This window comes from Flavivirga spongiicola, from assembly GCF_030540825.1.
Taxonomy (GTDB): Bacteria; Bacteroidota; Bacteroidia; order Flavobacteriales; family Flavobacteriaceae; genus Flavivirga; species Flavivirga spongiicola.
This window is the reverse complement of record NZ_JAUOEO010000001.1, coordinates 2,860,689-2,918,359: the sequence shown is the minus strand read 5'-3', so window position 1 is coordinate 2,918,359 and position 57,671 is coordinate 2,860,689. Positions and strand designations below refer to the sequence as shown.

Annotated in this window: 53 protein-coding genes (2 of these 53 cut by a window edge); 25 read left to right on the top strand and 28 right to left on the bottom strand. The window is 33.8% G+C overall.

Translation table 11 applies throughout. From position 1 onward, the window contains the following. On the top strand, window positions 1-21 hold the final stretch of the coding sequence (gene leuB / locus Q4Q47_RS11715) for a 3-isopropylmalate dehydrogenase (protein ID WP_303306843.1). Its footprint begins 1,098 nt before the window's first position; the window shows 21 of its 1,119 coding nt (coding positions 1,099-1,119); its start codon lies off the left edge, out of view; it ends in the stop codon at window positions 19-21. 102 nt (window positions 22-123) lie between these two features. On the opposite strand, the gene Q4Q47_RS11710 is transcribed toward leuB, so the two are convergent. The 13 genes from Q4Q47_RS11710 to Q4Q47_RS11650 all read right to left on the bottom strand — a co-directional run bounded on the left by Q4Q47_RS11710 (window position 124) and on the right by Q4Q47_RS11650 (window position 13,895). Then, entirely contained in the window at window positions 124-990 is an 867-nt protein-coding gene (locus tag Q4Q47_RS11710; protein WP_303306842.1) for an alpha/beta hydrolase, read from the bottom strand. 307 nt (window positions 991-1,297) lie between these two features. After that, window positions 1,298-2,209, bottom strand: a complete 912-nt coding sequence (locus Q4Q47_RS11705; RefSeq protein WP_303306841.1) for an alpha/beta hydrolase — start codon at window positions 2,207-2,209, stop codon at window positions 1,298-1,300. Window positions 2,210-2,333: 124 nt separating this feature from the next. Further along, entirely contained in the window at window positions 2,334-3,608 is a 1,275-nt protein-coding gene (gene argH / locus Q4Q47_RS11700) for an argininosuccinate lyase (RefSeq protein ID WP_303306840.1), read from the bottom strand. Window positions 3,609-3,972: 364 nt separating this feature from the next. Next, window positions 3,973-5,040 carry a M20 family metallo-hydrolase gene (locus Q4Q47_RS11695; protein ID WP_303306839.1) on the bottom strand — a complete coding sequence of 356 codons (1,068 nt, stop codon included), beginning with the start codon at window positions 5,038-5,040 and terminating at the stop codon, window positions 3,973-3,975. A gap of 1 nt (window position 5,041) precedes the next feature. Next, window positions 5,042-5,818 (bottom strand): acetylglutamate kinase, encoded by a 777-nt coding sequence (argB, locus tag Q4Q47_RS11690; RefSeq protein ID WP_303306838.1) that lies wholly within the window; start codon window positions 5,816-5,818, stop codon window positions 5,042-5,044. Window positions 5,819-5,934: 116 nt separating this feature from the next. Continuing rightward, window positions 5,935-6,876 carry an N-acetylornithine carbamoyltransferase gene (locus tag Q4Q47_RS11685; protein ID WP_303306837.1) on the bottom strand — a complete coding sequence of 314 codons (942 nt, stop codon included), beginning with the start codon at window positions 6,874-6,876 and terminating at the stop codon, window positions 5,935-5,937. A 59-nt stretch (window positions 6,877-6,935) separates the two neighbouring features. Continuing rightward, on the bottom strand, window positions 6,936-7,697 hold the full coding sequence (gene proB, locus Q4Q47_RS11680; protein ID WP_303306836.1) for a glutamate 5-kinase: 762 nt from the start codon (window positions 7,695-7,697) through the stop codon (window positions 6,936-6,938). 2 nt (window positions 7,698-7,699) lie between these two features. After that, window positions 7,700-8,896 (bottom strand): glutamate-5-semialdehyde dehydrogenase, encoded by a 1,197-nt coding sequence (locus Q4Q47_RS11675; RefSeq protein WP_303306835.1) that lies wholly within the window; start codon window positions 8,894-8,896, stop codon window positions 7,700-7,702. A gap of 109 nt (window positions 8,897-9,005) precedes the next feature. Beyond that, entirely contained in the window at window positions 9,006-10,151 is a 1,146-nt protein-coding gene (locus Q4Q47_RS11670; protein ID WP_303306834.1) for an aspartate aminotransferase family protein, read from the bottom strand. Between the two features lies 1 nt (window position 10,152). Beyond that, window positions 10,153-10,947: a pyrroline-5-carboxylate reductase gene (gene proC / locus Q4Q47_RS11665; protein WP_303306833.1), complete on the bottom strand. Its 795-nt coding sequence runs from the start codon at window positions 10,945-10,947 to the stop codon at window positions 10,153-10,155. A gap of 93 nt (window positions 10,948-11,040) precedes the next feature. After that, window positions 11,041-12,024 (bottom strand): N-acetyl-gamma-glutamyl-phosphate reductase, encoded by a 984-nt coding sequence (gene argC / locus Q4Q47_RS11660; RefSeq protein ID WP_303306832.1) that lies wholly within the window; start codon window positions 12,022-12,024, stop codon window positions 11,041-11,043. A gap of 42 nt (window positions 12,025-12,066) precedes the next feature. Beyond that, complete coding sequence (locus tag Q4Q47_RS11655) at window positions 12,067-13,242, bottom strand: argininosuccinate synthase (RefSeq protein ID WP_303306831.1); 1,176 nt, start codon at window positions 13,240-13,242, stop codon at window positions 12,067-12,069. A gap of 35 nt (window positions 13,243-13,277) precedes the next feature. After that, window positions 13,278-13,895, bottom strand: a complete 618-nt coding sequence (locus tag Q4Q47_RS11650; RefSeq protein WP_303306830.1) for a GNAT family N-acetyltransferase — start codon at window positions 13,893-13,895, stop codon at window positions 13,278-13,280. A 611-nt stretch (window positions 13,896-14,506) separates the two neighbouring features. Here Q4Q47_RS11650 and Q4Q47_RS11645 point away from each other — a divergent pair. The 15 genes from Q4Q47_RS11645 to Q4Q47_RS11575 all read left to right on the top strand — a co-directional run bounded on the left by Q4Q47_RS11645 (window position 14,507) and on the right by Q4Q47_RS11575 (window position 29,629). After that, window positions 14,507-14,644, top strand: a complete 138-nt coding sequence (locus tag Q4Q47_RS11645; RefSeq protein WP_303306829.1) for a hypothetical protein — start codon at window positions 14,507-14,509, stop codon at window positions 14,642-14,644. Window positions 14,645-14,657: 13 nt separating this feature from the next. Next, window positions 14,658-15,302, top strand: coding sequence for a hypothetical protein (locus tag Q4Q47_RS11640; protein ID WP_303306828.1), 645 nt, complete (start codon window positions 14,658-14,660; stop codon window positions 15,300-15,302). A 141-nt stretch (window positions 15,303-15,443) separates the two neighbouring features. Beyond that, window positions 15,444-16,499, top strand: coding sequence for a sensor histidine kinase (locus tag Q4Q47_RS11635; RefSeq protein ID WP_303306827.1), 1,056 nt, complete (start codon window positions 15,444-15,446; stop codon window positions 16,497-16,499). Window positions 16,500-16,594: 95 nt separating this feature from the next. Next, on the top strand, window positions 16,595-17,356 hold the full coding sequence (locus Q4Q47_RS11630) for a LytR/AlgR family response regulator transcription factor (protein WP_303306826.1): 762 nt from the start codon (window positions 16,595-16,597) through the stop codon (window positions 17,354-17,356). Between the two features lie 207 nt (window positions 17,357-17,563). Beyond that, window positions 17,564-18,625, top strand: a complete 1,062-nt coding sequence (locus Q4Q47_RS11625; RefSeq protein ID WP_303306825.1) for an adenylate/guanylate cyclase domain-containing protein — start codon at window positions 17,564-17,566, stop codon at window positions 18,623-18,625. Between the two features lie 465 nt (window positions 18,626-19,090). After that, entirely contained in the window at window positions 19,091-19,255 is a 165-nt protein-coding gene (locus Q4Q47_RS11620) for a hypothetical protein (RefSeq protein WP_303306824.1), read from the top strand. A 28-nt stretch (window positions 19,256-19,283) separates the two neighbouring features. Further along, the gene (locus tag Q4Q47_RS11615) at window positions 19,284-19,805 is read left to right on the top strand and encodes a DUF4251 domain-containing protein (protein ID WP_303306823.1); all 522 of its coding nucleotides are present in this window, start codon (window positions 19,284-19,286) and stop codon (window positions 19,803-19,805) included. Window positions 19,806-19,878: 73 nt separating this feature from the next. Continuing rightward, window positions 19,879-20,298 (top strand): hypothetical protein, encoded by a 420-nt coding sequence (locus Q4Q47_RS11610; RefSeq protein ID WP_303306822.1) that lies wholly within the window; start codon window positions 19,879-19,881, stop codon window positions 20,296-20,298. A gap of 64 nt (window positions 20,299-20,362) precedes the next feature. After that, a complete protein-coding gene (locus Q4Q47_RS11605; protein ID WP_303306821.1) occupies window positions 20,363-21,664 on the top strand; it encodes an anaerobic C4-dicarboxylate transporter in 1,302 nt (433 codons plus the stop codon). Between the two features lie 31 nt (window positions 21,665-21,695). Next, the gene (gene aspA / locus Q4Q47_RS11600; protein ID WP_303306820.1) at window positions 21,696-23,114 is read left to right on the top strand and encodes an aspartate ammonia-lyase; all 1,419 of its coding nucleotides are present in this window, start codon (window positions 21,696-21,698) and stop codon (window positions 23,112-23,114) included. A gap of 47 nt (window positions 23,115-23,161) precedes the next feature. Further along, window positions 23,162-24,232: a type II asparaginase gene (locus Q4Q47_RS11595; RefSeq protein WP_303306819.1), complete on the top strand. Its 1,071-nt coding sequence runs from the start codon at window positions 23,162-23,164 to the stop codon at window positions 24,230-24,232. A gap of 52 nt (window positions 24,233-24,284) precedes the next feature. Beyond that, window positions 24,285-25,385 carry a porin gene (locus tag Q4Q47_RS11590; RefSeq protein WP_303306818.1) on the top strand — a complete coding sequence of 367 codons (1,101 nt, stop codon included), beginning with the start codon at window positions 24,285-24,287 and terminating at the stop codon, window positions 25,383-25,385. Between the two features lie 251 nt (window positions 25,386-25,636). Further along, window positions 25,637-27,457, top strand: a complete 1,821-nt coding sequence (locus Q4Q47_RS11585; protein ID WP_303306817.1) for a pyruvate kinase — start codon at window positions 25,637-25,639, stop codon at window positions 27,455-27,457. An 84-nt stretch (window positions 27,458-27,541) separates the two neighbouring features. Continuing rightward, window positions 27,542-28,264 carry a hypothetical protein gene (locus Q4Q47_RS11580; RefSeq protein ID WP_303306816.1) on the top strand — a complete coding sequence of 241 codons (723 nt, stop codon included), beginning with the start codon at window positions 27,542-27,544 and terminating at the stop codon, window positions 28,262-28,264. A 342-nt stretch (window positions 28,265-28,606) separates the two neighbouring features. Further along, window positions 28,607-29,629: a S1C family serine protease gene (locus tag Q4Q47_RS11575; RefSeq protein WP_303306815.1), complete on the top strand. Its 1,023-nt coding sequence runs from the start codon at window positions 28,607-28,609 to the stop codon at window positions 29,627-29,629. A gap of 176 nt (window positions 29,630-29,805) precedes the next feature. On the opposite strand, the gene Q4Q47_RS11570 is transcribed toward Q4Q47_RS11575, so the two are convergent. Both Q4Q47_RS11570 and Q4Q47_RS11565 read right to left on the bottom strand, forming a co-directional pair. Then, window positions 29,806-30,225 carry a hypothetical protein gene (locus tag Q4Q47_RS11570; protein ID WP_303306814.1) on the bottom strand — a complete coding sequence of 140 codons (420 nt, stop codon included), beginning with the start codon at window positions 30,223-30,225 and terminating at the stop codon, window positions 29,806-29,808. A gap of 8 nt (window positions 30,226-30,233) precedes the next feature. Then, entirely contained in the window at window positions 30,234-30,665 is a 432-nt protein-coding gene (locus tag Q4Q47_RS11565; protein ID WP_303306813.1) for a hypothetical protein, read from the bottom strand. Between the two features lie 404 nt (window positions 30,666-31,069). Between Q4Q47_RS11565 and Q4Q47_RS11560 the strand changes: the two genes are divergently transcribed. The 3 genes from Q4Q47_RS11560 (at window position 31,070) to Q4Q47_RS11550 (ending at window position 33,610) form a co-directional block, all read left to right on the top strand. Next, complete coding sequence (locus Q4Q47_RS11560; RefSeq protein ID WP_303306812.1) at window positions 31,070-32,470, top strand: vWA domain-containing protein; 1,401 nt, start codon at window positions 31,070-31,072, stop codon at window positions 32,468-32,470. Window positions 32,471-32,484: 14 nt separating this feature from the next. After that, window positions 32,485-32,850 carry a hypothetical protein gene (locus Q4Q47_RS11555; RefSeq protein WP_303306811.1) on the top strand — a complete coding sequence of 122 codons (366 nt, stop codon included), beginning with the start codon at window positions 32,485-32,487 and terminating at the stop codon, window positions 32,848-32,850. Between the two features lie 337 nt (window positions 32,851-33,187). After that, a complete protein-coding gene (locus Q4Q47_RS11550; RefSeq protein ID WP_303306810.1) occupies window positions 33,188-33,610 on the top strand; it encodes a hypothetical protein in 423 nt (140 codons plus the stop codon). 484 nt (window positions 33,611-34,094) lie between these two features. Here the strand turns inward: Q4Q47_RS11550 and Q4Q47_RS11545 are convergent, their stop codons facing one another. The 13 genes from Q4Q47_RS11545 to Q4Q47_RS11485 form a co-directional block, all read right to left on the bottom strand. After that, the gene (locus tag Q4Q47_RS11545; RefSeq protein WP_303306809.1) at window positions 34,095-34,754 is read right to left on the bottom strand and encodes an ion channel; all 660 of its coding nucleotides are present in this window, start codon (window positions 34,752-34,754) and stop codon (window positions 34,095-34,097) included. Window position 34,755: 1 nt separating this feature from the next. Further along, on the bottom strand, window positions 34,756-37,866 hold the full coding sequence (locus tag Q4Q47_RS11540; protein ID WP_303306808.1) for an efflux RND transporter permease subunit: 3,111 nt from the start codon (window positions 37,864-37,866) through the stop codon (window positions 34,756-34,758). Window positions 37,867-37,895: 29 nt separating this feature from the next. Next, window positions 37,896-38,990 (bottom strand): efflux RND transporter periplasmic adaptor subunit, encoded by a 1,095-nt coding sequence (locus Q4Q47_RS11535; protein WP_303306807.1) that lies wholly within the window; start codon window positions 38,988-38,990, stop codon window positions 37,896-37,898. A gap of 11 nt (window positions 38,991-39,001) precedes the next feature. Then, on the bottom strand, window positions 39,002-41,332 hold the full coding sequence (locus Q4Q47_RS11530; protein WP_303306806.1) for a TolC family protein: 2,331 nt from the start codon (window positions 41,330-41,332) through the stop codon (window positions 39,002-39,004). Window positions 41,333-41,824: 492 nt separating this feature from the next. Then, a complete protein-coding gene (locus Q4Q47_RS11525; RefSeq protein ID WP_303308464.1) occupies window positions 41,825-42,625 on the bottom strand; it encodes a 3-keto-disaccharide hydrolase in 801 nt (266 codons plus the stop codon). Between the two features lie 10 nt (window positions 42,626-42,635). Further along, window positions 42,636-43,397, bottom strand: coding sequence for a 3-keto-disaccharide hydrolase (locus Q4Q47_RS11520; RefSeq protein ID WP_303306805.1), 762 nt, complete (start codon window positions 43,395-43,397; stop codon window positions 42,636-42,638). A 20-nt stretch (window positions 43,398-43,417) separates the two neighbouring features. Next, window positions 43,418-44,125, bottom strand: coding sequence for a gluconate 2-dehydrogenase subunit 3 family protein (locus tag Q4Q47_RS11515; protein WP_303306804.1), 708 nt, complete (start codon window positions 44,123-44,125; stop codon window positions 43,418-43,420). A 175-nt stretch (window positions 44,126-44,300) separates the two neighbouring features. Continuing rightward, window positions 44,301-46,019, bottom strand: a complete 1,719-nt coding sequence (locus Q4Q47_RS11510) for a GMC family oxidoreductase (protein ID WP_303306803.1) — start codon at window positions 46,017-46,019, stop codon at window positions 44,301-44,303. A gap of 33 nt (window positions 46,020-46,052) precedes the next feature. Continuing rightward, on the bottom strand, window positions 46,053-47,105 hold the full coding sequence (locus Q4Q47_RS11505) for a sugar phosphate isomerase/epimerase family protein (protein WP_303306802.1): 1,053 nt from the start codon (window positions 47,103-47,105) through the stop codon (window positions 46,053-46,055). 45 nt (window positions 47,106-47,150) lie between these two features. Continuing rightward, window positions 47,151-48,284: a Gfo/Idh/MocA family protein gene (locus Q4Q47_RS11500; protein WP_303306801.1), complete on the bottom strand. Its 1,134-nt coding sequence runs from the start codon at window positions 48,282-48,284 to the stop codon at window positions 47,151-47,153. 22 nt (window positions 48,285-48,306) lie between these two features. After that, window positions 48,307-49,476, bottom strand: a complete 1,170-nt coding sequence (locus Q4Q47_RS11495; protein ID WP_303306800.1) for an MFS transporter — start codon at window positions 49,474-49,476, stop codon at window positions 48,307-48,309. 27 nt (window positions 49,477-49,503) lie between these two features. Continuing rightward, window positions 49,504-50,469 (bottom strand): sugar phosphate isomerase/epimerase family protein, encoded by a 966-nt coding sequence (locus tag Q4Q47_RS11490; RefSeq protein ID WP_303306799.1) that lies wholly within the window; start codon window positions 50,467-50,469, stop codon window positions 49,504-49,506. 290 nt (window positions 50,470-50,759) lie between these two features. Beyond that, the gene (locus Q4Q47_RS11485) at window positions 50,760-51,791 is read right to left on the bottom strand and encodes a helix-turn-helix transcriptional regulator (protein ID WP_303306798.1); all 1,032 of its coding nucleotides are present in this window, start codon (window positions 51,789-51,791) and stop codon (window positions 50,760-50,762) included. Window positions 51,792-51,952: 161 nt separating this feature from the next. Here Q4Q47_RS11485 and Q4Q47_RS11480 point away from each other — a divergent pair, with 161 nt between their 5' ends. The 6 genes in view from Q4Q47_RS11480 to Q4Q47_RS11455 are tightly spaced (at most 14 nt apart) and all read left to right on the top strand, a layout consistent with a single transcriptional unit that may run on beyond the window. After that, window positions 51,953-53,671, top strand: a complete 1,719-nt coding sequence (locus Q4Q47_RS11480; RefSeq protein WP_303306797.1) for a GMC oxidoreductase — start codon at window positions 51,953-51,955, stop codon at window positions 53,669-53,671. Next, window positions 53,664-54,272: a gluconate 2-dehydrogenase subunit 3 family protein gene (locus tag Q4Q47_RS11475; protein WP_303306796.1), complete on the top strand. Its 609-nt coding sequence runs from the start codon at window positions 53,664-53,666 to the stop codon at window positions 54,270-54,272. The genes Q4Q47_RS11480 and Q4Q47_RS11475 overlap by 8 nt, the downstream gene beginning before the upstream one ends. Before the next feature lie 11 nt (window positions 54,273-54,283). Beyond that, the gene (locus Q4Q47_RS11470; RefSeq protein ID WP_303306795.1) at window positions 54,284-55,093 is read left to right on the top strand and encodes a 3-keto-disaccharide hydrolase; all 810 of its coding nucleotides are present in this window, start codon (window positions 54,284-54,286) and stop codon (window positions 55,091-55,093) included. An 11-nt stretch (window positions 55,094-55,104) separates the two neighbouring features. Continuing rightward, on the top strand, window positions 55,105-56,079 hold the full coding sequence (locus Q4Q47_RS11465) for a formylglycine-generating enzyme family protein (protein ID WP_303306794.1): 975 nt from the start codon (window positions 55,105-55,107) through the stop codon (window positions 56,077-56,079). A 14-nt stretch (window positions 56,080-56,093) separates the two neighbouring features. Further along, complete coding sequence (locus Q4Q47_RS11460; RefSeq protein ID WP_303306793.1) at window positions 56,094-57,422, top strand: Gfo/Idh/MocA family protein; 1,329 nt, start codon at window positions 56,094-56,096, stop codon at window positions 57,420-57,422. 1 nt (window position 57,423) lies between these two features. Then, window positions 57,424-57,671 carry the beginning of a hydroxypyruvate isomerase family protein gene (locus tag Q4Q47_RS11455; RefSeq protein WP_303306792.1) on the top strand. 682 nt of this gene lie beyond the right edge of the window, so only the first 248 of its 930 coding nucleotides appear in the window; it begins with the start codon at window positions 57,424-57,426; the stop codon falls past the right edge of the window.

The following is a 57,671-nucleotide window of genomic DNA, read 5'->3' as shown; positions in this document are numbered from 1 at the left end:
GGACAGTCCACAATCATTTGATTATTTGAGTTAGTCACCAAATTAAAATTATTGGGATTTACGAAAAAGCACATCTAACTGATGTGCTTTTTTAATGTTTGTTAACATATAAATATATCTCACCTATTTTCGGTGAAATACATTCGATACAAATTCCAAAACCTCAGGGAGTGATTCTCTCCAATACGTCCATGAATGTCCGCCATCTCTAATTCTAAACTCATGCTTTACTTCTTTTTTACGAAGCGCAATATGTACCAGACTATTTCCTTCATAAAGAAAATCATCATCCCCACAATCGATATACCATTTTACAGATTCAATTTGTTCTTTGGTCATGGACTCTATAAGCGGTAATGCACTGTATCTTGATAGATATTTTTCGGCATCTTCATCATTGATTTCCAGATTATAATACTGCTTTGCCATATTTTTCACTTCTTCAACAGATTTAGGACCGACATAAGCACTTAATGGACATGCCGATGAGAATAATTCTGGGTGGTGTAAGGCATACATAAAAGAACCTCCTCCTCCCATAGACAGCCCTGCTACTGCTCTATATTGCTTTTCACTTTTTATACGATAGGTGGTTTCTACATAAGGCATAAGCTCTTCAAAAAAATAATCTTCATAACTCCAATCGCCTCTTATGTCATTAAAATAACCCATTCTTTTTGTATCTGCATCTGGCATTACAATTATCATGGATGTTGCTTTCCCTTCTTTTATAGCCTTGTCTGTAATATGTAGTACTTCTCCAAACTGTATCCAACCTGTTTGGTTATCGGTAGCACCATGTAATAAATATAAAACAGGATAGCTTCTTTGAGACACTTCATAATCCGGTGGTAAATAAATAGCAAAGTTTCTATCTCCTTTTAAAATTTTACTTGGATGCGATAATTCATCAAATACTTTTCCTGTTTGTGCAAAGCTCGCAGAAGAAAACATTACACAAAAGCTAAGGAATGCCAACACTTTTTTCATTTTAAACCTATTTTTTCGTTTACTGAATTTAGGTTCTAAATTACTCAATATTTACTCCAATTATAATTTATTTAGGAAATTTATAATGTATTTTGTTTAAAGATAAATTATGGATACTCCCTACAGGTGTATGATATTTAGAGATATATTATTGAGATTTACGAAAAGTGCATTTTTACAATGTGCTTTTTAATTTACTATTGGCTGCTACCTCAAAAGAGGCTGGTTTTTATTCGCAGTTTAATATTTTACTTTAAAAGTTAAGCTGAATTATTATTTTTTCTGGCGAAATCAAGCCATTTTTATACTACAAACTCTCTAACCAATCATACAATCTATCTGTCCAAGTTTGTAAATGTCTTTTGTCAATAGCTAACCCATAACCATGTCCACCATGAGGATAAATATGCATTTCAACCTTGACACCTTTATCATTAAGGGCTTTATATAATTGTAAACTATTCTCAACAGGAACTGCTTTATCATTTCCGGAATGCACCATAAAAGTAGGCGGCGTGTTTTCGGTAACATGTAATTCCATAGAATATTCCTTTTTTAAGGCATCACTTGCATTTTTTCCCAATAAACTATTTTGAGACCCTTTATGCGTATAATCATCCATCATAGTAACCACAGGATAAACTAAAACTGTAAAATCGGGTCTTGCAGAAATAGTATCTAAAGCTTGTTCTTTAAAGTTATTGGACTTATCATATCGAACCCCCAAAGTTGCTGCCAAATGCCCTCCAGCAGAAAAACCTATAACACCTATTTGATCAGGGTTTACTTGATATGTCTCTGCATTATGCCTAACCCATCGTATGGCTCTTTGAGCATCCTGTAATGGTGCTTCATGCGAAACAATTATAGACTTAGAAAGCGGTAGTCTACTCTTTAAAACAAATGCCGCAATACCTTTACTATTAAACCATTTTGCAACATCAGTTCCCTCCCAATCATAAGATAAAACACCATAGCCACCTCCCGGACATATAATTACAGCTTTGCCTGTAGCGCTTTTTTTCGATGGCAAATAGATCTCTAAAGTTGGTATTTTTACTAGAGATATTCTCGTTATATCGGTCTTTTCAATCTTTTCAACTTCAGTAGTTTCTTGACTGTTTGGGATTTCTTTGTCCCATAAATTGACAATTTCAATTTGTGAAAAACTATTAAACATTGCTAACGACATATAAAAGGTTAATAAATATTTTTTCATAATTAAAATATCTTAAATGTAACTATTAACGCTGATGAAATCTATCAACGCCATTACTATCTGAGAAAACCCTGAAATTGAAATTAAAAAAATCGCTGTATAACTCTACAGTATTGAAAATCAATTATTCAGGAAATTTTTCACGTATTTTATCTAAACTCAAATTATGAATACTTCCTACATGTGTATGGTGCTTAGAGGTATCAGGAACATACGTACCATCTTGAACCTGTCCTCCAATTTTCTGATAAGCTTCTCTAAAGCTTTGTCCTTCCACAACAAGTGTATTTATATTATCTACTGTAAATAAGTATTTGTATAAATCACTATGGATATCAACATCCTTAACTATAATTTGCTGAATGGAATAATTAAAAATATCCAGAATATCTTTTACTTCTTCAAAAGCAGCAATAATGTTTTCTTTTAATAACTGAAAATCTCTATGGTAACCACTTGGTAAATTATTGGTTATTAAAATCATTTCACTCTGTAAAGCTTGTATTTTATTGCACTTCCCTCGAATCAATTCAAATACATCCGGGTTCTTTTTATGTGGCATAATGCTACTCCCCGTAGTTAATTCATCTGGGAAGGAAATAAATCCAAAATTCTGACTCATATACAAACAGACATCCATAGCAAAACGAGACATCGTATTACATAAACTCCCTAAACTTGAAGCTATCGTTCGCTCACTTTTTCCTCGGCTCATTTGTGCGGCTACTACATTATATTTTAAAGTAGAAAACGCCATTTCTTTTGTGGTTAATTCTCTATCTATAGGGAACGAACTTCCATAACCCGCCGCAGATCCCAGCGGATTCTGATCTACCGTTTGAATGGCAGCATTTAGTAAATATACATCGTCTATCATTAACTCAGCATAGGCAGAAAACCATAATCCGAAAGATGATGGCATTGCTACTTGTAAATGCGTATACCCAGGTAACACTTTATCTTTATAAGTTTCAGCTAATTCAAGAAGTGTATCAAAGAAGGTTTTTGTTTTTTCTTTTACAAGACCTAAATTCTCTTTATAATACAATTGTAGAGCCACTAAAACCTGATCGTTTCTAGAACGTGCTGTATGGATTTTTTTACCAACTTCCCCCAAAGATTTAGTGAGTTCGAATTCTATTTTGGAATGTACATCTTCAAACTGAGGCTCAATAACAAACGTGCCATTTTCAATCTGATTTTCCAAAATTTTTAACCCACCTAACAATTCAACCAATTCTTCAACGGTTATAATACCAATTTTTTGAAGCATTTTAGCATGTGCTTTGGATGCTATTACATCATACTTCGCAATATGAATATCTATTTCCCTATCATTTCCAACAGTAAATTGTTCTATTTTTTTATCAATTGATATGCCTTTGTCCCAGAGTTTCATCTTCTATACTTTTTTGTCATTCCCGTGAAGACGGGAATCTTTTTATACTTAACTAATATCTTAATACTTTCTACGACGCTTGAGACCCTTCGACTGTGCTCAGGGTGACAATACGTTTCTTATTTATCTTAAACGATCACACGATTCAACAATTCAACAAAATCTTAATTCTTTAAATTTAGAACCAAGATGATAGACCGCTTCGCTTTTAGAACAAAGACGCTTAACAAACTACATTTATGTCTTGTTTCTTGGTTCTATATTTTTGATTCTTTTTTATAATACTTCCTTTAATCTTATTCTATTCGTTTATTTTCAGTTCCAATCATGAGATAACCACGTCACTCCGTTCCTCGTTATGACGTTAAACAATGACACGATTCAACAATTCAATATAAATCTGTATCCCTTCTTCTATTTCATTCACATAAATAAATTCATCTGCCGAATGCGAACGTGTGCTATCTCCTGGCCCTAATTTTAAAGACGGACATGATAATACTGCCTGATCTGATAAAGTTGGCGAGCCATAGGTCGTTCTGCCAATGGCAATGCCTGCTTTAACTAAATCGTGATCTACAGGAATACTTGACGAGTTTAAACGCAAACTACGAGGTGTCATGCTTGTACATGGCGACTGTTCTTGTAATATGTCTGCAATTTCTGAATTGCTATAAGCATCATTTACACGCACATCAATAACTAAATCTAGGTGCGCCGGAACGGCATTATGCTGCTTTCCGGCATTAATTTGTGTGACTGTTAATTTTACATCTCCTAATGCTTCAGAGCCTTTTTCAAACTTAAAATCTTTAAACCATTGTAATACCTCAATGGCATTATATAGTACATTATCATCGTTAGGGTGTGCTGCATGACTTGGTGTTCCTGAAACTACAGCATCGAAAACAACTAAGCCTTTTTCGGCTACTGCTAAATTCATAAGGGTAGGTTCACCTACGATGGCTACATCTACTTTTGGAATAACTGCCAACATACTATTTAATCCGTTTGGCCCACTGCTTTCTTCTTCTGCGGAAGCAACAATTACGAGATTATATTTTAAATCCTTCTGAGTATAAAAATGAGTAAATGTAGCTATTAATGATACTAGGCATCCACCCGCATCATTACTTCCCAAACCATATAACTTACCATCTTCAACAATGGCCTTAAATGGATCTTTGGTATAGGCGCTATTGGGTTTTACGGTATCGTGATGGGAGTTTAGCAAAAGCGTTGGCTTACTTTCATCAAAATACTTATTAATAGCCCAAACGTTATTTTGTGTTCTTTTATAATCAACTTCATAACGTTTAAACCAATCTTCTATATGTAATGCCGTTTGGTCTTCTTCTGAAGAAAATGACTGGGTCTCTATCAACTTTTTTAAAAGTAATATGGCATCGTTTGTTAATTTCTGTTGCGTCATGTTATAAGGTTATGGTTGTAAAATTATCATTTTCCTGGGTTAACATGGATGTATTTCCCATATTAATTGTGTTGACTCCATTATTTAATGCATCGAAACAATTTTCTAGCTTTGGCAGCATACCGTCGGCTATGATGCCTTTTTCTAATAACGTTTTATAAGTCTTTGAGTCGATATGTTTTACTACCGAATTCTTATCATTTATATCTTCTAAAACACCATTCAATTCAAAACAATAGTAAATAGATGTTTCATATAAATGGCTCATCCCTACTGCTACCTGGGATGCAATAGTATCTGCATTCGTGTTTAATAATTGCCCATTGCCATCATGTGTAATGGCACAAAAAACAGGCGTAAAATTAGCTTGGATTAATTTATCTATAGATTCGTGAGCTACTTGTTTAACATCACCAACAAAACCAAAATCGACATCTTTCACAGGTCTTTTATCTGATGCAATACTATTAATATCGGCACCTGTTAAACCAATCGCGTTGGTATTTAACGCTTGCAATTTGGCAACAATATTCTTGTTAACCAGTCCACCATAAACCATGGTGATCACTTCTAAAGTTTCGGCATCGGTAATGCGTCTGCCGTTTATCATTTTAGATTCAATTCCTAATTTAGATGCCATGGATGTAGCGCGTTTGCCACCGCCATGTACCAAAATTTTCTTTCCTTCCAGATTTGAAAACAGTTTTAAAAACGCCTGTAATGCTGAAGCGTCCTCAATAATGTTTCCTCCTATTTTTACTATCGATAGTTTTTCCATGCGTATATCTATAGACCTGTCAGGTTTTAAAAACCTGACAGGTCTGAATATTTTGTATTAGTTTAAGTGTGAAAAGATTGCTTAAATCGTTCCTCTTTTGTAATGACGTTCATTTTTTATTTATTACTTTCTAATATTTTTTTCAATACCAATTGTGCTGCGTAGGTTCTATTATTAGCTTGCTGAATAACCAACGAGCTCTCACTATCTAAAACAGCATCTTCTACGACTACATTTCGTCTTACCGGCAAGCAGTGCATAAATTTAGCATCACCTAACTTTTCTTTGGTAATCATCCAATTAGGGTCTTTACTTAAAATTTTTCCATAATTTGAATAAGAGCTCCAGTTTTTAGTATATACAAAATCAGCATTCGCAAAAGCTTCTTCCTGACTGTAAATTATTGGCGTATCTCCCGTAATTTCAGGATTTAAATCGTAGCCTTCAGGGTGCGTAATTACAAACTCGACATCCATTTTTTGCATGGCTTGGACAAAACTATTTGCCACGGCATGTGGTAAGGTTTTTACGTGTGGTGCCCAACTTAACACGACTTTTGGTTTTGCAACTTTTGCATGTTCTGAAATCGTTAGTGCATCCGTTAATCCTTGTAATGGGTGTCCGGTGGCACTCTCCATATTTACAATAGGAACAGACGCATATTTAACAAACGATTTTAAAACCTGCTCGCTTTCATCTTTTGCCTTATCCGTCAATGTAGGAAATGCTCTTACTGCAATAATATCACAATACTGCGACACGACAGCTGCCGCTTCTTTTATATGTTCTGCGGTATGACCGTCCATAACAGTACCATCTCCAAATTCTATACCCCAGGCATCTCCAGACACATTCATAACGATGGGGTTCATCCCTAAATTTAACGCTGCTTTTTGTGTACTTAAACGGGTACGTAAACTAGAGTTAAAGAATAATAACCCAATGGTTTTATCTTTTCCCAGGCTCATATGCATTAAAGGATCTTGTTTTAAGGCTTTAGCTTCCTCAATCCATGATTGCAAGTTATCTATATCGTGTATGGAGGTGTAGTTTTTCATTGTTTTATTGTTATTTTGTAGACCTATCAGGTTTTAAAAACCTGATAGGTCTCTTCTTCTTATTTTATTTTAGTAAGCGATACTTTATTATCCATAGCATTTAAGATGAAATTATCTTCCAATCCGTTCACAATCCATGTTTCTACGTTCGATTGTTTTGCTACTGTAATGGCGTCTATTTTAGATTGCATCCCACCTGTACCATGAGTTGATTTAAAATTTACTACTTGGTTTTTTAATTCGTTAAAATCTTCAACTAATTCAATAGTTTTGGGGATACCATTCTCAATAGATTCTTTAGTATAAATGCCATTCGTATTGGTGGCTATTATAAATAAATCAGCATTTAAAAGTGACGCTGTAAGTGCTCCTAATTTATCATTATCTCCAAATTTAATTTCATCGGTAGCCACGGTATCATTTTCATTAATAATTGGAATATAATTATTGTTAACCAGTACATTGATGGTATTTACAATATTGGTTTTACTTTCTTGTTTTTCAAAGTCTGAATAGGACAATAAACATTGGGATGTTAGCAACCCATATTCTCTGAAGATCTCTTGATAAATTCTTATAAGATGTGGCTGACCAATAGACGCTAAAGCTTGTTTTACAAAAACATCCTTTTGCTTACTTTCTAACTTCACAAACTGCTTTGCCACTGCAATAGCCCCAGAACTCACAATAATAAACTCACAAGTATCCTGTAATTGTGCCATTTGATTTGCGATATCTTCAATCTTACCTCTAGAAATGTTATTGGTTTCTTTGGTAAGTGTATTAGAGCCAACTTTAAGTAATATTCTTTTTTTCTTCATGGTTATCTTGTTTGTCCATTTCCATGAACGTACCATTTATTAGTTACCAAATGTTGCAAACCTATGGGCCCTCTTTGGTGTAATTTATCTGTGCTAATGGCCAACTCACCTCCTAACCCAAGTTGTCCGCCATCCGTAAAACGTGAGGATGCATTATGATATACCGCTGCAGTATCTACATTCTCCATAAACAATTTCGCTTCTGCTTCATTGGTGGTTACAATGACTGATGAATGTCCACCAGAGTATTTATTTATCATGGCAATAGCATCTTCATTTGAAGCAACCTCTCCAATGGCTATCTTATAATCTAAAAACTCTTCAAACCATGTCTGATCTGATGGTATTGCTTTTACCTCATCGAATTCACAAAGGTTTTCATCTCCTAAAACCTCAACATTAAATGCTTTTAATTTAGAAATGAGGTTTTCTATAAAATCTCTTTTATTAGGTAAATCTTTATCTATAATAACTTTATCTATGGCGTTACATGCTGATATTTTAGCTGTCTTTCCATTCACAATGAGGTTTAAGGCTATTTGTTGATCTGCTTCTGGGTGTACATACACAAAGTTATTACCACGACCACTAATGATGACAGGACATGTTGCATGTTCCTTCACAAAAGCAATTAATCTCTCACCACCCCGAGGCACAATTAAATCGACTTTCTGTGTTGGCTTTTCTAAAAAGGCTTGTGTTTCTGTTCTATTGAATTGCAAGTAGGCTACCCAATCAGTTGACGCATCATAATCTTTTAAAGCTTGATGCCACAACTCAACAATCTTTAAGTTTGATTTTAGTGATTCTTTTCCCCCTTTAAGTAATATCCTATTACCCGATTTAAAAGCAATCCCTGCTGCTTCAACCGTAACATCAGGTCTGGATTCATAAATAATCAACACCGTTCCAAACGACGCTGTTTTATTATAGACCTGCATCCCATTATCATGCTTAAAACTGAAGCGTTCTATGCCCACAGGGTCTTCTTGAGATGCTAAATGCGTTACAGATGCAATCATTTCATCTACTTTAGTATCATCCACTTTTAGTCTATCATACATCGAAATATCATCGCCATTATAAGCTTCTAAATCTGCTTTATTGATAGCAATAATAGCGTTTCTTTCTTGTTCTAAAAGTATCGCCATTTTAAGTAGCACAGCATTTCTTTTCTCTATAGATAATAAGGTATTCATGTTTTCTAGTGTTCTGTTTTACAGTGTTCAGTGGCAGTTTCTCTTCTTATGTTAGCTTCTTATGTGATTTCTCCTTTCAGTCGAAATGGCATATTAACTTCATTCTTTTTTATACCGATGTTTCCATTTTAACTAATACTTTTATCAAAGCATCAAAAAATTGATCTACGTGTTCTTTTTTAACAGTTAACGGAGGCAAAATTCTTAACAACTTTTTATTGGATGCGCCACCTGTAAAAATATGTTCGTCATAAATAAGTTTCTTTCTTAGGTCTCCAACTTCAAAATCGAATTCTAAACCGATCATCAAACCTCTTCCTTTTATATTTTTTATTTGCGGAATCGTTTTTGCTTTTTCAATAAAATACTCAGAAATAGCATTCGTGTTTTCAATGAGGTTTTCTTCTTCAATCGTATTTAAAACTGCTAAACCTGCTGCACATGCTAAATGATTACCACCAAAGGTCGTTCCCAACATGCCATATTTAGCTTCGATATTTGGGTGAATTAAAATCCCGCCTATTGGAAAGCCATTCCCCATACCTTTTGCCATAGAAATAATATCTGGTGTGACTTTATAATACTGAAACGCGAAAAATTTCCCCGAACGTCCATAACCACATTGAATCTCATCAGCAATAAACATGGTGTTATTAGCTTTACAAAGTGTATCTACTTGTTCAAAAAACGCTGCTGTTCCTTGATCCAAACCACCAACGCCCTGAATAAACTCCACTATAACAGCACAAACATCCCCTTTTTCTAATTCTCTTTTAACACCTTCAATATCATTTAAAGGCAAAATGGTTACTGCTTGCTGCGCATTTATTGGTGCGATAATATTTTGGTTATCAGTTGCTGCTACGGCTGCTGATGTACGCCCATGAAACCCATTATTAAAGGCCACAACACGTTTCTTACCTGTTTTAAAAGAGGCTAATTTTAAAGCATTTTCATTGGCTTCTGCTCCCGAGTTACATAAAAACAACTCGTAATCTTTACACTCTGACAGTGCTTCAATTTTATCTGCTAATTGCTTTTGTAATGGGTTCTGAATCGCATTAGAATAAAACCCTAATGTATTCACTTGGTTGGTGATTGCTTCAACATAATTTGGGTGTGCATGTCCGATAGAAATCACAGCATGACCTCCATAAAGGTCTAAATATTCGGTTCCTTCGTTATCATAAACAAGTATGTCTTTCCCGGAAATCGGGGTGACATTATATAATGGATAAACGTCAAATAATGGCATTTTAATTCTTTTTAATTTGATTAATTTTTTCGAACGATGATACGATGCCTTGTATTAAAGCAGAACTCAAACCTTGATGTTCCATAGCATTCAGTCCTTCAATAGTACATCCACTAGGCGTTGTTACACGATCAATTTCTTGCTCTGGATGCCTACCTGATTCAATTAACAAGCTTGCAGAACCAAAACAAGTTTGAACCGCCAAATCATGTGCTTCATGTGCTTCAAAGCCCAATTGAATAGCGCCTTGCGTTGTCGCACGTACCAAACGCATCCAAAATGCAATCCCGCTGGCACAGATGACTGTTGCTGCTTGTATTTGTTCTTCTGGAATGACCATGGTAGTCCCTAACTGATTAAATATGTCTTTTGCCAATTCAATTTTTTCCTGACCTTTATCATTCGCTGAAAGGCAGGTCATGGATTTCCCTATTGAAATTGCTGTATTCGGCATGACGCGAATGATATTTTTATCGTTTCCAATAATACTCTCTATCCTGGAAATCTCGAAACCGGCTGCTACTGAAAGCACAATATGATCAGCTTTTATAATTGGTGCTACATCTTTCAATACGCCTTCAATATGTCTGGGCTGTAAGGCAAAAAGAACGATATCTGATTCTTCAACTGCTTTTGAGTTGTCACTTGTAATGGTAACATAAGGTTCATCTTCAAAAGCTTTTACCGCCGATGTGTTTTTATCACTTAGATACAACGATGTAAATGACTTATTTTTTATAAGTCCTTTGACTATAGAGCTTCCTAAATTCCCTGTTCCTATTATTGCTATTTTCATAGTTTATTCTTTTTTTCATTTCCGCGAAGGCGGAAATCTATTTATTATTTTTGCTTGAGATTTCCGCCTTCGCGGAAATAAAAAAAACGGTACTTAGAAATAAGTCCCCTTCAACTGCAATCCTTCAGTTTCTTCTAATCCAAACATTAAATTCATGTTTTGAATGGCTTGACCCGAAGCCCCTTTTAACAAGTTATCAATCACACTTGTAATCAACAGTTTATTATTATGTTTATGTAAATGTATAATACATTTATTCGTATTAACCACTTGTTTTAAATGGATGTTTGCATCCGAAATAAAAGTGAATTTGGCATTTTTATAAAAGTGTTTATACATAGAGATAGCCTCTTCAACCGTACCTTCAAAATCTGTATAAATAGTTGCAAAAATCCCTCTTGAAAAATTCCCTCTATTTGGCATAAACAAAATCTCTGAAGAAAAATCATTTTGCAATTGCTTTACTGATTGATTGATTTCTCCTAAATGCTGATGGGTAAATGGTTTATAATATGAAAAATTATTATCTCTCCACGTATAATGTGTCGTTGCCGATAGTGAAGTTCCGGCTCCTGTGGCTCCAGTTACTGCGTTAATATGCACATCGTTATTCAATAAATTCTTTTCAGCCAATGGCAACAATCCTAATTGAATGGCTGTCGCAAAGCATCCTGGGTTTGCAATATAATTAGCAGATTTAATAGTTTCTTTTTCCAATTCTGGTAAACCATACACAAAGTTTTTACCATCAAAAACTTTATCCTTTTCTAATCTAAAATCGTTTCCTAAATCTATAATCTTTGTTTTATCTGAAAACGTATTGTTTTCTAAAAACTTTACCGAGTTCCCATGACCTAAACATAAAAATAACACATCGACATCCGGATTAACAGTATCCGTAAATTTCAAATCTAACGAACCGACCAAATCCTGATGGATATGACTAATTTTATTACCAGCATTAGATGTACTGAATACAAAATTAATAGTCGTTTTTGGGTGATTAATCAACAATCTAATTAGCTCACCAGCCGTATAACCTGCCCCTCCAATAATTCCTACTTTTATATTTTCCATTTTTAGTTTTATTTCCTATTCTAGATTAACCCTGCTTATTATCTACGAGTTTACTTGTTGATATATTTTATTTTGATTTCCAATAATTTTAATGAATCCTTTAGCTTCATCTGCAGTCCACCCTTTATTAATCTCGCCATAGCTTCCAAACTTCGCATTCATTAAATCATGCTTTGATACAATACCATCCAAAGAGAAATGATATGGTTTTAATGTTACTATCACATCACCACTTACTTGCTCCTGGCTACTTTGTAAAAAGGCTTCAATGTTTCTCATTACAGGATCTAAATACTGGCCTTCATGTAAATGCATTCCGTAAAAACTTGATAAGTATTCTTTATGCTGTAGTTGCCATTTGGTAAGTGTGTGCTTTTCTAATAAATGATGTGCTTTTACAGTAATTAAAGCTGCAGCAGCTTCAAAACCAACACGCCCTTTTATGCCAACAATCGTATCCCCAACATGAATATCTCTACCTATAGCGTAATTCGATGCTATATTGTTTAACAATTCAATATTAACTTCTGGTTCATTTTCTTTACCATTCAATGCCACAAACTCCCCATTTTTAAATGTCAGCGTCACTTTCTCTTCACCTTCTTTCTCCAATTGTGATGGGTAGGCTTCACTTGGCAAAGGTTTTTCAGAAGTTAAAGTCTCAGATCCTCCAACACTAGTCCCCCAAAGTCCTTTATTGATTGAATATTGTGCTTTTTCCCAAGACATATCTATTCCATTAGATTTTAAATAATCTATTTCTTCTTGTCTGGTTAATTTTTCATCTCTAATAGGTGTAATGATTTTAATTTCTGGAGCCAGCGTTTGAAAAATCATATCGAATCTTACTTGGTCGTTTCCTGCCCCAGTACTTCCATGTGCGATATATTCGGCATCAATACTTTTTGCATATTCCACAATTTCGATAGCTTGAATGATTCTTTCGGCACTTACTGATAATGGATAGGTGTTATTCTTTAAAACATTACCAAAAATTAAATACTTCACTACTTTTTGATAAAACGTAGCAACGGCATCAATATTTTTATAAGTAGAAACACCCATTTTATAAGCATTACTTTCTATATGTTCAATTTCACTTTTTGTAAACCCTCCTGTATTGACGCTTACTGCATGAACATCATACTCTTTTGATAAACTAACCGCACAATACGATGTGTCTAATCCACCACTATAGGCTATTACTAATTTTTTCATTTAATTATTGTTTTCGTTTCCATGAAGATGGAAATCTATTTTTTATCCTTTTTTAAAAACATGGTTTCTTTAATATGTTTCAATCTTTTAAAAACCTTTTCTTTTATTTTTTTTGATCCTTTTTTTTCTTTTGTCTTGGCATCATATAACATACCTGTACACAAACACATTTTACGGTTGGTACGCGTTAAAACGTCATAATTCTGACAGGTTGAACAACCGTCCCAAAATGTCTGGTCGTCTGTTAACTCTGAAAACGTCACTGGTTTATATCCTAAATCACTATTCAATTTCATAACAGCTAAACCCGTTGTAATACTAAATACTTTAGCATCTGGAAACTTAGTTCTTGAATGTTCAAATACTTTATGTTTTATTTTTTTAGCAAGCCCTTTCCCTCTATAATCAGGATGTACAATTAAACCTGAATTAGCTACAAACTTTCCATGACCCCACAGTTCTATATAACAAAACCCTGCAAATACGTCGCCATCTATAGCGATAACAGCATTACTATTTTTCATTTTTCCTGAAATATATTCAGGTGTACGTTTGGCAATACCTGTACCTCTAACCTTTGCTGATTCTGCAATGGTTTCGCAAATAATTTCTGCGTATTTGGTATGTGATTTATTGGCAATTACAATCTCCATTTATTTGGATCTATTTTTTTATTTGAATTTTAACCTTTTTTTGATTACTGAACTGGACTCACCTAAGTTCAAAAATAGAAGCACACCCTTACGGGCGACGTGGAAAATTACGGCGCATAATATCTTTGTTAACTAAAAAGTTAACTGGGTTTTGAAATGCTATGAGAAATATTTTGGACACTATGAAAAAAAATTAAAATGACGTTTTGGTTTTGCTAACTGGAAGACTAGATGCAGCGGCGGCGAATGCGCACGGGCAAACCGGGAACAGAACAACGTATTTTATTTTTTAAATTTTTCATAAGGCAAATCTAAAATTTTATTTAATACTACCTGTAAAAAAGTATCATTTTTTCATAAAAATTATTAATATCTCTATATTCTTATGTTTTTTTTCTAAATAATTCAATGATATTCAAATTATTTAAAAACTTACTCCTTGATGATTTCACATCATACTAGCTCTCTTTTTATAAGCTATTATGATTAATCAACAAACTCACTTTTAACTTCGGACACTTCACTTTAGATTTTAGTCACTTCACCTAAAAAGCTAAAAACAACATCCACGTCCCTATATACATTTGTACAAGAATTAAAATATTAATGTCATGAAAAATTTAAAATCAATTCTAAAAAAATGGCTTATTATAAAACGTTTTGTACATATAAAAAGTTCAGAAGATTATAATTCAGAAAGACTAAATCAAATCAATAGAAGTAATAATGATTTACCCATGTTCATTTAAAACACAAGAAATCATGAAATCAATTAGCAAAATACTCGGAATAATAATATTAACAATTATGCTTACCAGTTGTTCAACTGTAAAAGTTATTAATACCTGGAATGAATCTACAACACCAAATTTACAAGATAAATGTATCATGGTGATAAGCAATACAGATAATCATATTGTTAGGAGTCAATTTGAAAATGATCTGGTTAAAAAACTAAAAGAAAATGGCTTCCATGCTATGGAAAGCTCAACCATATTTCCAAAAATTGACACTTCTGTAAAGTTGAGCGACACCGAAATCCAAGAAATTACCTCAGATCTTAAAAGTAGAGGTATACAAATGATCATGGTCACTGTATTAAAGGACACTCAGGAGTACACAAAAACAGAAACAACAGGCGGAACTTCCGTAAGATCAATTCCTAGGTTATGGTATTATAATGGTTTCTATTACTACTACAATAGTTTTTATATAGAATCAGAACCTATTAATTCTATAACCTATACAGGTAAAAAACACATTTTAGAAACAGTTATATACGATTTAACCAAGCCTGATAAGCAACAATTAGTTTCTGTTATCACAACTGAAACAGACAATCCTAAATCTATTGGAATCGTATCTAAAGATTTTTCAAAAAGAATAGTACATGAGTTAGTTAATTAGTTTCATTATAGTTTGTTTGATTAGTTTGACTGCCAGAGATCATTAAAAAAATTTCATGCTTCTCTGGCAGTTGTTTTTAACTTCATATTCAACCGACTTAAACGATACAAATAACTTATATTAATTTTAACTATATTAGTTATGATCTTCATTAATAAAACGATAACAATTTTGACAACCACATTTATAAAGCAAAAGGTCTTACTGTGTATTGCATTAATCATATCAATACTCTTAACTTTACCTAGAATCTTGATTATATTTGGTATAGTAGATGACTTATCGACAGCTTTCACTCCTGCTTCTATAAAAGATATCCTATTTCGATTTTTATGGTTTACTCTTTTTTCCTGGTTGTTATTAGAGTTTAATGCGAATACTAAATATTTCTATTCAAAATTTCAAAGTGTTCTAAGAGGGTTAACAACCGTCATTATAAATATAGCTTTATACTTAGCTTTATTGCATTTATTCCTCTTTTTGTACCCGAGGTTAGTAGGAGAATCTATGGTATCAGAAGAACAAGGGCTAACCTACTTCATATATTTTGTAGTTGCCATAATAGCCATATTTATTGCTAGAATTTTAAGATACCAATTAAGCCTTAAAGAAAAATTAATTGAGCAAGAAGCTTTAAAACAGCAAAGTTTACAAAATGAATTAATGGCTCTTAAAAATCAAGTTAATCCTCACTTTCTTTTTAACTCTCTAAATTCATTGAGTGCACTGGTAAAAGAAAACAACGATGCTACTAGTTTTATTAATAAGTTGTCTTACTTGTACCGCTATATACTACAAAGTAGTGAACGGGACTTGGTAACCCTTGAAGAGGAACTTGAGTTTTTAAAAAGCTACATATATTTAATAAAAGTAAGATACCGGAGTAGGTTCAGCATAAACTACAACCTGGATGAATCCTTATTAAAAAAGAAAGTTCCTATTTTAGCTTTACAGCTACTGGTTGAAAACGCGGTTAAGCATAACGAAATATCTGAAGAGCACCCCCTTGAAGTAAATATATATTCTGAGGATGGCTTTATTGTCATAGAAAATAAAATTAGACCAAGAAAAACGTTATCCTCTGGTACCGGTAATGGGTTAGCAAATTTAAATAAACGTTACTATGCGCTCAAAAAGAAACATATTTCTATAAGCAATACCAACAATATTTTTAAGGTAAAGTTATCAGTAAATTAGATATTATGAAACATCCATAATCAAAATCTTGATACCTAAGGGAATGATTAAATGGATGCTACATGTGACCAATAAAAAGCAATAAATATAAACACATGAAAGTAGTTATTATAGAAGATGAATTGGCTGCAAGTGAGCAACTCACTTATCTCATACACAAAATTGATTCAAGTATTGAAATATTGACTGTACTAGATTCTGTAAAATCAGCAGTAGCGTATTTTAATAAACCGAATGAAGCTGTTCTTGTGTTTATGGATATACATTTAGCCGATGGCCTGTCATTTGAGATTTTTGAAAAAACGAACATTACGATCCCAATAATTTTCACAACAGCTTATGATCAATACGCTCTTAAAGCATTTAAAGTTAATAGTTTAGACTATTTATTAAAACCAATCAATGAAGAGGAATTAAGTATTGCCATCAAGAAGTTTAGCGCAAGACCCCAAACGCGTACAGTATCTTATGACAACATTCAGCAATTGGTTCAATTCATGCAATCAAACAGTCCCGTTTTTAAAACGACATTTTTAGTACATCAAAGGGATGAATTGATTCCAGTCAAAGCAGAAGATATCGCTTATTTCCATATAGAACTTAGTATTGTAACCGCTACAACATTTAAAAATCAATCATTTGTCATAGATAAAAAACTGGAAGATTTAGAAAAAGAGCTAGATCCTTATAACTTTCATAGGGCGAATAGGCAGTTTATAATCAATAGAAATGCTATAAAGAGCATCAAATTCTACTTTAACGGAAAGCTGATTATCAATGTTAATCCGCCATCTAAAGAGCGCATTACAATAAGTAAAGCGAAATCATCAGAAATAAAAACATGGGTAAATAATTGAATATAAACACATTTAAAATGCAATAGCCATTATGGAACCTTTAATGATTATATTAAAATTAGTACTATTAATTTCGCCATTGGTTAGCATTGGTCTTTATGGTTACTATAAAGGAAAAAGATGAAATAGTTCGTTTCAAAAAAAAAGAAATTGGTTATCTCAAAAATATAAGGACACTAAAACGTCATAAAAAATTAAAAATTTGGTTTGAAGCCCAGACATTACAAGATACTTAGAGATTATATTATCGGTTGGTTAATTGCAAGTCTTGTCTGGCAACTACTTCGGGGGTCTCAGGATGTGAATATTCCTTATATGGAGGATTCTTTCTCCAACATACTTTTTCTATTCATTATAGCATGGATCACTCAAGGGTTACTTTATGGTGTACTCCATATTTTTCTTGAAAACTTAGTTAGAAGGCGTATTCCATTATCCAAGTTATTAGCTTTTGCGCTTATACTACAAATTATATCCGCCATTGGGTTTTATGTATTTATATTTTATTTGTTTATTAAGGTTGAAATATTTGTAGACGTTGCTTTTAAAATATCGGAGTTTATACAATTACCTGTTATTTGGGTAAGCTTTATCTATACTGTATTGGTCAATTTCTTTATAAGTCTTTTTCTCAATATTAATTTAATGTTAGGTGAAGGAAACTTGATTAAATTCATTTCAGGAAAATTCTATACTCCAAAAGAAAAGGAGCTTATTTTTATGTTTTTAGATCTTAGAAGTTCTACCTCAATTGCTGAAAAATTAGGGCATACAAAATACAGCAAGCTCCTTCAAGACTGTTTTTATGATTTGGCTATAGTTCATAAATATAAAGCTTCTATTTACCAATATGTAGGAGATGAAGCTGTTTTAACCTGGTCTTATAAAGAAGGGCTTAAAGGCTCTAAAAGTATAAAAGCTTTTTATGCTTTTAAAGACCAAATTAAAAAGAGAGCAAGCTATTATATGAAAGCATATGGTATGGTACCTGAATTTAAAGCAGGTATGAATTGTGGTATCGTAACTGTTGCAGAAGTTGGAGAATATAAACGTGAGATTGCCTATCATGGAGATACTATAAATACTGCTTCAAGAATTCAAGATCAATGTAATCGTCTGGAAGTAGATCTACTTATCTCTGAAAGACTCCTAAAGCTTTTAAAAATTACCCCTTGGGCAATATCTAAACTAGAAGGCAAAGTACTCTTAAAAGGGAAACATGGCACCGTAAACATATATTCTTTAAAACTTAATAAGCGTACCATTTAAATAGATCTGTACTTTTATGCATAGTACAATTCCAATGCTCTTAATAATGTAAACGCATTCTTTTCTTGCTTTATATACTTATTTAACGTGAACTCGATATAAATTTCAATGAACAAATAGCATTTATGTTTCTGATAAACACCGATTTGTCATGTCGACAGAGCGAAGCATGAGCGACGAGACATCTCAGAAGGATGAGATTCCTCCTCAAAAGCTTCGCTTTATATCTTCAAACAAAATATATTTTGTTTTTGATAGTGTTCGGAATGACATACTTCTCTCATTAAACTTTTAAATAGCTGATTGTCAATTCACAATGCATCGAACTCTCGTTATTTAATACCCCTATTAAAAATTCACTTTCAAATACTAATACTTCACCGCCTTATTTCTCCACTTCACCCAGATCATTTCGATTTCCACCTTGACTTCAACCTAAATTTGTACTATAAATATGAATCACGTATGAAAACTCAAATCCCAACAATAGAAAAAATATATGCCAATAAAAATTGGTGTAGCGATCTAAAAGAAGAAGAATTAGTTGAAAAAATTAAAACAATATTCAAAAGGTTTTACAAAGAATTAGAACTATATGGGGCTGCGGCGGGTGCAGCCATGAGAAAGTAATATTTAACTCATTAAAAAATCAGAAATTATGAAAAATATAATTTTAACAATAGGCTTATTTCTGTTCACATTAGGCATAACAGGGCAAACAAAATCTCAAAAAAAAATAGAGAAGGAAATAAAATATACGGAAACATATTCAAAGACTAAAACGGTAATCAATTCCAAAACATTTGTTTTTGAACCAAATTGGGTAAATCCAATGGGTGGCGGCAATATTAATATAAATAGCGATGGCTATTATTTAAAAATTTATAATGATTCTATTGATGTTGATCTACCCTATTTTGGACGTGTTTATTCATCTATAAATTTTGGCAAAGGTGGCGGCATCGAAATAAAAGGCATCATCAAAGATTACGTAGTAAGCCACAATGACAAGAAAAGAAAATCAATCATAGAGTTATCCACTAAAAATAATTCAGAATATTTTGATATTACGATAACCATTTTCAGAAGTGGAAGTTCTACACTAACTATTACCGGCAGAGATAGAAATAGTATTAGTTATAGTGGTAACATCATAAAACCTAATGGAGAATTAATTTGAATGCCAAATCATAATTTCTATAAAGTCATATTTTCATTACATTTATAACTAACTAATCCAAAAAAATATTCACATGTATTCCAAGTATTTTACTTTATTCTTTTTAGCCTGCCTTAGCATGTTTAAAATTAGTGGTCAGGAATTGACTAAAGAAGAGAAAGAACATCTTGATTATAAGGTTGCTATTTTCTCATCCGAAGAAAAGGAGCTTCAAAAACTGTGGTATGAAGATCAAATGGATCTCATGAAGTTAAAAGGCGAGCTCAGAGAAGACTACCAGAAGATTGTTGTTTACCATGCCTATAAAATGGAACGTTTAGATGATAGGGATAGTGATTTTAATGAAAAGGAAATACATCAACGACTTCAACAGCAAGTAGATCTTATGCATAAAGATGTAAAACCCATTCTAAGCGATAAGCAATATGAAACTCATTTACGTACATGGAAGGTCATATTAAATGCCGTATATCTGAAAAAAAAAGGTAAGTAAATAATTTACTTAAAATGAATCTCACCTTTTAAAATTAAAATTTAATTAATTAAAACTTTATAAAATGATCTGGATTGAATTACTCGTTGTTCTCTTTTTTATTTTCCTAGGCTCTAAAATGGGTGGCATTGGCATTGGATATGCAGGTGGTGCTGGTGTTGTTGTGCTTACCTTAATTTTTGGATTAGAAGCAGGTAATGTACCTGTAGATGTTATTTTAATTATTATGGCCGTAATTTCTGCTATAGCTGCCATGCAAAAAGCTGGAGGTTTAGACTATTTAGTACACTTATCTGAAAAGATTTTAAGAAAAAACCCAAAACGTGTCACTTTTATAGCGCCTACAGTAACCTATTGGATGACTCTTTTAGCAGGGACTGGGCATACCGCTTATGCAGCCCTTCCCGTTATTACCGAAGTTGCTAAAGAAGGTGGTGTTAGACCTTCCAAGCCCTTAAGTATTTCTGTTGTTGCTTCTCAAATAGCGATCACAGCATCTCCAATATCGGCTGCAGTGGTCATTTTTGCAAGCTTTTTAGAACCTCTAGGAGTGTCGTATTTACAATTATTAGCCATAGCAATCCCATCTACTATTTTGGCTTGTTTGGTTGGTGCTATTGTTGCTAATAGACTTGGTAAACCACTGGCAGATGACCCAGAATACCAACGTCGTTTATCAGCAGGTCTAATAAAACTTAAAGGTAATGAAGAACACAAAGACTCAAAAGAGGCCAAATGGTCCGTTGGAATTTTTCTTGTAGCTATCATATTAATTGTAACCTATGCTAGTTTAATTTCCAAAAAAGTAGGTCTTATTGAGAATCCTACCATTGGTAGAAACGAAGCTATTATGGCAGTCATGCTATTAGCAGCTACTGTAATTGCTCTGGTTTGTAAGATAAAAATCAGTGATGTTACCAGCATGTCTACTTTTAAATCTGGTATGAGTGCTGCTATTTGTGTTTTAGGTGTCGCTTGGTTAGGAGATACTTTTGTAAGCAATCATATTGTAGAAATTAAAGAAGCTGCAGGAGGTGTTTTAAATGAATATTCCTGGATGTTAGCTGTTGTATTATTCTTCGCAAGTATGTTATTGTACTCACAAGCTGCAACCACGACTGCTTTAATGCCAGCAGCATTAGCTCTTGGTGTAAGCCCTATAGCTGCTATTGCATCTTTTGCTGCTGTTAGTGCATTATTTGTACTGCCAACTTACCCAACCTTATTAGCCGCAGTAGAAATGGACGATACAGGAACTACAAAGATTGGCAAATATGTATTTAACCACTCTTTTATTATACCGGGAACAGTAACCATAGCTGCAAGTGTCATCTTCGGATTTCTATTTGGAGGCCTCATATTATAAAATTTATTAAATCACAATAAAACATAATGTCATGAAGACAAGAAAAGAAATTGACTTACTAGGTGAGTTAGAAATAGGAAACGATTTTTATTATGGTATTCATACACAAAGAGCCATGAATAATTTTCAAATATCAAATTCAAAAATTAGTGACTTCCCCATTTTCGTAAAAGGTTTGGTTATTACTAAAAAGGCATGTGCGGCAGCAAATAAAGAAATCGGCAGCATTCCTTCAGAAAAAGCAGATATGATTATTCAAGCTTGCGATGAAATACTTGATAATTTGGAAAAGTATACTAAATATTTTCCTTCAGATGTATTTCAAGGCGGTGCAGGAACCTCTGTAAATATGAATGCCAATGAGGTTATTGCCAATGTCGGACTTGAACTTAATGGTCATGATAAAGGGAATTATGATGTTTTGCACCCTAACGATCATGTCAATAAATCACAGTCAACCAATGATGCATATCCTACAGGCTTTAGAGTAGCTGTGTATTATTATATCAATCACTTATTAGAAAAAATAAATATCCTTACCACACATTTAGATAAAAAGGCAGCTGAATTTGAAAAGGTAATTAAAATGGGGAGAACGCAATTACAAGATGCTGTTCCTATGTCTTTGGGTGATGAATTTTCTGCGTGGTCAACGAATTTAAAAGAAGAGATCAAAAATTTAAAGCATGCAAGAGATTTAATTCTTGAAGTAAATTTAGGAGCTACTGCTATAGGTACTGGTGTAAACGCACCAAAAGGGTTCACAGAACTATCTATTGGTTATTTACAGCAATACACCAAAGCAAGTTTTGTAAAAGCAGAAAATTTAATTGAGGCAACATCAGATACCGGAGCATACGTTATGATCTCCGGAGCTTTAAAGCGTACAGGTGTTAAACTCTCTAAAATATGTAACGATTTAAGATTATTGTCTTCTGGTCCTCGTTGTGGTTTAAATGAAATCAATTTACCTGAAATGCAAGCTGGTTCATCCATTATGCCTGCAAAAGTAAACCCAGTAATTCCTGAAGTGGTGAATCAAGTATGTTTCAAAATTATAGGCAATGATGTTACGATATCATTTGCTGCTGAAGCCGGACAATTACAATTAAATGTGATGGAACCTGTTTTAGCACAGTGTCTCTTTGAATCGGTTGAGTTATTATCTAATGCTTGTGTTACACTCGCAGAAAAATGTATTGCTGGCATAACAGCAAATGCAGAACACACGAAACAAATGGTATTCAATTCTGTTGGAATCATCACCTTCTTAAACCCGTATATAGGACATCATATGGGAGATCTCATTGGAAAAGAAGCGGTGGCAACTGGTAAAAATATTAGAGAGTTGGTTTTAGAAAAAGAGTTACTCTCTGAAGACGAATTAGATAAAATTCTCAGTGTAGATAATTTAATGCATCCTAAATACACAGCTGCATTGCATAAATAGAATTGATTATTCAAAAAAAGCAATAGAGACATACAAACTCTTTTATTATGAAATTCCTAAATATAAAAATGATGGCTTTCCTAATAGCAGTTACTATAACTGCTATTGGGTCTGCTCAAGACACAGACCTTCCAAATGTTAAAATTCTAGCAACTGGAGGTACTATTGCCGGATCGGCTTCGTCTGCAACTTCTGGAAGTTATGCAGCAGGTCAAGTTGGGATTCAGACCATGATCAATGCTGTACCGGGTATAGAAAAATTGGCTGATGTTTCTGGTGAACAAGTTGCCAATGTAGGTTCTCAAGATATGACTATAGAGATTTGGTTGAAATTGGCAAATCGCATTAATGAGTTATTAGCATCTGATGATGTTGATGGTATTGTGGTCACTCATGGTACCGATACGCAAGAAGAAACCGCTTATTTTCTAAGCTTGGTGGTTAAAAGTGATAAACCAGTGGTGACTACCGGGTCTATGCGCTCCTCAACCTCGATTAGTGCTGAAGGTCCATTGAATTTATACAATGCGGTTGCCATAGCATCAAATCCAGAAGCTAGAGGAAAAGGTGTCATGGTATCACTGAATGATCAAATACATGCTGCTCGTGATGTGAGTAAAATGAACACGACCAATGTCAACAGCTTTCAATCCCCCATTAAAGGCATGCTAGGTGGTGTGTTTTATGGTAGATTGGGCTTTTTCCGTACGCCAAACACAAAATTTGGAAACACAAGTAAATTCTCGATAATGGGTGTAGAAGCATTACCTCGTGTGGATATTATTTATGCCTATGCAGATATGTCTCCAGATTTAATCGATATGCATGTCAAAGCTGGTGCTAAAGGTATTGTGATTGCAGGTGTTGGAAATGGCAACATGACGGATGCTATCTTGAATGCAGCTAAAAAAGCCTATGAAGATCATGGTGTTATCGTTGTAAGAAGTACGCGAGTGGCAACAGGCTGGGTACTTCGTGATAACGAATTTAAGGATGATGATTACCATACCATTGTGTCTAACGATTTAAATCCTGCGAAGTCTAGAATCTTATTAATGTTATCACTATTAAAAGAAAGAAGTTTATTTGAAATTCAAGATGTTTTTTATAACTATTAATTACTTATTACTAATGAAAAAGTCATTCAAAAGTTTCTTAAAAACATGTTTAATGCTCACGCTATTTTGTTTTTCATACAGTATCAATGCGCAAACAACTGATGAAAAGGAAACTCAAACTCAAACAAATTGGATCGAAGAAATAACCTCTCGGGTTACGCCTTATGGCAGTATACGACTTGGTGCGGGTTTCGCTGAAAAGGGTGAAATTGGAATTTCCAATAATTCGCCACGAGTAGGATTAAACTTCAGTCATAGGCTCTCACAAAGTGAAACGGATAATTTTAATATTATTGGACGTCTAGAGTTTGGTTTAAATTTAACGTCGAGAGATGATACCGTTGAATTTGCCATTGATGCTGGAGAAGGCATCGCTCAAGTAGGAGATGCCGTTTTTACAAGAATTGGGTATGCTGGTGTTTCTTATAAAGAATTCTCACTTATTTTTGGAAAAAACAATTCTATCTATTACAATCTTGCAGCAAGTGAATTAGATGATTTCTTAGCATTTGGTGGTACTGGTCTTGGTGTTTGGAACATTTCAGATGGCGGTATTTCCGGAACTGGTCGAGCTAATCAAGTCATACAACTAAATTACAAGAAAAAAGGATTAAGTCTTGGAGCTCAGGCTCAGGCTCGAAACATCTCTGAAAACAGTAAAAGTATTGATACGTACGGACTTGGTGCTAATTATAAAACAAATGGATTTACCATAGGTTTAGCCTACAATAAAGTAAATGATGGTGTCGACGACCCCTTACCAAATCAGGCTAAATCTGGTGATGAAGCTTTTATTACAGCGGCATCTTTTGAGAAAAACCGTTTTAAAATTGGGTTGTCTTATGGTATCTTTAAGAATCACCATAGAACGGGTGATATGTTCTACGATAGTAAAGGCGTAGAGTTTTATTCACGTTATAAGTTTTCAACTAACAAAAGATGGCACGTAGCAGCTGGATTCAGTTCATTAAAACCAGATTCAAATCAAAATTTAGGCGATTTTGACACCAAATATGGTATCTTGGAATTAGCTTATAATTTTAAAAAGTCGAGCCATATTTTTGTAAGTACAAAGCAAGATCAGAGCAAAAATATAGCAGGAAGTTCTAGAAATCAAAGTGTTTATGGCTTGGGCATTCGTTTTGCTTTTTAAAAAAGCCATAAAACTGTTTTAATAAATAGGTTCTGTTCCCCAATTCAATTTATACTTAGAGTTTTATTTTCGAATATAATTCCTTTCTTTAATTTCAGCTGGCACTAATAAACATTGGTGCCAGTTTAGTATACTATATATAATCTCAAAATTAATATGTCTCAATTGTTTAATAGGATAATTTCAAATATTAAAGTAAATTTAAATTCTCTATTTGGATTTACTTTAGCAACCAACCCTTAAAGAATCAAATGAACATAAATGCTAATAAAATACATGAACTCATATCTCGTATAGAAACAATAATTGATATACTGCAAAAAGACCTAGTGTCTTTTGAGAGTTCATTAGCAAATGTACATCCAGTCTACCAAAAAAGTGCACGAAATTTAATTCATTATAACAGCATTAGGAAAGTAGATTTAAGGTATCTACAAAAAAAATTACAAAATTTAGGGCTTTCACGGTTAGCAAAAGCAGAAGGCCATCTCATGTCTAGCTTAGTAAAAACAAGATTTATTCTCTATAAACTATTGGATGAACAGCCACCTAATACAATTAAATCTGGATTATCAATTAAAAATGGAAAACGTTTATTAAATAAGCATTCAAAAGAGCTTTTAGGATATCGTTCAAAAGGGAGGCGCGTCAGAATAATGGTTACACAACCAACACAGGCTGCCTATGATTATGATATGGTCTATGAAATGATAGGACGTGGAATGAACTGTGCAAGAATTAATTGTGCGCATGATGGACCAGAAGTCTGGCAAAAAATCATCAATAATATAAAAAAGGCATCTAAAGCTTATGGTAAAACCATAAAAATAACAATGGATTTGGCTGGACCAAAAATTAGAACTGGTCATATTACACCAGGCCCTAAGATCAAAAAAATCTCACCTGAAAGAGATGATTCTGGCAAAATAACTAACCCTGCAATAATTGAGCTCGTTCCAATCATAACTGAAGATTCAGAATATAATTCATTACCTGTTTCTGCAGAATGGCTAAATAAGTTAGAGAAAGATGATACTTTATTTTTAAAAGATTCGAGAGACAAGCATAGAGAATTCAAAGTCATTGAAGTATCAAAAAATAAGACAACCGTTCATTGTTACGAAACGTCATACATAGAAACAGGAGCATTAATTTGTTGTAATAGATCAAACATGTTGGATGCTAATATTGGAGAATTACCTTCAATCGAGCAACCTATATTATTAAAGACAAATGATGTTCTTATCATTACAAAAGATGACGTTCTTGGTAATCCTGCAGTATATGATGATAAAGGAAAGCTAATAGAGAATGCGCACATATCTTGTCAAACTCCAGAAATATTTAATCGCATCAAAGAAGGTGAGATTATTCTATTTGATGATGGCAAAATTGAAGGTCTTATAGAAACTATCCTTAAAGACCGTATGGAAGTAAGAATTACAAGAGCAAAAGATGCAGGCTCTAAGTTAAAAGCCGAAAAAGGTATGAACTTTCCAACAACAAATCTTGGCATTAGTGGTTTAACAGAAAAAGATAAGATTGATTTAGAATTTGTCGCTAAACATGCCGATGTCGTTAATTTTTCTTTTGTCAATTCTAAAGAAGATGTTGAAGAATTACTTGTGGAATTAGAAAAATGGACCGTAACTAATCCTCTAAGTATTATCTTAAAAATTGAAACACGCCTTGCCTTTGACAATCTTGTAGAAATATTATTATCTGCCATGAAAGTGAAACATATTGGTGTTATGATTGCAAGAGGAGATTTGGCTGTTGAAACTGGCTGGGAAAATATAGGTAGAATTCAAGAGGAAATATTAGCGTTGTGCAGCGCAGCTCATATACCTGTAGTTTGGGCGACACAAGTATTAGAAAACTTTGCAAAAAAAGGGTTACCCTCAAGATCAGAAATTACAGATGCAGTGTATTCGCTTCAAGCTGAATGCATTATGTTAAATAAAGGATCTTACATGGGTGATGTTCTCCAATTATTAACCAAAATTCTATCAAGCATGGAACATTATCATGAAAAAAATGAAATCATGCTTCCCAAGATGGAAAAAGCCTAACTTGTGTAGCTTTTAACTATCTCTCTCAATTCTTGCTCTGAAAAACTAATATGTGTAATACTCTAACCAAAACTTTACAAAAAAATGAAACATAATACATATATTTATTTCCTTACTGCGGCTTTAATCTTGGTATCTTATAGTGGTTTTACTCAAGATAAAGATATTTCAAAAAATCATATCAGTATTGATCCCATACTACCTCTCTTTGGAACATTTCAATTAAATTATGAACGAGCCTTTACTGATGATTTATCCTTTGGCTTATCTTTTGGCTATAAAGATTCGTCAGGATTATTTGAAGTCACCAAAATAAATTTTGATCGGTTTGATTCTAATGATTTGAATTTCTCTGGGTTTAAAATAATTCCGGAATTTAGGTGGTATTTTCAGAAGAGCAAGATTGGATTGAATGGACTCTACACGGGAGTATATTATAAATATCAAAATGCCAGTGCTGATTTGGGAGGCATTTACACTTCAATAAATGATGAAATTAGTAACATCCTTATAGATGCAAATCTAAAGTCTTCAGTTATTGGAGTAGAACTGGGGTATAAATGGCAATTAAAAAGTGGCTTTTTTATAGACCTAATTTTTGCAGGACCAGGGTTTAGTAGTAATCAAATTGAATTAACAGAAATAGAGCCTGTACCAGAAGCCTTTTATGATGATTTAACAGAAGCATTACGAGATATTGGTATCATTGATTTTATTGATCCAGATTTTGAGGTAAATGGAAATCAAAAAACAAAAATCACGCTTCCAGCGTGGAGATATGGTATCAAATTTGGTTATTCTTTTTAAATAAAATATTTACTTCGTAATAATTATACCTTCTTTAACAATTTGTCCCACCATTTTCTTGGAAAAAGTTAAGGCATTATTTTTTCAAAAGTCAATCTTGAACTTAAATCATTGCTAATACCTATGACTGCTATCTTACTATAATTAGTATCACTATAATCTTCTCTAATAAAACTAGACGATAAAGTTGGTTACAACTTATAAGTAAAAACAAAACGAGTACGCCTATAGTTTTTTAAACATAACATATACTGACTTTACAAAAGACATCGTCTTTAACTATATTTACCATAAATGTATTAATTTTAAATAAAATCAATTTGTTTCTTATTTAATCAGCTTATGAAAAAGATCATTATATTATTTCTAATATGCCTATATATTACTGAGGAATCAAACGCTCAAGACCTATCTGATATCTATGAAAGAGTAAGTCCTGCGGTGGTTGCTATCTATACCAAGGAAAATAATATAGTCACATCACCAAATAATGTTTCTCAGACGGTTACAAATACAGGATTGGGTTCCGGTTTTATGATCTCTAACCAATTAGTTGTAACGGCAGCACATGTAGTAAGAGTCCCCGATACTTTAGTTGTGCAGTTTGCAGACGGAGAAACGATACCTGCCAAAGTAATTACCGCCTATGAAAGTGCGGATATTGCATTATTAAAGCTGTCGAGGCAAAAGATGAATGTTACGACTGTAAGATTTGGAGACTCAGACCGAATGAAAATTGGGCAACGGGTATTTGTTATTGGTGTACCGTTAGGTTTAGGCTTTTCCCTGTCTTCAGGTTATATTAGCGCATTTAAAAAACAATTTCTTGGAAAAAATCCATTTACAAATACGGAGTATATTCAAACCGATGCAGCCATAAATCAAGGGAATTCTGGAGGGCCTATGTTTAATCTGGATGGTGAAGTTATAGGCATTGTGAGTCACATAACATCCAAATCTGGAGGGTCAGACGGTATTGGTTACGCGTCAACTTCTAATTTAGCCGCCAAATTACTACTAAACAACAAAATGCCTTGGTTTGGAGCAGAATTGTACTCCCTGTCTGGGAATGAAGCAAAATTATTTAATCTACCACAAGACAGCGGTCTGCTAGTACAGCGTATTGCCTCTAATTCTTTGTTTGATAAAATGGGTATAAAAGAAGGTGATGTAGAAGTAACCATTGGCCTTCGAAAATTAATTATGGGAGGCGATATTATATTGGCTTTTAATGACATCACATATGATGTTACAGACTACACCCTATTGAAAATAGCTGATTTTGCAAATAGCCTAGAAAAAAAACCAGAATTTAAAATGACTGTTTTAAGAGGAGGAAAAATTATTACATTGCAATCTAAATAATTAAACTTTTGAGTCAAAAAAAATATTAAACCCAGTCTGGGGATTGGTGGTCGCTATAAGATATTCAAAGATAAAGACACCTGGTTACGCCTGGATATAGGTTCTGGAGTACACGGTAATAGTGGTTTTATTTTGGTATTAATGAAATCTTTTAAAAACGATCCATTTAGTTTTTCCTAATGCATTATATTCTTAATGCTCTCCTTATAAGTTTTCAAATCCAAATTTTTAGTATCATTGAATAAGTCAAAGGATTTGGCCACTACATATTTAATATTACTCGGATCAAAACCAATAGCAATGGCCATTCTTTTTAACCACTTTTCTTTAAGTGTTTTATTTAGTCCGTCATCATTATAAACGATCTCCGTTAACTTATATAAGCTTTCCAAACGTTCATTATAAGTATAGGGCGCTGTTATTTCGTATTCCATATAGGTGTCTACTAATTCGAAATATTCAGAACTTGAAACTCCTAACTTTTTCCCAAAACTCTGAAGAAAGTCCTTTTCTTCTTCTGAAGCATCTCCATCTCGCAAGGTAATCTTCATAATGGCTGCATACGCCTTAAAATATTCGCTTCTAGACTCTTCCATGTTAAAATCTATTCTTTATTTTTATCCAAATCCTTCTTTCTATTGACACTATATATAATCTTTCCAAATATTTCAAGATGCATTATATATTGGTCTGGTGTGAGCAATGCTTTCATTTTAGCATTCATTTTATCAATAATAGTATTAAACTTTTCTGTAATCTCAGTTTCGGTATAATTTTTATCTTTATCATCAAGCCTAGACATATCATAAGTATGATATAATAATATATCATAATATTTTTCTCTTTCCTCTTTGGATAACTTCATTTTATTCACCTCCTCATTATAAAAACGCTGGAGATTATCATTTTCTTCTGAAGTAAAAATTTTCACTTTATTTTGCTCCTTTTCCTTCTGTTTCTGAGACATTTGTTGTGAAAACCCAACAGTCGTTATCAAAATAAGGCTAAAGGTTAAAAATGTTTTAAATGAGAGCATATAACTTAGTGTTTAAATTGTTTAGCAATAATTGTAGTGAATTTATTTAATACTTGTTTTGCGGACGTGAGATCTATAGCTGCTATTTTATAAACTAATAATCGCAAAACTTATTTCATATTTTCCTTTTAATTTAAGCCGCTTTGTTAAAGTTTAAAGATAATACTATTTCCTTTTATTCTCAATTTTTATGATTCTTTACTAATAACAAGTTGTGCTTTATTATGGCCAACCAATAATAAAATTCTTTAGAAAAAGAAGATGCGATTTAATAGAAAAAAATAAAACATCCAAACACCTATATATACAAAATAGCTTTTTAATTCATAACACACTCTTTAATAATCATTTACACGAACCAACGTTAATTTTTAGTATCTTTAATATCATTAATAAATAACCTTATGAAGCTACTAATCACTCTATTTTGTGCATTAGGTTTAAGTATACAAACATACGCGCAACAAGACGCCCCATCTCCAATCTTATTTATCTACGACGCAAGTGGCTCCATGTGGGGACAACTAGATGGCAAAACAAAAAAAGAAATTGCTTCTGAAGTTTTAGCAACTTCTGTAAGCAATCTTCCAGAGAATCAGAATATCGGTTTAGTAACCTATGGACACAGAACTAAAGGTGACTGTGATGATGTGGAATTTATGGTTGATATCACCAATAATTCTAAAGAAAAAGTAAAAAATGCAGTTATAGGTATCAATCCATTGGGACGAACACCTTTAGCGCGTTCTGCCACTATGGCTATCAATTCATTAAAAGAGCGTAACACCAAAGCAACTATCATTTTAATAACAGATGGCATTGAATCTTGCGATGGCAATATTTGTGATGTGGTAACTAAAGCCAAAACAGATGGTATTGATTTTAAACTTCATATTGTGGGCTTTGGTTTAAAAGAAAGTGAGACCGAACAATTAAAATGTGCTGCAAATGCTGGAGACGGAAAATACTATGACGCTTCAGATGCTAGTGGCTTAGGTGATGTACTTGCAGAAGCTACAACAGAAACTGTGGATGATCCTTCAGATAATTTTTCTATTTATGCGGTAAAAAATGGAAAGCCTGTTGACGCATGGATAAAAGTTGTAAAAGCTGGAACAAATGATGAAATAGATGGTGCAAGAACGTATCGTGATACTGGCTGGGTTTATTTACCTCCAGGAAAATATGACATGATTATCAAGCCTTTAGAGAGTACTAAAATAAAAGGAACTACTGTATCCATTGAAAGTATTAAAGATAAAATTGGTCATCAAACCGTTAGTTTTGATGGTGGAAAAATTAACCTCACCACTCTAAATAATAATGAAGGTTGGGATTGTACTAGTAAAGTAAAAACTCAGAAAGGCGAAGTTGTTGGAGGTAGTAGAACTTATGGAAAGCCAAAGATAATTGAGCTTAATCCAGGGGTTTATGATATTGAAGTAATGGCATTAAAAATAAAAGGTCTTAAAAACAAATTCATTATTGAAGATGTAACCGTCGAAGCCACAAAAACAGTAGATGTCTCTCATAATTTCCAATCAGGAATTGCCATGATTGGGGTAAAAAGTGGCGATGTATTGGTTGATGCCGTAGTAAGTATTAAAACTAAAGAAACCGGAGAAAACGTAGCTGGTAGTAGAACTTATACATCAGATTCAAGTAACCCTAGGGAGTTTATGCTCAATCCTGGAGTTTATGAAGTAAAAGTAAGTGCTGTAAAAAAGGAATATGCTGGTAAAAAAGAAACTTTTACTATTGAGGTCAAAAAAGGAGAGACTGTAACTAAAATAATTAGCTTTTAATTATGGTGCATCCCATGGTAAAACTTTATAGCTTTTTACTGTACTTTTTAGCAATTATTGCTTTTTTCTTTTTGGGCATCGTGTATGCTGGCATTATTGAAGCTGGAAAAGGACAAATGCTAGCAGGAGGTGCTATTGTTCTAGGTTATGGTCTTATTGGAGCGCTTATTGGATTGTGTTTGTCGCTAGTTTTAGCATATAAAAGCAAAAGGCAAATCATACTAAAAACTAATGGTTTATTAGCACTTATCATTATAGCTTCTTTTGCTTATTTTACTATTAAATATCAAAAACGTCAACAAGAAAAAGAGCAACAAAAAATAGAACAACAGAAGCTTAAAAAAACAACCATCCCAGTAGAAGAGGTGCCACAGACTTAACCATTGGTAATCCTGACGCATACAGATCTTGAAATGCAAACTGATGATGAAATGGGTTTAGCAAAGAACAAGCTTTTATAACTTCAGGAGTATTCAGATTCTTTTATTATTCATCCTCAGGAGAAAAAGTTCATCAGATAAATTTATAACATCTTGATGTCATTGTTTTACTCATATTATTTATAAAACAACATCATTATCAACACAGAACGGCCATTAAATACTTCAAATGTATTTAAGGTTATTTCAAGTTACAATTTGGACACTTCACTTAAAATGAACCCATTTAAACCTTAAAGTGCGGGTATCTTTGAATAGAAATTAAAAATAAAATAAGATGAAAAATTTTAAGTATTTACTAATTATGATTGTTGCCCTTGCCATACCTGTATCATCATGTAGTACGGACGACGACAATGACCACGACTACCACTTGGAGTATGTAAATGTTATAAGCGCGGAACTTCCGGATGAATTTAATCATGGAAGTACTTACAAAATTGAGGTGACCATAGCATTACCAAACAGTTGCTATTTTTATTACGATCAATATGATTACATCTATGATGGAACTACAAGGCTTATTTACCCTATAGGACATGTAGATGATGGTGCTTCTTGTAATCAAATCATTACTGAAACTACATTTTCAATACCAGTAGAAGTCCTACAGTCTGAACCTTATATTTTTAAATTTTATCAAGGCAAAGATCCTGATGGGGAAGATATGTTCTTAACTATAGAAGTTCCTGTTATTTGAAACCCATGACAGACATCAAAAAAATATTGAAAATTTAGACTTAAAAGCTGAATAGAAATAAAAGATAAATAATACAATTTAAAGAGATTCTTAACTCAATAAAAAAGAATATAGTAAGTTTTTCATATGGTTAGTTAGTTAGTTTGAAACCGCTCAGTTTCTAAAAGATTGAGCGGTTTTTTTATATATTAAAAGGGAATAGTTTGACTTTTAATAGTTGAATACTTACCCACGACAATTGCAGTAATAAGTACTATAATTTACACTTATGTTAATGAAACTAGTGTAAGAAAAATCAAAAATCCGTTTGATAACTTATAAAACATGTCTACCTTTATTTAATAAGAATTTTTTATGGAAACTAAAAACATCAAAACTAAAGAACTGAGCTAAAAAACAGTACTTACTTACTTGCAAAAAGAATAATTATTGACTAAATGAAATTTACATGAAGTATTTCGTCATTATTGAGTCAGGGTTATTTTCAATTTGCTCTCAATGATTGATTAATATATTTTCCAACGACTATCGCAGTTATTACTACTAAATAAATTTGTCCCATTAAACCTATTAAAATAGCTGCCTTTTGAGCTAAAGTAGTTATTGGAAGTATGTCTCCATAACCAATAGTTAATAAAGTAATGTAACTGTAATACATTAATCCTTCTGTTAATGAATTACCTGCTAATATGCCTTGAAATGAATTTGGAAATACCATTTCGATGCTTAAACAAATAAAAAAGCCTATGAGTCCGAGAGATATATAGCCACTGATTAGTCCAAAAATCACGTTTTTATTTACAATTTTAGCCGTCCAGACTTGCTTGATAATTTCTAGTGATACAATGACATAAAACAAGAAATAACTTGCCATTCTTGTAGAATTAAAAAGTATTTCATTTTTATTTTCAAAAAGACTAGTACCAAAAACAACTGTTGAGATTAGTACTAAAATTAATAAAAACCACATGAGTTTTTTCTTCTCAGAAACCAAAACAATACCAGCTAATAAATTGATAAAAAATAATATGGGGGACAGAATACTTTCAAATAAAGCAGGCGGTATGACTAACGCCCCAAATAAAATAGCCATTTGGCTAAAAAGAAAGATCTCAAAACGATATGGATATAGTCTCTTTAGCATTTTAATCTAAAAGCTTATCATTAAACTCATAATCTTTATAGTTTACCTTATACATCACACTGTAAAATGCTGGAATAAATAATAAGGTAATGACCGTTCCAAACAATAAACCAACCATAATAGTTACCGCCATAGGCTCCCACATTTCACCGCCTCCAAGGTATAAAGGCACTAAGCCTAAAACGGTTGTAAAGGTGGCTAGTAAAATGGGTCTAAATCGTTGTAAACAGGCAGCAATAATAGCATCTTGTGGTTTACGTTTTAACTCACTTTCTTCAATTTCTATTCTATCGACCAATACAATAGCATTATTAATAACGATTCCTGCTAATGAAATGACACCTAAAAAGGCCATAAACCCAAATGGTACACCAAACAGAAGCAAACCTAAAACCATTCCTATAACACCTAAAGGAATGGTACAAACAATCATAACCATTTTTCTAAATGAATTAAACTGTATGATTAATAGCATGACGATTATAAAAGCTGAAAGCGGTAAATAACTTGCTACTGCTCCCATGTTTTCTGCTGAACTCTTTGCATCACCTCCTAATTCATAAGTATAGCCTTTACCCCAAATCTCATTTTGTTCTTCCAGCCAAGGCGTCATAGCTTGAGTCACTTCGGAAGCATTACCTGTCGTTGTTAATTCACTTGATACTTTAATGGTTCTTGTCAAATCGACACGCTTTATTTTAGAATATTGCCATTCGGGAACAATCGTAGCTACTTGTAACAAAGGCACACTTTTCCCTGAACTTTGAGCGTATATATTTAATGTTTCTAATGACGATAATGATTGTTGTTTGCTTTGATTACTCTTCATTATGATAGGAATAGATTTATCCCCTTCTCTATACTCACCTGCCTGAAAACCATCTAAAACGGTTTGTAGAGACGTCGCAATATCCTGATTAGTAACGCCTGCTGTTTGTGCTTTACTCTGATCAATATCTATAACAAACTTCTTTCCTTTCGGTCCCCAATCATCTTTAATATTTTTTGTTCCCGAAATAGTAAATAACTTTGCTTTAATTTCTTCGGCGATACTTGCTAATTTATCTGGATCGTCACCTGAAACTTCAATTTCTACAGGTGTTCCACCACCACCAGAACCAAGCAATCCAACTTTAATATCGGCATTTGGAAAGTTTTCAAAACTAAATGCATCTAGTTTTTCAACCATGTCATTATTCACTAAAAAAGAAGACGTATTGATTAAAATATGGGCATAATTAGAATTCGCCTCATCTGCATTATACCCCAAATCGTAAGCAGAAGGGCCTTCACCAATATAAGCCGACCAATCTACAATACCATCTGGTTTAGCATCTGTTACCTTCAACTCTTTTTCCATAAAATCCTCAAGTGCCAAAATAACAGCTGTTGTATTTTCAATTTTCGTATTCTCTGGCAAATTAACATCAACCGTTATCATATTACGGTCACTATCTGGGAAGAATACAAAACCTAAAAAACCAAATCCGAAAATGGATAAAAAGAACATAAAAACAATAAGTGCCAATACTGATTTTTTCCAGCTTAAAGCTAACAAAATCAAATCTTTATACTTACGTTTTAATCCATTAATTAATCTATCTAAGAAGCTTTCTTTTCCAGCTTCTTTTGGTTTTACCTTAAGGAAAAACACACAAAATAAGGTGATGACGCTTAACGCAATAATCCAAGAGGATAAGAGGGCAATGGTTATAACAACGAAAATAGGCCCCATAATATCTCCCATTACTGATTCTGCCATAAAGAAGGCTAAAAACGCAGCAGATGTTGTTAATGTTGAAATCAATAATGGCGTGAATAATTCTGAACACGCATCTATGGCAGCCTTTTTAACAGGAATGCCTGCTTCCATTTTTACCATGACCGATTCCGCTACAACAATAGCATTATCCACCATCATCCCTAAAGCCATTATGAGAGCGGCTAACGAAATTTGATTGAGCCCAACATCGATTAACCCCATGACCATGAGTGTGGTAATGGTTACAATAGGAATTAGACTTGCTATGACCAACCCCGTTCTTATTCCTAAAAAGAATAACATGACTGCTAACACGATCGCAATCGCCTGTAATAAGTTGCCAATAAAATCACTAATCTTTAAATCAATGTATTTATCTATGGATGCTAGGCGGGATACTTCCAAACCAACTGGCAACTTATCTTGCCACTCAGCTAACAATACATCAATTTCTTCACCCAACTTAATGATATTTGCTCCTTTTTTTAAAGATACGTGCAATGAAATAGCATCTTTTCCATTAATACGTACTTTTTGTTTCGGAGGATTGATATACCCTTTTTTAACCGTCGTAATATCTTCAAGAGCTATAACTTGTCCATTTTCCCCAATTGGAATGAGCATCTCCTGTATCGACTTTAAATCATTGAAATTTCCTGTTGGTTCAAGAATAATACGTTCCGCTTCAACATTAATAGTACCTCCAGAGCTTAATATATTGGTACTCCCAATAATATTTTTTAATCTACTAGACGTTAATCCATATGTTTTCAATCTGGTATTTTCAAACTCTACAAAAACACGTTCTTCCTGCACACCGTTCAACTCAACTTTAGCAGCATCTTCAAGTTTTATTAAATCATCTCTCAAATCATCTGCATAGTCTTTCATTTCTGCATAGTCATAACCATCAGAAATCAAACCTACAGCGATACCAAATACTTCACCAATACCATCATCCTGTAATTGAGGGTTTACATTACTAGGCAATCCCTGAATTGCGCTTAATTTTCGACGTAAACGATCCCATACCGGCTGAAGTTCTTCGGGTTTCACTTCCATTTTTAGTTCAACCTGAACGATTGAAAGCCCAGTACGCGATGTGCTTTTTACGACTTTTAATTCGGGTAATTCCTGTGCTACTTTTTCAATTTTATCACTAACAAGTTCTTCAACACGTTCTGGGCTTGCGCCAGGAAATGATGATACTATCGATGCCACTCTAATGGTATATGGTGGCATACTGTCTCTCGATAATGACCCGTAAAACAACATACCCATAATCATAACTACAGCTAGGATACTTAAAACAACTCGATTACGATCTATTGAAAATTGCGTAAGATTCATACTTAATATTTTTGGTTGGTTGAAAGTTCTTATTTTAATCTTACGTCTTGTCCGTCCAATAATGTCTGTAAGCCAGCTGTTGCTATTTTATCTCCGGCCACTAATCCATTTTTCACCTCAAAGCCATCAGCAGTTAAATCACCTAATTCCAAATACCGCTTATTCACTGTTCCTGTTCCGCCATCTTTAGAGCTAATTAGAAAAACAAAACGCCCTTTACCATCTTCACCAACCGCTTTCACAGGAATAATTAATGAGGTATTTGAGGTATTATCTGATGTTTCAGAGAAATCAAAAGTGACATTAGCTGCCATACCAGGTTTAATATCTGAAATAGGTTTATCTAAGAATATAGATGTAGTATACGTTGCGGCTTCAGGGTTAATAATTGGTGCGACTTCAGTTACAGTACCATCAAATACTTGACCTTCGATTGCTGAAAACTCTAACTTAGTTTTCATACCTACTGCTACTCTATTTACTATATTTTCAGGTAAACCCACTTCTATTTTTAAATCCTTGCCAGCATTGAGAATAGCAAATACATGTCCCGCTGCGACACGTTCACCAACACCGCCATCTGTATCTGCAATCAAACCGTCTTTTGGTGCTTTAATTATGCCATAACTTAATTGTGTAGCTTGAATACTTTTGTTACGTTTAGCTGATTCATATTGATCTAAAGCCGTTTGATAAGAATTTTTTGCAGCTTCATAATCGCTTAATGAATTACTTCCTTTTTCATATAGTGATTTAATACGATTTAAATTAGATTTTGAAGTATTCATAGAAGACGCTGCACTTTTTAATGCAGACACCGTTTGCTCATAAGCTAAACTCGCTTCAACATTGTCTAACCTAGCTATAACATCGCCTTTCTTTACTTTTGCACCTTTACTATAATTTGCTTTAGTAATGATACCTCCACTTCTAAAACTTAAATCAATGGCATCTCCTGCTTTGGCAGTACCACTAAACGTTCTTATTTTATGAGTATCAACATCACCAACTACCGTATATTTTACTGGTCGCAAAACAGTTTCTTTAACTTGTTTTTCTTCTTTACAGGATATAAAAGCGGTTAAACTTAAAATCATGATTAGAGTATATTTTTTAATTTCCATAATGATAGTTGTTAGTTTTTACTCAAAATATATTGGTTAACGCTTTGAATGAATTGTTGATTTTCGGCTTCTGTATGTACTAAAAAGAAATATCCAATAGCACGCTCTAACTGCATGGATGTTAGTAAGTAATTATAATTTGCTGTAGCACTTGCTAATTGGGTTTGTAAATAATTGGTTTGTGCATCAATTAATTGAATGACAGGAACAGCTCCTTGTTTGTAAGCATTTTGTGTAAGTTCCAAACTTTCTTTTGCTGTTTCTTCAGATACTTTAGAGATTTCAATATTTGCTATTTCACTAATTAAGTCTAAAACAATATCGTTGACATTCTTCTCTATATTTAGTTCTATATTTTCTTTTTCATAACCTAACTGCTCTTCTTGAATTTTAGCCGTTTGACGATTTATATTTCTTTGGTTTTGATTGAATATTGGTAATGATACATTTAATCCAAAATTATATGTTCCGTCTGGCGTAACCGGAAAGCCATCAGGCACAGTCGACCCTTTTCCTGATTGCGAAATAGCTAAATTATATTGCCCTTGTAAAGCTACGGTTGGAATAAAACGCCCTGTATCATTCAATCTATAAGTACGGTCATTAGCACTTAAGTTATAATTGATATTTTTTAATTCTGGTGCGTTTTTCTTTCCTTCTTTTACTAAAAATTCAATTAATGCAGGTTGTAATTTTGGATCATCTAAAATCGTATAGAAGTCTTCGTATTTATAATTTTCAAAAACACCTTCAGAAAGCATCGCATCATTAATATCTATGTCTTTATTGATAGGTGAATTCATTAACTGATTAATCGTAAAATAGGCTTGTCTTAATTGATTTCCAGCATCAATAAGGTTTTGTGTGTTTTGTGCTAACTGACTTCTAAAACGCAACACATCTGATTTGCCAGATGCGCCGCCTTCAAAATTTTGCTCAGCCAGCTCCAAATTACGTTTTGTAATCTGTAAATTTTGGTTTTGAATATTTGTGTTAGTCTTTAAAATTAAAGCATTAAAATAAGCTACTGATGCATTTAATAAAGCATCTAATTCACTCGCATTATAAACAGCTTCTTGTGCTTTTTGTAAATCTTCTTTAATATCAATATTTGCTGAAGCACTTTCAGAATAAATCAATTGTTCCAAAACAACATTTCCAGATGTTGAAATTTCTGGATTACTACCATTAGAAATTTCTGCTACTCTTGGGTCTAGATAAACACCGCTGACACCAGCAGTAACATTTGGCAAATAACCGCTTTTAGCAATTTTAACATCTTGGCTACTTAACTCAATACTCTTCTTATTTGAAGATAATCCTAAATTTTGATCTAAAACACCACGCATAATATCTAATATAGACAATGAATTTTCAGTTTTAGGTTTTGTGCTACCTCCTATAAAATCTGCTGAACCTAACATGGCATACCGCAATGGGAAATCAATACGTTTTGCAGTCTCGTAATTAATAGTTAGTTTGTTTTTATATTCAAGGAGTAGAGGTAATTCTGAAGCATTGGTACCATTTACTATGGCCTCAACATTTAAAGCTATGCGTCTAAAAAACTGATCTAAATTGGTTTGAGGTTGATTGGTTGCTAATATGCCTCGCTCTACATCCTTAACTCTGTTAGCCGAAAATGAGGGTAGTTTCTTAGTGTTAATCATTGATGTTAGTTCCTCAAATTGAGCATTACTAAAATCAAAACCACCAGCAAGATAAACGGCATCAATGCCATCTAAATCTGAGGCACTCAATCCATTTTCAGATAACGGAATTAAACGATACTGTTTTCCTTCTTTCTGAAAATATGGGTTAAATACGGTCTCCAATGGAAGCGCATCTATAATGTAATCATCTATAATAATGCCGATATTTTTATAATTATAAATAGTTTTAAAGGCGTTCAAATCCTTCTTATAAGACAACGGAGCGATAATATATGTAATGTTGTTAATCCCAGATGTTTTCTGCTCTCGTGGTAGGTTTATAAAATCTGAATTAATGGAACCGAAAACAATAACAGGCTTGGTATAACTTTCCTGTTGACTCAAAACGATGTTATCCATAACTCCAAAAGCCAAAATAATATCTGCATCACTATTAACTAATGATTCATAATTAGCCTTTGCGGTTTCTAAATTATAATTGTTTGAAAGTACGTTTTTAAAGTTTACTGTTTTCCCTTGACCTAAGACTGCTCTGATTTCAGTTTTTAGCTGTTCTAACAAAGGTTTCACTTCCGGAGAATTTTTATCTGTAAGTAAGCCTATCTTTATCGTTTGAGAATAATTTAATTGAAAAATAAGCACAAAGAAAAATAAGAGGGATTTTTTCATTTATTTATAATTAAGTTGCAGAAATAATACTTTTATTTTGGTGTTTTTTGTTTAATAATATAATAAAAAAATTAAGGTTTTCATTTTTAACAAGTTACTCATTATTTCTATGTTGTGTTAACAAACCTCTTTTTGATTTTAAACTGCTGGTGCTATATTAGATCATTTTTTAAAAGAACAAATGGAATTTACACTATATAGATCGTCTGAATGTTCACTAACTAAAAAATGTTCATGCCTAAGATAATAAAATATTCATATTACCATTTTAAATAATATGGCTTCTAAAATATTCGATAAAAGTATTTGTTTATAGCTAGTGATAAGAAAAAAAAAGAAGCAAAGTGACTTAAACAGTATTTAAAACAACCAAAACATCATATGAAATACAAGCCATTTTTTAGAAGAGACTATTTTTATTCCCAAATGACTCCCCTAATATTCTCATGGTTTACATTTTAGTTCGGCCAAATTAAATTGCACCAATAAACATTAATGCAACTCCCTAACCCAAATATTTCTATAGCTTACACCGCTATTATCATGGTGGTCCTGAAGTCTTATTGCGCCCTTACCATGTGGATTATTTTTAGGCCAACCAATATATGGTGTCGTTCCTTTTATTTCATAATGGTCTTGAATTAAAATGCCATTGTGTAACACGGTAATCGTTCCAGATTTTGTTTTTTTTCCTTCAGAATTGAATTCTGGAGCGTGATAAATAATATCATAGGCATTCCATTCGCCAGTTGGCACTGAGGCTTTTACTAAAGGAATGGATTGTTTGTAAATAGATCCAACTTGTCCGTTAACATAAGTATCGTTATCATTATTATCTAAAACCTGTACTTCATAACGTTCTTGAAGAAAAACACCACTATTACTTCTACTTTGCCCACTTGCTCTTTTCTCTGGTGAAGACCGCCATTCTATATGTAACTGTATACAATCAAATTCTTGCTTCGTTTGAATATCTCCAGATTTGTCTTTAACGGTCATCGAACCATCATCATTTAAAATCCACTGTGCTGGTGTCTGATCTTTAGCATGCACCCAACGGTCTAAATTCTCACCATTAAATAACACCATAGCATCACTCGGAACGCCATTTTGCCCTGTAGGGTTAACCGTTGGCGGTATAGGTTTATAAAGCTCTGTTTCTTCGGGAGTTGTTGGTTCTTTAAGTACGACTTCCTCTTCTGCCTCTATCTCTATAGAAGTTTTATTTTCTTTACCATTGGTACATGCAAAAAGACAAGGTGTCACTAATATTATTAGGGTTATTTTTCTAATATTCAAAACTTTATAATTTTTTAATCTTAATATTTCTAAACCAAACTTTATTACCATGATCTTGAAGTCCTATATGACCCGTCTGATGTTTCCCAAAGCCTTTCCAGTCCTTAAACTTTGATTTTGCAACTAAGGCATCCCATGTCGAGCCATGAACAGCAAATTCTGCTATGACTGTTCCGTTTAATGTAACACTACCAGAATTTGACTTATGATCCACCTTGATTAAACATGTGTTCCATTCTCCAGCTGGCTTGCAGACATCATGAGCAGGTGGCACCATATCGTATAGTGCCCCGGCTTGGTGGTGTTTGTGATTCACTTCTGCGTCTGCATATTTTTTGTTGTCTAATACTTGTATTTCTGGTCCTGTTTGATAGGCTTCAGGAAAAGCCTCGTCTTCAAAAACACTCCAAAAAATACCACTATTACCTAATTCTGAAATCTTCCATTCAAGTGATAAGACAAAATTGGTATATTTTTCTTTTGTTATAATATTTTTTCCGCCATGTTCTCCTGGGGTAAAAGCCATAGTTCCATCTTCAATGGACCATTCAGAAGGCATCTTATCTGATAAATATCCGCGCCAGTTATTAAAAGATGATCCATCAAAAAGCGTTACCCATTCTTCAGTCATTTTCTTTTCAGCAACGTCAACCTTTCTTTCTTCAATAGATGTTTTCCCTTTTCGTAGTTTACAAGAAGTTGTAACCATTAGCATAATTAGTAAATAGATTAATGGTTTTATAGGCATTAACTTTAAATATTTCATAACTATAATTTTTTCAATTTTCAACTAATCAAATTTCCTTCGTCATCCCATTTTGCAATATTACTTCTATTGGATTGATCTACACATTTAGCCAACCATGCTTCTTCATATTTAAACCCATGCTTTTTAAGAATCTCTTCGGGCACACCATCCCAAATGTTTGGCGTGTTTCCTTTATAACCTAATTCTTTGATACCTTCTTTTGAAGTGTAATAGCCTGTTAGCGTTAAATTACGCATTCTTGTAAAAAATGCTTCTCCTTGTATGAGTTCTGGCTTTGTTTTTTCCGGATATGCTATTTGATCACAAATATAAAATTGCTCCTCGTCTGTACATGTAATAAATGCTTTGTTATACAACTTATTACTAAAACTATCTAACCACATAATACCACCTCTTAATGGTATTTGTTGTTTCTCTATATCTTTAACAATAAAATCTATAAACTCTTTTACACCTGCATCTGTCGCAGAAACATATGGATCACTCTTGGGAAGTATAATATCACACAAAACCGCTATGGTGGCAAGCTCGTGCTCATTAAAAAAATTGGATTCGAACAATTCTTGATCTCTTAAAGTCTCCTCTTCTGTTCGACCATATAAGGGTACTTCTTTAATCTCGGGTAGTTCATCAACAGATGGTGTTTTTGTAGTACATCCATTTAGTACTAATCCTGTGGCTACAGAACCTAACAGTATGGTCTTAATGCTATCACGTCTTTTCATGTCTACAAATTGAAGTGGTTTAAACTTTTTTGATTAAAGCGAAAAATAGTAATTTCATTCCCTAATGAAGGCTTTTTTGAGCTGCATAGCATCGCTATGGAGTAAGAAAAAGACAAAATGTGGGGATGAAAGGGCATTTTGCAGCCAATTATAAAAAACTTAAAACACTTCATCTTTAAATATTTTGTTTTTTCAATTCACTTACAATATAATCACAGGTTCTCCATGACAAAGCCAGTATGGTCCATGTCGGGTTTTTGTCTGCCTGTGATACAAAAGGACCTGCATCAACAATAAAAACATTATCAACATCGTGTAATTGCTGATACTTATTTGTAACCGATTTTTTAGGATCGTCTCCCATCCTTGTTGTTCCGACTTCATGAATGATCCTCCCAGGAGTTAACAGCCCATAGTCATTCTCTTTATTTGGTCTATCCCCTAACACTTGTGCGCCCATACCATCAAAAATGTCTTCAAATGTTTGATGCATATGCTTTGCCTGTAATTTTTCATGTTGACTCCATTCATAATGAAATCTCAATACAGGAATCCCCCATTCATCAACAACATCAGGGTCTATCTCACAGTAATTACTTTCCACCGGAATACTTTCACCTCTACCAGCAATCCCTATAACTGCTCCATAAAATCTCTTAATATCATCTCTTAAACTATTTCCATAACCGCCTACCTGACCACCTATAAATTTATTTAACCCCGTTATATTAAACCCAAATCCATAACTAGGCATACCTAGCCCACCCCAGATTTCAGTATGATATCCTCTTGGGAAATTTAACTTTTTATGATTACCCCACCAAGGTGAATACACATGCATACCTCCAACGCCATCTTCATTGTAAGTCTCTCTATTCATTAATTCAGGAACAAATGCTACCCGATCGGTACCCGTAGAATCATGTAAATATCTACCAACTAATCCGCTACTATTTCCTAATCCATCTTTATGAACTTTACTTTTAGAATTTAGTAAAATTCTTGCGGTACTACATGCTGAGGCTGCCAAAACAACTACTTTGGCATTTAATTTATATTCTTTTCTATCCAGCTTATTAATAAAAATAACACCTGTTGCTTTACCAGAATCGTCTGTAACAACTTCTCTTACCATAGAGTTGGTATAGAGTTTTATCTGCCCTCCAGATTTTTGTGCTGGAAATATCAAGCAGGACCCTGAAGAAAAATCCGCATAAACACTGCATGACCTACTACACTGAGCACAATAAAAACAAACACCTCTACTATCGTTTATGGGTTTTGTTAAAATGGATAAGCGTGAAGGGTATACAGGTATGTTAGCCTTTCTTGCTCCTTTAATATAATATAACTCATGGAGTCTCGGTTTTGGTGCTGGTAAAAAGAAACCATCAGGATCATTCGGTAAATTTTCTTTGCTTCCAAAAACACCAATGAGTTTATCGACCTTATCATAATAAGGTTTAACATCTTCATAAGAAATGGGCCAGTTATCACCTAAGCCATCTATACTTTTTCTTTTAAAATCCAATGGTCCAAACCTTAAGGAAATTCTTCCCCAGTGATTGGTTCTTCCTCCCAACATTCTAGATCTAAACCAATCAAATTTTGTCCCGTGTTTTTTTGTATATGGCTCTCCTTCTATATCCCACCCACCATAAGCAGCATCAAAATCGCCAAAATCTCTTGTGGATCCAGCACCCCTTCTAGGCGATTCATAAGACCATTTTAGCTGCGTACGTGAAACCGGATCTGCAGGATCGTAAAATGGACCAGCTTCTATGACTGCTATGTTTAAACCAGCTTCAGAGAGTATTTTAGTAGCCATACCTCCACCAGCTCCAGAACCAACAATAATAACATCAAAAGTTTCAGGAGATTCTTTTATTTGCATGAGGTTCCTTAATTTATAAAATTATTAATTGAGTTATATTCCGAGTATTTTCTTTAACTGTTCTTTACCAATTTCACCGCCAGCAAAATCATCAAATCCTTTTTCTGTAGCTTCAATAATATGCTTTTGAATAAAAGGCGCACCTTCTTTGGCTCCTTGAGCAGAAGCTTTTATACAGCATTCCCATTCCATAACTGCCCAAACATCACATCCATACTTGGTTAATTTAGAAAAAACACTTTTAAAATCTACTTGTCCATCACCTAAAGACCTAAATCTTCCTGCCCTATCTTTCCAACTTTGAAAACCACCATACACGCCACTTTTTCCAGATGGATTAAATTCTGCATCCTTTACATGAAACATTTTAATAAACTCATGGTAATAATCAATGTATTTTAAATAGTCTAATTGTTGCAATACAAAATGACTTGGATCGTACAATATATTAACACGTTTATGATTTCCCGTCGCTTTTAAGAAACGTTCAAATGTCACCCCGTCATGTAAATCCTCTCCTGGATGTATTTCGTAACAAAGGTCTACCCCGTTATCTTCAAAAACATCTAAAATGGGAAGCCACCGTTTAGCCAATTCTTCAAAACCCATTTCTACCAATCCGTTTGGCGCTTGAGGCCATGGGTATATGGTATGCCAAAGTAACGATCCAGAAAATGTAGCATGCGCTTTAATGCCTAAATGCTTACTGGCAATAGCAGCGTTTTTAACTTGTTGTACGGCCCATTCTGTTCTTTTTTTAGGATTGTTTTTACAATCATCCGGCGCAAAATTGTCAAACATTAAATCGTATGCTGGATGTACCGCAACGAGTTGCCCTTGTAAATGTGTTGCCAGTTCTGTTATTTCCAGACCATAAGACTGCACTTTCCCCTTTAACTCATCGCAATATGTTTTACTTGATGCCGCTTTATCTAGATCTATGAAGCGAGATTCCCAAGTAGGAATTTGTATGCCTTTATATCCTAAACCTGACGCCCATTCACATATCCCGTCCAAACTATTAAATGGGGCATTATCTCCAGCAAATTGTGCTAAAAAAACAGCAGGTCCTTTTATTGTTTTCATCTGTTTATTTTATTTTTTAATTAGGTTAGATATCATTTTCTTGTTCTATATATCTAACCAAATATTTCCTGACTTGTGAGATTCAACACATTTTTCTATGAATTTCATACCTCGAACACCGTCATTCATTGTTGGATACTCACCGCTATCGTATGTTTTCTTTCTAATTGCCTTTGCTACACCATAATAAATATTTCCCATAGAATCGAATATACCTTCAGGATGTCCAGGTGGTAACTTCGTCCCATTTAATGACACGTCTCCATTGTAACCATGTCCTGGTTTTAATACTTGTAATGGCTTATCTTCTGTTAAATAATATAGATAGTTTGGATTTTCCTGTTTCCAGTTAAATCCTCCTTTTGTTCCATATATCTTTACTTCAAGGCCATTTTCTTCTCCAGTGGCAATTTGACTTGATCTTATAACACCCTTAACATATTCTGAAAAACGTATCAATATGGTGCCATCCACATCTAGTTGATTGTCCTCGTAGCGCATATTAAGGTCTGCCAGAACTGATTTCACTTTCTGTCCTGTTAAATATTCTGCCATATTAAAAGCGTGCGTTCCAATATCTCCTATACAACTACTTATTCCTGCTTTTTTAGGATCTAAGCGCCATATTGTTTTTCGTAATTCTTTATCCAGTAGTATGGGGTTTATCCATCCCTGATAATATTGAACATCTACTTTCTGTACTTCTCCTATAGTACCAGATTGAATCATTTCTCGCATTTGACGAATCATAGGATACCCAGTATAGGTATACGTTACTGCAAAAACTGTATTTGATTTTTTAAGTGCGCTTTCTAAAATCTTAGCTTCAACAAGTGTGGTTGTTAATGGTTTTTCGCATATAACATGAAACCCATTCTCTATCAATTTTTTCGCCATAGGAAAGTGCAAAAAATTTGGTGTAAGTACTGAGACCACTTCTATTCTTTCAGACTCTGGAAGCTTTAATTCTTCTTCAATAAATGTATCAAAATCTATATAAATGCGATTAGCAGATAATTCTAATTTCTGTGCGAAACCTATATTTTCTTCCCAAACAGGGTTAAAAACACCTCCAACCAGTTGATATTTATCATACATTGAAGAAGCTACTCTATGTAGCACACCTATAAGGGAATCACCGCCGCCGCCAAGTATTCCTAATTTTATTTTTTGTGACATTTTTTTTCTTTTAGACAGAAAATTACAACTGTTCTGTTTTTCGCTTTTTCATGTAGATATTCAATCCTAAAAATGCTACGATTAGAATTGCTGGTAAAATAGACATTGTACGCAATGCTTCTGCAGCATTGGCGTCATCCATAAGCCTTCCCATAACTGGCAATACTATAGATACAGAAAACATACCTGCTCCACCCATAACAGAAAGCCCTAAAGCACCTGTTTCTGGCAAATATTCAGCTACAAAGCCTAACATGGTTGGCCAGAAAAAAGTAACACCTACAGCAAAAATCGCCGCTGCAACAAATGTCATTCCTCCACTAGTTATTGTCAACATCCAAAGACCAATAAAAGTGAATATAGCAGAATACAACAACATGCCTGAAGGGCTTAATTTATGAACCACTTGACCTGCAGATAATCTACCCAAAGCCATAATACCATTTATAAAAGCCAGTACAAGTAAAGGTGCAGACACAGAAGTTTTTAATAGCGATTCAATACGCTGTGTCGTTCCTAATTCTGAAGCTGCCGTAAGAAACATACAAAGCACCATAAATAAGAATAGCGGATTCAACACACTCTTAAACATTTTTTTATTACTAATTCCTAACTGTACGCGCTCAGTTACAGGGAATTTTTGGCCAAAAAACATCATCCCGTAAATTATTAGTGGAATAAATAACGTTCCCACCATAACTTGCCAGCTTAGTCCCATAATATCCATTATTAACCATCCTAACAAGGAACCAATTACGATACCCCCTGGAAACCATACATGAAACCTATTAAGCATTTTGGTTTTGTTTTCTGGAAACATAGATGCCACTAATGGATTTAGCGCAGCTTCAACCATTCCGTTACCAATACCGACAAATAATGTTGCTATAAAAAGAGATGTCATAGAATCTGCCATAAGCGTCCACACAATTCCAATAATGTGTGTAAAAAAAGCAATCCAAGTAATTTTTTTAATTCCTAGTAAATCGACCAATGGTCCTCCGATAATCATTGCAATTGTAAATCCAAAAAAGGCTGGTGCAAAAGCATATCCTAGTTGTTCTAAGGTTAACCCAATACCCTCTGGCCCAAAAACGGTTTCTAACCTTGCTCTTATAGCAAAGGTCATAGCTGTCGTAATTAAAGCAAGACAGCTTGCCAGGAAAAGTTTATTTTTATTGATACTTTCCATTATCTTATTATTTTGGTTTAGTTCGTTTTATTTAGAAAGTTGTTTCCCTACTCGCAATAACAAATTTTTAGTGGCCTCAATCCCTTTCTCTTCAGACATCATATTGCCTTCATACTCAATACCAATGAAACCTGAATAACCTGCATCTTTTACTGTTTGCAACATCTTTAAATAATCAATTCTTGTATCATTTCCTTTTTCATCAAAATCGTACGACTTAGCACTTACAGCCTTTGCATAAGGCATCAATTCTTTAACACCTTTATATTTATCGTATGCTTCTTCACATCCATCTTTTTTACGCTTAATGCAAAAATTGCCAAAATCCGGTAATGTTCCACAGTTTGGCTTATTCACCTTTTGCATGACTGCTGCTAGCCATTGTCCATTTGAAGTATATCCTCCATGATTTTCTACCAACACATTTATCCCTTGCGTTTCTGCGTATTCTGATAATTTTCCTAAACCAATAACAGCTTGTTCCATAACCTCTTCATAAGTACCTTCTCCGTGAGCATTGACTCTAATAGAATGGCATCCTAAGGCCTTTGCAGCATCTACCCATTTTTTATGGTTTTCGACAGCAGTATTTAAATGGTCTTCATTATTACTGGCCAAATTACCTTCTCCATCAACCATTATTAGTAAATTTTTAACGCCGTGTTTTTCACTTTCAGCTTTTAGCTTTTTAACCACCTCATCTATCCCTAAATCGTTTACCTCTTTATTATAAAGACCGCTAACATATTCAATGGCTTCAAAACCTAAGGCATGGGCTTCTTTAGCAAAATCAAAAGGGTTCATTTTTCCACTTCCAATTTTTTTATGTAAAGACCATTGCGCTAAGGAAATTTTGAAGAATATAGGGGCTTCAATTTCTTCTGTTATATTTGAAGCTTTATTTTCTTTAGATTTTTTGCAAGCAGAAAAAACAAATATTGACAGGACTATAATTATTCTAGTAGCACTATACATAAAATGTTTTGTATTCATGATTAATTTCTTATTTAGTTAAACAATGACATTTAGAACTCGTTTAAACTTTTTTAATTGGTTAAAAAACGTCTCTTTTACACCCATTTTTATCTTTTTTTCCTTCCTTAACTCTGCTATGCAACTCAAAAAAGCTTTCAAATGGAAGTAAAATTGTTAATTTTCACTACAATCCAAAAAATTTAAACAAGTTCTTAATTAATCACGTGAATATATATATTAAGACTTAAAACAATGTGTATTTTTATTCAGTGAAAGAATTTAAACAAAATTTAATGGTTTTAATTTTGTTAAGTAAATTGAAAATTATCAACAGAATTTTTCAATCTATATTCGTTTGGCGTACATTTTTCATGCTTTTTAAATACCGTTGCAAAATACTGACTTGTAGCGAAGCCACACATGTAAGCCACTTCAGCGATCGTTAAATCTTTATTATCGAGAAGTATTTTTTTTGACATCTCCAGACGCTTCATTGTCAAGTAACGCATTGGCGTTAAATTTGTTAACCTTTTAAAATGATGCGTAAACCTGGTTAACCCAACACCTGCCGACTGAGACATTAACTCAATAGTCCAGTTTTCGGTTAAATTATTTTCAAGTTCTTTCAAAAAGAATTTCACACTTCTAGAGCTATCAGTGAGTGACTCATTTAATACGATATCATCAGTATTCAACAAATCAAGCAACAAAATCAACAGATAGTTAATAAGAAGCCTTATTTTAGAAGCATTACTTCCATTTTCATCTGTATCCACAGCTTTATTAATCCTGCGAAAACAACCTCTCACCTTCTCATCCGTTTTCAAAATAGATTTTTCATTTTGCCTTAAAATTGTGGTAAGTCTAGACAAATCATCTTGAGTCAAGGTAATCCATTCTGGCCAAACCCAATCTTGGTGCGGCCTACGCACACCCAAATCTATAATAACCCAATAAAATTTCCCCATACCTATATAAGGATTCCCAACTTTATGAGCCTCCCATGGCCTTGTAATGGTTAGATGATTCGGCTGCAGTACCATCTCCTTGTTTTCCTGAGAATACGGCATCGTTCCAGATTCTAAAAAATGAAACTCGATACCCTCATTTCGATGCCAGTCTAACCCCCAATCCTGCGGCTCATTAGCATCCCAATAACCAATACTATTAAGACCTAGCGTATTTTTATCTAAACGATCACCAGGATATGTATGTCTAGCCAAAGCTTTAAACTTTAACTTTTTTCGATTAATAGCATCAACCAAAGGCAAACAAGTGTCTGCATGATACACAATCCCATCTGCCTCATAAGGCTGTATTTTTTGTATGTTTATTTTCACTGAAATAATTTGAACATTGATATAGCGCAAATTAATTAATTTTCCAAATATTTAAGAACTTAATTATCATTTTCTTCGTTTTAGTTATAATGATGGTTAAAATTCTTATAGTTTATTTACTACATAAACTGATATCTAAATAATTGTTTTAAATAGTTTTAATGAGAATAACAGAAACAGCAGAAAGCAAAAAAACTTATGACGCAATCGTTATAGGAACAGGAATTAGTGGTGGTTGGGCTGCTAAAGAACTTTGCGAAAAAGGGCTAAAAACCTTGGTTCTTGAGCGCGGCAGGATGGTTAAACATATTGAAGATTATCCAACAATGCATAAAGATCCCTGGGATTTTGAATTAAAGGGCACACCGTCAATAGATGACAAAAACAGCCAATTAAAACAAAGTCGCACAGGGTACACCACTGCAGAACAAAGCAAACATTGGTTTGTAGACGATTTAAAACATCCATATAATGAAACGAAACGTTTTGATTGGATGCGGGGTTATCATGTTGGCGGACGTTCTATTATGTGGGGTAGACAAAGTTACAGGCTTAGCGATTTAGATTTTGAAGCCAATAAAAAAGATGGACATGGCGTTGATTGGCCTATACGATATAAAGACATCTCTTCATGGTACGATTATGTTGAAGGTTATATTGGTGTGAGTGGCGAAAAATTAGGGTTGCCTCAACTTCCTGATGGTAATTTTGATCCTCCCATGGAATTAAATTGTGTTGAAGAACATCTAAAAGAACAATTATCTGAAAACTATACGGATAGACTTTTAACTATTGGAAGAACCGCAAATATTACCGGAGATAAAAATCGCAAAGGCAGAAGCAAATGTCAATTCAGAAACAGGTGCATTAGAGGCTGTCCTTTTGGAGCCTATTTTAGTAGTAATTCATCTACTTTACCTGCTGCTGAACTTACTGGCAATATGACTTTAAGACCTAACTCTATTGTTCATGAAATTATTTATGATGACACTCTTAAAAAAGCAACTGGTGTTAGAGTTATAGATACAGAAACTAAAGAATCCTTAGTATTTAATGCTGAAATTATTTTTTGCTGTGCCTCGTCAATGGCATCATCAGCTATTTTAATGCAATCAAAATCCAAAAGATTTCCTAATGGGTTAGGAAATGATTCTGGCGAATTAGGTCATAATATTATGGATCATCATCTAGGAGCAGGAGCATCGGGTAAATTTGATGGTTTTAAAGATAAATATTATAAAGGACGTAGACCAAATGGTATTTATATTCCGAGATTTAGAAATCTAGGTGACAAGAAAACTGAGAAAAAAGATTTTTTAAGAGGTTACGGTTATCAAGGCGGCGGCGGTCGAGGAGACATCTCAGAACATATAGCGGAACTTGCATATGGTGCAGAATTTAAAGAAAAAATATTAGAACCTGGAGGTTGGCGTATGGGACTAGGTGGATTTGGAGAATGTCTCCCCAACCATGATAATAAAATGACACTTGATTATGAGAAATTAGATGAATGGGGGCTACCAACGATTACCTTCGACGCTGAGTGGAAAGAAAACGAATTGAAAATGCGTGAAGATATGGTTCAACAAGCTGTAGAAATGCTTGAGAAATCTGGTTTTAAAGATATTAAAACCTTTAATAATTTATCTGCTCCCGGTATTGGTATTCACGAAATGGGAACTGCTCGTATGGGCAGAGACCCCAAAACATCTGTTTTAAATAAGAATAACCAAGTACACACTGTTCCTAATGTTTATGTTACTGATGGTGCTTGTATGACCTCTTCAGGGTGTCAGAACCCCTCACTTACATACATGGCATTAACCGCCAGAGCAGCTAATCATGCCGTAGAACAATTCAAAAAAAACAAAAATGAATAGAAGAGACGTATTAAAAGGCTTGGGGCTATCATTGGGCTATGCTATAGCTACCCCCGGAATAATGAGCATGCTTCAAAGTTGTAAAACGGAAGCTTCATTATGGGTTCCTAAGCTTTTATCAATAGACGAAGGTATTGTTATAACTAACTTAATCGATCTTATCCTTCCAAAAACAGATGCGACACCGGGAGCTTTAGATGTTAACGTCCCTGAGTTTTTAGATTTATATGCTTTCAAAACTTATGATGAAAAACGAAAAAAAACTTTTAAAAAAGGCATAAACGGTATCATGAAAGCTCTAAATATTAATGAAGACAATAGTGTTGCCGCTTTAAAAACTGAAGATTATGATGCGCTATTAGCTAAATATTTAAAAGCATCTAAAGAACAACAGGAACTATACAGGCAAGAGGAGGACAAAGAAAATAAAGATGTTATTTTGTTTAATGCACTTTCTAATTTAAGAAGTTCATCCATTTGGGCTTATAAAAATAGCGAACTCATTGGAGAACAAGTACTCGCTTACGATCCAATTCCAGGATTACAAATAGGATGCGGTACCATAGAAGAAACTTCTGGAGGTAAAGCCTGGTCTTTATAAATATTATAAAAATGAGAAATTATTTAAGTTTAATTTGTGTTTTAACCCTGTTATTAACTACAAGTTGCAAGAAAAAAGTCCATACAGATGAAACGCCTAACAGTAATAAAACTGTTGAAAACTGGATCCCTTTATTTAATGGTAAAGATTTAAAGGATTGGACCATTAAAATTAAGGGGCAGCCTTTAGGGGAAAATTACAAAAACACTTTTATAGTAGAAAATGGCATCATGAAAGTAAATTACGATGAATACAATGACACTTTTAATGAATCTTATGGTCATATCTATTATAATAAAGAGTTTTCGAATTATAAATTTAGAATGCAATACCGATTTACTGGCGATCAAATAAAAGACGGTGCTGGATGGGCAACACGAAATAGCGGCGTCATGATTCATTGTGAAGACCCGAAAAACATTGGCCTAAACCAAAACTTCCCTGTATCAATTGAAGTCCAACTTTTAGGCGGATTAGGAACAGGTGAGCGCCCTACTGGTAATTTATGCACCCCAGGCACTAACGTTGTCATGAATAATGAGTTATTTACACCTCATTGTGTAAACTCTTCATCAAAGACTTTTCATGGAGATCAATGGGTCAATATAGAAATTGAAGTTAGAAACGATTCTATTATTAAGCATTTTATTAATGGTAAAAATGTCCTCTCTTATACAAAACCTCAAATTGGAGGCTCTGTTGATTACAACGAAGCATATTGGAAAAACAAACAAGGTCACCCCTTAAAGAAAGGTTATATTTCTTTACAAAGTGAAAGTCATCCTGTTGAATTTAAAAATATAGAAATCCTAGAATTATAAATAAAACACACATGAGATTAAAATATTTTTTAAAATTAGGGATTCCTTTTGTAATAGTATTTCAAGCACCCCTAATCATTGCTCAAAACTTTAATAATTATACTCAAGATTTAAAAGGCGAAAAAATAACCATTGAAATGGTTGCTGTAAAAGGAGGTTCTTTTTTAATGGGAGCAGACACAAATGATTCCTCTCGAAAAGATGATGAAAAGCCAAGTCATGAAGTAGAAGTTGATGATTTCTGGATGGGTAAATATGAAATTACCTGGGAACAATATGATGCTTTCGTATTTGGCGAATTTGGACCAGAACAGTTTAAAAACATAGACAAATTAAATGCATTAGGAATTGATGCTGTTTCTGGAGCAACACCTCCGTACGTTGACATGAGTTTTAATATGGGAAAAGAAAACCACCCTGCTGTTAACATGACACAATATGCAGCCATTATGTATTGCAAATGGTTGACTTCAAAAACTGGCGTGTTTTACCGATTACCTACGGAAGCCGAATGGGAATATGCCTGTAAAAAAGGAAAAACAGATGAAGCCTCTAATCTTAAAAATGTGGCTTGGTTTAACGAAAACACAAAAGACAAATATGAAAAAACCGGGCTGAAAGAGGTTAATAATTTGGGGATTCATGATTTATTAGGTAATGTTTCAGAATGGGTTATGGATCAATATGACGCTGATTATTATCAATCATCTCCGCAAAAGAATCCTTGGAATAAACCTTCAGAGCTCTATCCTAGGATTGTTCGAGGAGGGTCGTGGAAAGACACTAAAGATAAATTATGCTGTACCTCAAGAGGTCAATCTAAACAAAAATGGAAACGTAGAGATCCTCAAATTCCAAAAAGTGATTGGTGGCATACTAATGCACCATTTGTTGGTTTTCGTGTGGTACGCCCTAAAATTCAACCATCAAAAGAAGCCATAAAAACATATTGGCTTTCCGTAATTGAAGATTACGGATTAAATTAAAAAAATATAATACCATGGAACAAAAAAAGAACAATTTATCAAGGCGCAACTTTGTAAAAGGATCAACTTTAGCAGCTGGTGGCATTTTGCTAACGCCTTCGCTACTTACCGCTAGTCCAATATTTAATAAAACTAAAAAATTAAAACTAGCTGTTGTAGGATGTGGAGGGCGAGGTACCGGTGCAGTAAGTCAGGCATTGAGGGCAGATGAAAATGTAAAATTAGTTGCCATGGCTGACGCTTTTGAAGATCGCTTAGAAGATGCTTACACAAGCTTAACAAAAATGTTTCAAACTGATAAACTTCATGTAAAGCCCTCCCATAAGTTTGTTGGTTTTGGTTCTTACAAAAAAGCCATTGATGCTGCCGATGTTGTTATTTTAACGACACCTCCAGGGTTTAGACCTCAGCATTTTGAGTATGCTATTTCTCAAGGAAAGCATGTGTTCATGGAAAAACCTGTAGCCACAGACGTTGCAGGGATTAAGAAAGTATTGGAAGCCACTAAAATGGCCAAAGCTAAGAAATTAAATGTAGTGGTTGGCCTTCAAAGACACTATCAAGCAAGTTATATAGAAGCCTATAATCGTATTCAAAAAGGTGCTATTGGTCAAATCGTATCCGGACAGGTATATTGGAATGGTTCAGGCGTTTGGGTAAGACCTAGAAAAGACCATCAGACCGAAATGGCGTACCAAATGAGAAATTGGTATTATTTTAATTGGATTTGCGGAGATCATATCTTAGAGCAACATATTCACAATATAGATATTGCCAATTGGTTTGTTGGTGGATACCCGATAAAAGCAAGTGGAACAGGAGGAAGAGAAGTTCGTAAAGGAAAAGATCACGGTCATATTTTTGATCATCATGTGGTTGAGTTTGAATATGAAAATGGCACCATTATTTCTAGTCAATGCAGGCATCAACCTGGCACAAAACATAGAGTGGATGAGTTTTTTCAAGGCACTCTAGGCACATCTTATACAGATGGAGGGGGTTCAGCAAAATTAAAAAAATACGATGGAACTAACATTTACACGCATGATAATGAAAATGATATTAATCCTTACCAACAAGAACACAACCGTCTCTTCAAATCTATTCGAAATGGAGAGGTGATTAACGATGCGGAAAATGGTGCAAAAAGTACAATGACAGCCATTATGGGCAGAATGGCCACCTATTCTGGTAAAGAAATAACTTGGGATAAAGCTATGGCCCTTAATCATAAAATAGTTCCGGACGAAGACACACTTACTTTTGATTCTGTACCTCCTGTTATTCGTGACGAATACGGGAATTACCCTGTTCCAGTTCCTGGAAAGACTAATTTTATATAACATGAAAAGAAGATCATTCATAAAAAAAAGTACGGCTACTGCATCCTTGTTAGGGATTACTGTATCTGGTATGAATGCTATGAATATTTTAGATTCAAATACACAAGCAAACATGAATAGTTTTAAATTAAATTACGCACCACATTTGGGCATGTTTAAACATCATGCAGGAAACGACCCTGTCAATCAATTAAATTTTATGGCAGATCAAGGCTTTAATGCTTTTGAAGATAATGATATGAAAGGTCG

Coding starts and splice junctions, on each gene's coding strand:
- Q4Q47_RS11710 (WP_303306842.1), bottom strand. CDS start 990: ATGAAAAAAGTGTTGGCATTCCTTAGCTTTTGTGTAATGTTTTCTTCT.
- Q4Q47_RS11705 (WP_303306841.1), bottom strand. CDS start 2,209: ATGAAAAAATATTTATTAACCTTTTATATGTCGTTAGCAATGTTTAAT.
- argH (WP_303306840.1), bottom strand. CDS start 3,608: ATGAAACTCTGGGACAAAGGCATATCAATTGATAAAAAAATAGAACAA.
- Q4Q47_RS11695 (WP_303306839.1), bottom strand. CDS start 5,040: ATGACGCAACAGAAATTAACAAACGATGCCATATTACTTTTAAAAAAG.
- argB (WP_303306838.1), bottom strand. CDS start 5,818: ATGGAAAAACTATCGATAGTAAAAATAGGAGGAAACATTATTGAGGAC.
- Q4Q47_RS11685 (WP_303306837.1), bottom strand. CDS start 6,876: ATGAAAAACTACACCTCCATACACGATATAGATAACTTGCAATCATGG.
- proB (WP_303306836.1), bottom strand. CDS start 7,697: ATGAAGAAAAAAAGAATATTACTTAAAGTTGGCTCTAATACACTTACC.
- Q4Q47_RS11675 (WP_303306835.1), bottom strand. CDS start 8,896: ATGAATACCTTATTATCTATAGAGAAAAGAAATGCTGTGCTACTTAAA.
- Q4Q47_RS11670 (WP_303306834.1), bottom strand. CDS start 10,151: ATGCCATTATTTGACGTTTATCCATTATATAATGTCACCCCGATTTCC.
- proC (WP_303306833.1), bottom strand. CDS start 10,947: ATGAAAATAGCAATAATAGGAACAGGGAATTTAGGAAGCTCTATAGTC.
- argC (WP_303306832.1), bottom strand. CDS start 12,024: ATGGAAAATATAAAAGTAGGAATTATTGGAGGGGCAGGTTATACGGCT.
- Q4Q47_RS11655 (WP_303306831.1), bottom strand. CDS start 13,242: ATGAAAAAATTAGTAATAGCCTATAGTGGTGGATTAGACACATCGTAT.
- Q4Q47_RS11650 (WP_303306830.1), bottom strand. CDS start 13,895: ATGGAGATTGTAATTGCCAATAAATCACATACCAAATACGCAGAAATT.
- Q4Q47_RS11645 (WP_303306829.1), top strand. CDS start 14,507: ATGAAAAATTTAAAATCAATTCTAAAAAAATGGCTTATTATAAAACGT.
- Q4Q47_RS11640 (WP_303306828.1), top strand. CDS start 14,658: ATGAAATCAATTAGCAAAATACTCGGAATAATAATATTAACAATTATG.
- Q4Q47_RS11635 (WP_303306827.1), top strand. CDS start 15,444: ATGATCTTCATTAATAAAACGATAACAATTTTGACAACCACATTTATA.
- Q4Q47_RS11630 (WP_303306826.1), top strand. CDS start 16,595: ATGAAAGTAGTTATTATAGAAGATGAATTGGCTGCAAGTGAGCAACTC.
- Q4Q47_RS11620 (WP_303306824.1), top strand. CDS start 19,091: ATGAAAACTCAAATCCCAACAATAGAAAAAATATATGCCAATAAAAAT.
- Q4Q47_RS11615 (WP_303306823.1), top strand. CDS start 19,284: ATGAAAAATATAATTTTAACAATAGGCTTATTTCTGTTCACATTAGGC.
- Q4Q47_RS11610 (WP_303306822.1), top strand. CDS start 19,879: ATGTATTCCAAGTATTTTACTTTATTCTTTTTAGCCTGCCTTAGCATG.
- Q4Q47_RS11605 (WP_303306821.1), top strand. CDS start 20,363: ATGATCTGGATTGAATTACTCGTTGTTCTCTTTTTTATTTTCCTAGGC.
- aspA (WP_303306820.1), top strand. CDS start 21,696: ATGAAGACAAGAAAAGAAATTGACTTACTAGGTGAGTTAGAAATAGGA.
- Q4Q47_RS11595 (WP_303306819.1), top strand. CDS start 23,162: ATGAAATTCCTAAATATAAAAATGATGGCTTTCCTAATAGCAGTTACT.
- Q4Q47_RS11590 (WP_303306818.1), top strand. CDS start 24,285: ATGCTCACGCTATTTTGTTTTTCATACAGTATCAATGCGCAAACAACT.
- Q4Q47_RS11585 (WP_303306817.1), top strand. CDS start 25,637: ATGAACATAAATGCTAATAAAATACATGAACTCATATCTCGTATAGAA.
- Q4Q47_RS11580 (WP_303306816.1), top strand. CDS start 27,542: ATGAAACATAATACATATATTTATTTCCTTACTGCGGCTTTAATCTTG.
- Q4Q47_RS11575 (WP_303306815.1), top strand. CDS start 28,607: ATGAAAAAGATCATTATATTATTTCTAATATGCCTATATATTACTGAG.
- Q4Q47_RS11570 (WP_303306814.1), bottom strand. CDS start 30,225: ATGGAAGAGTCTAGAAGCGAATATTTTAAGGCGTATGCAGCCATTATG.
- Q4Q47_RS11565 (WP_303306813.1), bottom strand. CDS start 30,665: ATGCTCTCATTTAAAACATTTTTAACCTTTAGCCTTATTTTGATAACG.
- Q4Q47_RS11560 (WP_303306812.1), top strand. CDS start 31,070: ATGAAGCTACTAATCACTCTATTTTGTGCATTAGGTTTAAGTATACAA.
- Q4Q47_RS11555 (WP_303306811.1), top strand. CDS start 32,485: ATGGTAAAACTTTATAGCTTTTTACTGTACTTTTTAGCAATTATTGCT.
- Q4Q47_RS11550 (WP_303306810.1), top strand. CDS start 33,188: ATGAAAAATTTTAAGTATTTACTAATTATGATTGTTGCCCTTGCCATA.
- Q4Q47_RS11545 (WP_303306809.1), bottom strand. CDS start 34,754: ATGCTAAAGAGACTATATCCATATCGTTTTGAGATCTTTCTTTTTAGC.
- Q4Q47_RS11540 (WP_303306808.1), bottom strand. CDS start 37,866: ATGAATCTTACGCAATTTTCAATAGATCGTAATCGAGTTGTTTTAAGT.
- Q4Q47_RS11535 (WP_303306807.1), bottom strand. CDS start 38,990: ATGGAAATTAAAAAATATACTCTAATCATGATTTTAAGTTTAACCGCT.
- Q4Q47_RS11530 (WP_303306806.1), bottom strand. CDS start 41,332: ATGAAAAAATCCCTCTTATTTTTCTTTGTGCTTATTTTTCAATTAAAT.
- Q4Q47_RS11520 (WP_303306805.1), bottom strand. CDS start 43,397: ATGAAATATTTAAAGTTAATGCCTATAAAACCATTAATCTATTTACTA.
- Q4Q47_RS11515 (WP_303306804.1), bottom strand. CDS start 44,125: ATGAAAAGACGTGATAGCATTAAGACCATACTGTTAGGTTCTGTAGCC.
- Q4Q47_RS11510 (WP_303306803.1), bottom strand. CDS start 46,019: ATGCAAATAAAAGAATCTCCTGAAACTTTTGATGTTATTATTGTTGGT.
- Q4Q47_RS11505 (WP_303306802.1), bottom strand. CDS start 47,105: ATGAAAACAATAAAAGGACCTGCTGTTTTTTTAGCACAATTTGCTGGA.
- Q4Q47_RS11500 (WP_303306801.1), bottom strand. CDS start 48,284: ATGTCACAAAAAATAAAATTAGGAATACTTGGCGGCGGCGGTGATTCC.
- Q4Q47_RS11495 (WP_303306800.1), bottom strand. CDS start 49,476: ATGGAAAGTATCAATAAAAATAAACTTTTCCTGGCAAGCTGTCTTGCT.
- Q4Q47_RS11490 (WP_303306799.1), bottom strand. CDS start 50,469: ATGAATACAAAACATTTTATGTATAGTGCTACTAGAATAATTATAGTC.
- Q4Q47_RS11480 (WP_303306797.1), top strand. CDS start 51,953: ATGAGAATAACAGAAACAGCAGAAAGCAAAAAAACTTATGACGCAATC.
- Q4Q47_RS11475 (WP_303306796.1), top strand. CDS start 53,664: ATGAATAGAAGAGACGTATTAAAAGGCTTGGGGCTATCATTGGGCTAT.
- Q4Q47_RS11470 (WP_303306795.1), top strand. CDS start 54,284: ATGAGAAATTATTTAAGTTTAATTTGTGTTTTAACCCTGTTATTAACT.
- Q4Q47_RS11465 (WP_303306794.1), top strand. CDS start 55,105: ATGAGATTAAAATATTTTTTAAAATTAGGGATTCCTTTTGTAATAGTA.
- Q4Q47_RS11460 (WP_303306793.1), top strand. CDS start 56,094: ATGGAACAAAAAAAGAACAATTTATCAAGGCGCAACTTTGTAAAAGGA.